Source organism: Mycobacterium genavense ATCC 51234 (assembly GCF_000526915.1).
In the GTDB taxonomy this organism is placed as follows: Bacteria; Actinomycetota; Actinomycetes; order Mycobacteriales; family Mycobacteriaceae; genus Mycobacterium; species Mycobacterium genavense.
Map to the genome: position 1 here is coordinate 115,343 of NZ_JAGZ01000003.1, position 57,671 is coordinate 173,013.

Below are 57,671 nucleotides of genomic sequence, written 5' to 3' on the forward strand. Positions count from 1 at the left end.
GCGTGACCGGCGGTCGATCAGGATCATCTTCTGGTCCCGCGACAGATAGCGGCTCGCGGCGAACAGGGCGTTGAGCCCGGCGATGCCGGCTCCCACGATGCAAAGGTCGCAGGATTCCACCCGTGGAGAATCGGATTCGGGCATCGGCCCTCCTTTCGATGCAGAGGCGTCAATTGTGTGTCCGCATCGCGAATTGTGTGTCCGCATCGCGCGGGCGGGCATGAGTAATCGACTACTCCATTGGTCGCATGCCCGTACTCTCGACTACGTGCCTTCCCGCCCCGAAGCTCCGGAACTGGTCGCGCTGTTGGCCGGGCGCCGCATCGCGGTGCTGACGGGCGCGGGGATCTCCACCGACTCCGGCATTCCCGACTACCGTGGCCCGGATTCGCCGCCGAGCAACCCGATGACGATCCGGCAGTTCACCTCGGATGCGGCATTCCGGCAGCGCTACTGGGCCCGCAACCACGTGGGCTGGCGGCACATGGACGCAACACAGCCGAATGCGGGGCATCGGGCGGTGGCCGCACTGGAGCAAGCCGGTGTGGTGAGTGGCGTGATCACCCAAAACGTCGACCTGCTGCACACCAAGGCCGGCAGTGCCAACGTGATCAATCTGCACGGCAGCTACGCGCAAGTGATCTGCCTGGGCTGCGGCCACACGATGACCCGCGCGGCGTTGGCCGAACAACTCGAGGAGCTCAACCCGGGGTTCATCGAGCGTGCCGAGGCGGTCGGTGGGCTGGCGGTGGCGCCCGACGCCGACGCCGTCGTCGCCGACACCACGTCGTTCCGGTACCTGGACTGCCCGCGCTGTGCGGGCATGCTCAAGCCCGACATCGTCTACTTCGGTGAGAATGTCGCTAAAGAAGTCGTGGCACAGGCTTTTTCAATGGTCGACGAGTCCGACGTGCTATTGGTCGCGGGCTCGTCGCTGACCGTGTTCTCCGGCTACCGATTCGTGCGGCACGCCGCCGCACGGGGCATGCCGGTCGCGATCGTCAACCGTGGCCCCACCCGCGGCGACGATCTGGCCACCGTCAAGCTCGACGGCAGCTGCTCGGAATTGCTGGTACTGCTTGCCTGCGTACTGGGTGCTGCGTTCGCGCCACTCGCCATGCGCTAGACGCTAGAACTCGCACGGCAGGCTGCACACCGCGTGCACGAAGTTGCCCGCCACGTACGTCGCGTCGGTTGCCTGAATGTCGGGCAGCGCACGCAGCAGCTCCCCGAAGATCGCCCGCAGTTGCGCGCGCGCCACGTGGGCGCCGAGGCAGAAATGCAATCCTCCCCCGCCGAATCCCACATGGGGATTGGGGCTGCGGCTCAAATCGAAGTGATCCGGATGGCCGAAGGCCTCGGTGTCCCAGTTACCCGACGAATAGAACATCACCACCTTCTCCCCCGCGGCGATCCGCTGGCCGCCGAGTTCGAAATCGGTTGCCGCCGTGCGGCGAAAGGTCATGACCGGTGTCGCCCAACGAACGAACTCCTCGACCGCGACACCGATCCTGTTCTCGTAGTCGGCTAGCAGCCAAGCACGTTGGGCCGGGTAGTCGGTGAGCGCTTTCATGGTGTGGCTCATCGTCTGCCGGGTGGTGTCGTTGCCCGCCACCGAAAGCAACACGAAGAACGCGGCCACCTCCGCGTCGGTCAGTCGGTCACCGTCCACCTCGGCCTGCACCAGGCTGCTGATCAGATCGTCGCCCGGATTCTCGCGCGTTCGGCGGCCAGCGTCCCCACGACCTGGTGCAGGTACATCTGCTGTTCGAAGATGACTTCCAGCGCGGGGCGGCCATCGAGGAAGTCGGGGTCGGCCCATGACACCAGCGCGTCGGTGGCATGTGCCATACGCTCCCGCTCGGAATCCGGAATGCCCACCATGTCCGAGAGCGTGCGGATGGGCAGTTCCTTGGCGCAGAGATCGACGAAATCCGCGCCGCTGCCGGCGTCGCGAAGTTCCTCGACGATGGTCTTGGCATTGGCTTGGATCGATTCCTCGATACGGCGCACCTGCCGTGGTGTGAATGCGGCGTGCGCAAGCTTGCGCAACTTGGTGTGCCGGGGTTGGGTCCATCGCCAGAAAGGACTGCGACGCCTCGAGCAGCTCGACCGGAATGCTCTCGAACATCACCCCCTTGCCGGACAGGAACACGTCGCTGTTGCGGCTGACCGTGACGATGTCCGCGCGCCGGGTGACCGCCCAATAGCCGGGGTCGTCGGGATCCGGCATCAGGGCGTCTTCGACGGGGGGATGCCAGCTCACCGGCTGCTCGGCCCGCAGCACCGCAAACGAGCGCTCCCGGTCGGCGGCGGTCGTCGACCAGAACTCGCGCGAGGACAGATCAATCGCGTCGTAGGCGCGGGGCCGCCCGGTCAGCACTGCCATCGTGGTCCTCCGTTACGTCTGGAACTGCGTCGAACACTATGCCTAGACAGTATGTCTAGGCAAGATGTTGTAACGTCGGCTATGCTCGGCAAATGCCGTCCGTCACCCGCAAACCGCAGACCAGGCGTGAGCAGTCGCGCCGGCAGCGGCGAGAGGAGATCGAGCGCCGGCTGCTCGATGCCACCGAGCGGTTGATGCTCGGCGGGGCCAGCTTCACCGAGCTCAGCGTGGACCGACTCGCCACCGCGGCCGGTATCTCGCGGGCCAGTTTCTACATCTACTTCGAGGACAAGGGCCATTTGCTGCGCCGGCTCGCCGGGCAGGTGTTCGCCGATTTGGCCGACAGCGCGAATCGTTGGTGGAGCGTGGCGGGACGCCAGGATCCCGCCGACGTGCGCGCGGCGATGACGAGCCTCATTGCCAGCTACCGCCGTCATCAGCCGGTGCTTGTCGCGCTGAACGAGATGTCGGCCTACGACCCGGTGGTCGGCGCGACGTACGGCAATCTGCTGACCGCGATCACCGCGCGATTGACCCGGGTCATCGAAGAGGGCCAGGCCGACAGCTCGATCCGTCCGGAGTTGTCGGCCGCCACCGCGGCCAGCGCCCTGACGTGGATGGCGGAGCGGGCATGCCAGCAAAACCTGCCCGGCGCTCCGGACTCCTTCGATGCCGAACTGGCCACCACGCTGTCCGAAATCATCTGGGCCACTTTGTATCTCAAGCCGCTGTCGGCAGGGTGAGACGTCAGACCGCGACCAGATCGTCGGCGTGCACGGCGGGTCGGCGCAGCTCGTCGGGCAGCTCCGAGGTCGACCGGCCCATCATGCTGGTGAGCTCGGTGGCGTCGTAGGCGACCACACCGCGGGCCACCATGGTCGCGTCCGGGCCGTGCAATTCGACGACGTCGCCGCCGTAGAACCGGCCCGTCACCGCGGTGATGCCCGCCGCTAGCAGCGAACGGCGTTGCTGCACCACCGCGCGCACCGCTCCGGCGTCGAGGCTCAGCGCACCGGTGGCCTCGGCGGCATACCGCACCCAGAACCGGCGGGCCGACATCCGCACCGGCCGGGCGGCGAACACGGTGCCCGACGAGGCGTCGGTGAGCGCCGTCGCGGCGTCCGTCGCGGCGGCCAGCAGCACCGGCACCCCGGCGTCCGCGGCCAGCAGCGCCGAGGACATCTTCGACGCCATACCCCCGGTGCCCAGCGCGCTGCCCGGCCCGGCGACCACCCCGACCAGGTCCGACGATGCGGCCACCTCGGGAATGAAGCGCGCCCCCTTGGTCTTTCGCGGATCGGTGTCGTAGAGGCCATCGATGTCGGAGAGCAGCACCAGCGCCTCGGCCCCGACCAGATGGGCCACCAGCGCCGAAAGCCGGTCGTTGTCGCCGAACCGGATCTCGTTGGTGGCCACCGTGTCGTTCTCGTTGACGATCGCGACCGCGTGCAGCGCGCGTAACCGGTCCAGGGTGCGCTGGGCGTTGGTGTGCTGCGCGCGCATCGAGATGTCGTGCGCGGTCAGCAACACCTGCCCGACCGTGCGGCCATAGCGAGCGAACGCCGCGCTCCACGCGTTGACCAGCGCGACCTGGCCCACGCTGGCGGCGGCCTGCTTGGTCGCCAAATCCTTTGGACGACGGGACAATCCGAGGGGCTCGAAACCGGCGGCGATGGCACCCGAGGACACGATGACGACGTCGGTGCCCGCCTTCATCCGCGCCTCGATCGCATCGGCGAGCCCGGCCAGTCGGCTCCCGTCGAACATCCCCGATGGCGTGGTCAGCGCGTTGGTACCGATCTTGACGACCAGGCTGCGCGCGGTGCGGATGGCTTCGCGATGGGCGCTCATGCTGCGCCGCTCCTCCTCATCGCCACGCTCTGCATCGTCGCCGGCGCTCACGGCTCGTCACCGCGTTCGCGCCGCCGGCGCCGGGCGGCCTTGCGCTCGTCGGCGCCGGTGCGCTCGGTGCGTTCCAGCCGCGCATCGGTGCCCCGGCCGGTCAACGGAACCTGTACGCCGGCCGGGGTTTGCGGCTCCCAGTCGAACGTCATCTCGCCGATGGTCACCGCGCAGCCGGGTTGGGCGCCCAGCCGCAACAGCTCCTCTTCGACGCCGAGGCGCGCAAGGCGGTCGGCCAGATAACCCACCGCTTCGTCGTTGTCGAAATTGGTCTGGCCGATCCAGCGTTCGGGGCGTGCGCCGGTGACCACGAAACCACCCTCCCCGTCGGAGGCGACGGTGAAACCGCTGTCGTCGACGGGCACCGGGCGGATCACCGGGCGACGCGCTACCGGCGCCGGTCGGGCCGCGTTGTACTCCGAAATCATCTTCTGCAGCCCAAAGATCAACGGCTGCAACCCTTCCTGGGTAGCCGTCGACACCAAAAACACCGGCCAGCCGCGTTCGGCGATCTCGTCGCGGACGAACTCGGCGAGCTCGCGCGCCTCCGGCACGTCAATCTTGTTGAGTACCACCGCCCGCGGCCGCTCGGCGAGGTCGACCAGCGCCGCATCGCCTTGCAGGGTGGGCGTATAGGCGGCGAGTTCGGCTTCCAGCGCGTCGATGTCGGAGATTAGGTCGCGGCCGGGCTCGGTGGTGGCGCAGTCGACGACATGCACCAGCACCGCGCATCGTTCGATGTGTCGCAAAAAATCCAGCCCCAGGCCGCGGCCCTGCGACGCGCCCGGTATCAAGCCGGGCACGTCGGCGACGGTGAACGACTGCTCGCCGGCCGAGACGACACCGAGATTGGGTACCAGCGTGGTGAACGGGTAGTCGGCGACCTTGGGTTTGGCCGCCGAGATCACCGACACCAGCGACGACTTGCCCGCAGATGGAAATCCGACCAGCCCGACATCCGCGACGGTTTTGAGTTCGAGCGTGAGGTCGCGGGCCTGCCCGGGCTCACCGAGCAGCGCGAAGCCGGGCGCCTTGCGGGCCCGGGAGGCGAGCGCCGCGTTGCCCAGCCCGCCGCGACCACCGGCGGCGGCTTCAAAGCGGGTACCCGCCCCGACCAAATCGGCTAGTAGACGGCCGTTTTCGTCCAAGACGACGGTGCCGTCGGGGACCCTGACTTCCAGGTCCGCGCCGGCGGCCCCGTCACGGTTGCTGCCCGCCCCTTGCTTGCCGTTGGGGGCGGTGACGTGCGGACGGAAATGATAATCGAGCAGGGTGTGCACGGCCGGATCGACGACAAAGACGATGCTGCCGCCGCGGCCGCCGTTGCCGCCGTCGGGGCCACCGAGCGGCTTGAACTTCTCGCGGTGAACCGAGGCGCAGCCGTTACCGCCGGAGCCGGCCCGGGCGTGGATGACGACTCGATCGACGAACCGAGGCATCGGGGGTCCTCTCAGCTACCCGCATGCACGGGCGCGACGACCTCAGTCGGTGGTCTGCCCGGCCGCGACGATGTTGACGGTCTTGCGTCCGCGCTTGACGCCGAACTCCACGGCGCCGGATTCCTTGGCGAACAACGTGTCGTCGCCGCCACGGCCGACGTTGACGCCGGGGTGGAAGTGGGTGCCACGCTGGCGGACGATGATTTCGCCGGCCTTGACGATCTGGCCGCCGAACCGCTTGACGCCCAGCCGCTGAGCGGCGGAGTCGCGACCGTTGCGCGAGCTGGACGCGCCCTTCTTGTGTGCCATGTCTGTCGCCTCGCTACTTGATTCCGGTGACCTTCAGGACCGTCAGCTGCTGACGGTGTCCCTGACGCTTGTGGTAGCCGGTCTTGTTCTTGAACTTGTGGATACGGATCTTCGGACCCTTGGTGTGCTCGAGCACCTCGCCGGTCACCGCGACCTTGGCCAGCGCGGCGGCGTCGGAAGTGACGGTGGCACCGTCGACGACCAGCGCGACCGGCAGCGACACCTTGGCGCCAGGCTCGGATTCGAGCTTCTCGACCTTGACCACGTCACCGACGGCGACCTTGTACTGCTTGCCACCGGTCTTGACGATTGCGTAGGTCGCCATCGTTGCTCCTGCCTCTTCTTCACTTCTTTCGCGCGCGTGCTAGCTGCGATGCGCGTGGTGGGTCTGGGGGCGGGAGAAATCTCCCGCCTGTCGTCCGCCGAAGTCAGGGGTCCGGCGTGACGACAACTGTCCAAGGGTACGTGACCAGCGGCTACAGGGTCAAACCAGCGCCCGGGCGCGTCAGCGCGGGTCGAAGGCCCGGCCCGGCCCGACCAGCGGCAGGCAGTGGCAATCACGTGAATCGCTTCGTACACGCATTTACTTCTTGCTGGCTAACTTCCGGCCAAGGCGTCTGCGAGCGCGCCGGGATCGACCTGCGGCTGGATTCCCGAGGTCCCCGACAGGCCCGGCGACTCAGCAAGCCGAGGCCCGGGGAGGCCGCGGGAGCAGGCGTTGTCGCCGACAGCACCCCGGGAGCCACGGTGACGGGGCCGAAGTAGCCGCTGGAGCCGGCGAAGCCACCGGGGTAGACGGTGACGACGTCGCCGGGGCCGACCACGCCGTTGACGGTAAGCGTCCCGCCTGCGTCGACGCTGAGGCCGCCACCGGCGTTCACATTGAGAGCGCCACCATCGTTGAAGGTGCCACCGATGTTCACGTTGAGGGCGCCGTGGGCGTCGACCCCAAGGTGGCCGTAGTCGTCGAGAACGGCGCCGTTGTAGACGGTGAGCGTGCCCGGGTGGGTGACGGTCCCGTCGTTGACGGCCAGGGTGCCGTAGTTGACGACGGTGCCGTAGTCGCTCAACGAGCCGCCCGGGTACACAGTAAGCGTGCCGCTGTTGGACAGGGTGCCGAGGTTGGACGCGGTGCCGTGGTCGCCGAAGGTGCCGCCGGTGTCGACGGTGAGCGTGCCGCCATGGCCGACGCTGAGGGCGCCGTCGTTCGCCAGCGTGCCACCGTCGGCGACGGTGAGGGCACCCCCGTCGGCGAGCGTGCCGCCGTCAGTGACAGACAGGGCGCCGCCGTCGGCGAGCGTGCCCCCGTCAGTGACAGACAGGGCGCCGCCGTCGACGTTGAGGGCACCGGCGTCGTTCAAGGTGCCGCCCACGGTCAGGGAGCCGTATTCGTTGACGGTGCCACCGGTGTAGACGTCGAAGCTGCCGTGGGCATTGACCGCGAGGTGGCCGTAGTCGTTGAGGACGCCGCCGTCATGGACGGCGAGGGCGCCGGGGTTGGTGACGGTGCCGTCGTTGACGGCCAGGGTGCCGTAGTTGGTCAGGGTGCCGTTCGAGTCGCACGTCCGGGATGCCGGCATGGACCCGGCGTCGGTTCCGCTGACCGTCTTCCGCAAGGCCTCGGCCTCGATCAACGGCCCGTTCGACGAGATCGTCAAGCCCTCTCACGTCCGGCTGCTCGACTACGAGGTAGAGATCGGGTTGGTGATAGGACGCCCAATTCCGGTGGGCACCACCATTTCCGACGCGAACTTGGCCGAGTTCATCGCCGGGCTGGTCGTCACCAATGACATATCGGCCCGCGACGTCCAGCTTCCGCAGACCCAGTTCTACGAAGCCAAATCGTATCCGACGTTCACCCCGGTGGGGCCCCAGCTGGTGTTGCTGACCGCAGATGAGCTCGCCCGCTTCGGTGAGCTGCGGCTGCGGCTGAGCGTCAGCGGCGTCGAAAGACAGAACGCGCTCGTCGATCCGGACATGTTGTATCGGCCGCTGCAGGCGCTGCAATCGCTGACCCAGTTCCAGGAACTCGCCCCGGGCGACTTGGTGCTGACCGGGACCCCGGCCGGAACCGCGCTGAGCGCACCGCCCAAGCCGCTGGCGATGATCGGGAATCTGTTGCCGCCTTCGCTCAAGTGGAAGGTTTTCTTCAGCCGTCAGGCCGGCAACCCGAACTATTTGCAGCATGGCGACATCGTGGAGGCTTCGGTAGCCACCGACGACGGAGCGATCGACCTCGGAACGCAGCGCAACGCCGTCCGATTCGCGTGAACGACATGGCTATTCGGCACGTTCCGGTCGTCATCGTCGGCGCCGGACCGACCGGCGTCACCGCCGCCACGCTGTTGGCGCAATACGGCGTGGACAGCCTGGTCCTCGATCGCTGGCCCGGTGTGTATCAACGGCCGTGCGCGGTACACCTGGACGACGAGATCTATCGCGTCATCGCACGGCTTGGCGTCGCCGACGAATTCGCGGCGATCTCGCGCCCGACTTTGGGTTTACGCTTGCTCGACGATCGATTCCGGATCCTCGCCGAGTTCACCCGCGACACGACCCACAGCCGCAACGGCTTCCCGCAGGCCAACATGTTCGACCAGCCCGAGTTGGAGGCCGTGCTGCGGGCAAATCTGACGCGCTACAAGCATGCTCAGCTGCGTGGCGACGTCGAGGTGACCGATGTGAGCGACGTCGGAGATGAAGTGCAAGTCACGTTCGCCGACCGCACCGACGGCACGGTACATCGGGTGGCCACCGACTACCTGCTGGGTTGCGACGGCGCGAACAGTCTGGTTCGCACCCAAATCGGCTCAGCCATAAAGGATTTGAATTTCAAGCAACCGTGGCTGGTGGTGGACGTGGCCACCGACGTGGACCTGCGTCAGTGGGAAGGCGTACATCAGGTATGCGATCCGGTCCGCGCGGGAACGCACATGCGTATCGGAGCGTCGCGCTACCGTTGGGAATTTCAATTGCTCGACGGCGAACGCGCGGATGACTTCGCCACTTTGACCGCGTTGCGGCCGCTGATCAGGCCCTGGACCGTCGGTGTCGACGACGGGGAGCTGTCGCTGTTGCGCGTCGCGGAGTACACGTTTCGGGCTCAGATCGCGCAGCGGTGGCGCCGGGGCAACGTCTTCATCCTGGGCGACGCGGCCCACCTCACTCCCGCATTCATCGGCCAGGGCATGGGCGCCGGCATCCGCGACGCGATGAATCTCGCGTGGAAGATCGCCGCCGTCCATCAGGGAGCCCTTGCCCCGAACGTCCTGGATTCCTATGAGCAGGAACGCAAACCGCATACCGAGAGCCTGATTCGATTGGCGCTCAATGTCGGTCGCGCGATGACCGGGGGCGCCCGGGTGGGTAACGCGCTACGCCGCATGGTGCTGCCCCGGCTGCGGCTGCTGCCTGGCCTGCGCGACAAGGTCGTCGACTCCACCACACCGGCATTGACGTCTTCGGCCTTGGTGTGCAGATCACGCCGGCCCGGCCAGCTCGGCGGCACGCTGTGCCCCAACCCGCGGCTGCGCGATGGCCGACGGCTCGACGACGTCCTGGACGCCGGCTTCGCCCTGATCACCACGCGCAGCCCGAGCGTCTCCGATGAAGCCGAGCTGGGTCGGCGTGGGTTCGTCGTGCTGGTTGCCGAACCGGGCGACGACCTAGCCCACTGGCTACGCGGAGGCCGCGCCACGGCCGCGCTGATCCGACCCGATCGGGCGGTCATGCGGGCCGGGCGCGACGTCTCCGCGCTGTGCGCGTGGGCAGCCGACCTCGTGGACGGCCGGCTCGGCCAAGGCGCTACTTCGGTCGGGCGACGATGACCGGGACCTTCACCGAATGCAACACGGTGTTGCTGACCGAGCCCAGGATCAGGCCGGTGAGGCCACCGCGACCGTGGCTGCCGACGACCACCAGCTGGGCCTCCAGAGATTTCGCCTGTTGGATGATCTGTTGGGCCGGCAGATCGCGGACGAGCAGTCGACGCACCATGACATCTGGATAACGTTCGTGCCAACCCGCCAGCCGTTCAGTGAGACTGCGGGCCGCTTCGGCCTCCACGGCTTCCCAGTCGAATGGTGGAAGTTCGAGAATTGCGACGTCACTCCAGGCGTGCAGGGCCACCAGATCGACACCGCGTCGAGACGCTTGGTCGAACGCGATCGCCGTCGCGAGTTCGGAAGCCGGCGAACCGTCGATCCCCACCAGGACGGGCCCGTGCTGCGGATCCGGCAGATCTTCGTCGCGGATGACCGCGACCGGGCAATTGGCGTGGCGCACCACGGTCGAACTGACCGAACCGAGCACACCGCGCGCTAGCAAACCGCGACCGGCGCTGCCCACGACGATCATCTCGGCCTGGTCGGACATCTTGATCAGGGCCAGCGCCGGGGTCGAATAGACGGACTCCTTCGCGATCGCGACCTTACGGTTGGCCGGCATCGCCTCCTCGGCCAGCTTGAACGTATGCGCCAGATGCCGGCGGCAGTCGTCTTCCAGCTTCACCAACAGCGAGTCGGGGTAAGGAACCGGTGGCCACGTCGTGGTGGGAGTCACCACCGCGTGGAACAGGGTCAGAGGAATGTTGTGCATTGCCGCATCACGGGCCGCCCAGACGCCGGCAGCGTTCGACGCGGGCGAGCCGTCGACCGCGACCACGATTCCGAGTTGTTTGACAGGCGTCGACATTTCGTACTCCTTTCGTCAGGAGTAACGCTATTGGCCGTGGCGTCGCCGGTAGTGAGCCTTTAGTCCCCAACCGACAGGACCGAGAACCTTTGCCTTTCAGACCTGTCGCCGTTGCAGTCGCGCGATGACCCAGAACGGCAAGGCCACGAAAAGTGTGCCGCCGACCAGATTGCCCATGGTGGTGATTCCGATGTTGGTGAGCAGCCCGTCGTCGCCGAACCCCCAGCTGATCCCGCCGCGCGGTGCGGCGGGATGAAAGAGGTTGAGCAGCAATGGAAGCCCGAGAAAAGCGACGTTGGCGATCACGTGTTGGGTCCCGCCGATCACGAAGGCGAACGGTCCGTAGAACGCGAAGGCCATCCGTGCGACGTCACTGCGCGCCTTGAAGTACATGCACATGGCTGTCTGCAGGAACCAGGTGCATACGACCGCCAGCAGGAATGCCGTCCAGAACGGTTGGCCCGCTTTCAGGGCGCCAACGGTCGCCGCCCGCTCGGCGAATGCCCCCAGGTAGGGGCCACCGGACGCGCCGCAGATCGCGACGAACACCAGTGCTCCCGCGATATTGCCGAGCAGACCGATCGAAACGAGGAACACGTAGGTGCGCGGCCGCATGCTGCGCTCCAGCACCGCCAGGAACCCGGCGGCCATGTCCGCGGTGATCAGTGACATCCCGGACACCAGGATCAGTACGAACGACATGCCGAACGCCAAGCCCATCACCAGGCTCGCGATGCCCGGTGTCTTGACACCGGTGCTCACCACCAATGCCAGCAGTGCCCCGAAGGCCACCATCGCGCCGCCCACCAGGGACCGTACGAAGAACGCCCACGGTTGTGTCGCCTTCTCCACCGCCATTGCGGCGACCCGACTCGTCATCGCACCGACGCTCAACGGTTCGAACCAGTCCTCACTGGGTTGGCTAAGTACAGCATCAGAATTCAACGTGTTCAACATGTTTCGCGTCGACTGTTCTCTTCCTTGTTGCGGCGTCTGCACTTCGATCGTCATTCGTGTTCGCCTTCCTTGAAGTTGTTGAGGGCATTGACGACCCCGGCGATGTGCTCGTCGCTGAGCTTCTCTCCCGCGAAGACGTGGTTGAGCAGAATCTTGAGGTCGAGCATTTGTTGCAGATACACCAGACAGGGCGGGCAGTCCTCTAGATGTTTGGCCACGATCGGCCCCCACTGGTCCGGATCCACGTCGACCAGGTCGTCGACCAGTCGCACGAAATCGACGCAGTCGATCGCGGGAACGATGTTGTCGTAGATGGTCATTGGTGGTACCGCTTCTCCAGTTCGCTGCGGAGGTTGCCCCGGGCGCGATACAGCAGTGCGCGCTGCGCCTCGGCGGATAGTTCCAGGAGCTCCGCCGCCTCGTCGGCCGAGGTACCGACGAGGTCACGCAGAATGATGAGCTGCCGCTGCCGCTTCGGCAACGCGTCCAAAGCTGCCCGCACGTAGCCGATGAGCTCTTGGGCCACGGTGCGGTCCTCCGGAAGAAATCGCCGCGACGGCGGAAGACTCCAGTGCCCGGCGTCGGGGCGGCCCGCTGGATACATACGGCCCGACAGTGGGTCGGCGTCGGCCGCGGACAGCACTTCGTGGTCTCGGATCCGGGATTCACGGCGGCGATGCCGTGAGGCGGTGTTCTTGACGATGCCGAACAGCCAGGTGCCCACCGAGGAGCGCCCTTCAAAAGACGCCGGCGACTGCAACACCTGCAACCACACCTCTTGCACCGCCTCTTCGGCCACTGTTGCCGAATCCACCATCGTGCGGGCGAAATTCACCATCGGGCGATGAAAGTCACGAACCAAGTTGGCCAGGGGTATGCCGGCCACCAGATGCTGAGTGTCCTCCGGTGGCACCGCCACCGGAGGACACCATTGGCCCGAACTCAAGCGCATCTTCCAAGTTCCCAGCGCAATTGCGCTTCCGATGGCGACTGCACCGGAATGAACGCCGCCTCCCGGTAGCGCCGACTGGCCGAAGTCTGGCGCCCGTACCCCTTACCGCCTGCGGTCCGAATCTCCAAAGCGGCACTGGCGCTCGATAATTCGGCCGCAGCAAGTCGCAACGACAGCAGCTGCTTCTTCGTTGGCGACTTCGGCCCGCCAATGGCAGAGGCCAAATCGGTCAATGTCGCCTGCGCCGCGACAAGCTTGTCCGCGAGCGAGTCGGCCTCGGCGGCGAACACCGCGTTGACCCCGGTGAGAGCCAGCCTGCTCTGCTCGACGGTGGTCCTGGCCAGCCCAAGACACATGGCCGACTGCAACACCAGGAAGGTCGGTCGCACAGCATATAAGAACGCGTCAAAGTCCTTGGACAGCACCTGTTCCGAATGGATGTACGCGTTTTCCAGCTTCAGGGACGACGACGCGGTGCTGCCCATGGCCAGCAGGTCGAAGTAATCACCGATGACCACACCGGAGGTGTCCAACCCAAGCGCGACGATCAGCTTCTCGCCTGCTTCGGTGCGCGCAGCGGTGATCAGCGTGGAATCGGGATAGAGGTTGCTGGCCCACCGCAATGAACCGCTCAGCAGGTAACCGTCTTCCACCGGTGCGGCGGTCAGGTCCAAGCTGCCGCAGCCGGCCGCCTCCTTGAAGGCCGAAGCCATGCCGGTCACTCCAAGGGTCACCCCGGACAGCAGCGCCTCCACTGCCGACCGGCTGAACGGCGTCGCGGCCGTGAGCAAGTACTCGACGGCCATCCGGTTGGCCCACAACGAGAATCCGGTGCTCATGCATTCCGCGGAGATACCACCGATCACATCGGCCATCTGCGGGAGCCGTCCATCGCTGTTGCCCGGGGCGCCGAGACCGAGCAGACCGGCGACGCCCAGCCGGGTGAAGCTGCGGCGAGCGGTGTCTTCGCCGCGGTCCAGCGCGCCGGCATGAGCACGAATGTCTGCCAACAGCTCCGGATCGAGCCGCTCGACTGCGGCATCCACGGTTGCGGTCACGGCAGTGCCTCCTGTTCGGTGTGTTTCCAGCTGTAGTCAAGGAACTTGCCGTCGAACGTGACGATCACCCGGTCGCCGTCGGGATCGGGACGGCGTTGCACATCCACCTGAAAGTTGATGGCGCTCATTATTCCGTCGCCGTATTCCTCCTGAATCAATTCCTTGAGCGCGGGCCCGTACACCGACAGCGCTTCGTGGAATCGGTAGATCGTCGGATCGGATGCGGGCGCGTTACCGCTCCCCCGGTACGGCGCGAGTTGCAATACGGCGACCGCTTCCTCATCGAGTCCGAGAATCGACGCGAGCGTCGAGGCGTCCTGCGCCGAGAGCGGATGCTGGCCAAGCAGTGCCGCCACCGTCCACACTCGGTCCTTGCCAATCGCCTCGGCGATCTTTGCCCAACTCAGTCCGTGCTTGAACCGGGCCATCCTGATGACCTCGCCGAGGTCCGTCTTCGTCAATGCATATGTCACGTTTGGCTTCCCGTCGTGAGGATTAGTCGATGACGAGAGTCGAGTCGACGCTTGCCGGACGGCGGAAGGTGTTGACCACGGGCGACCAGGCGATGGCGTTGTCGTGGATCTGCTGGAGCGTCTCGTCGTCGGTGTCGCCGGCCAGCGATACTTTGCAGCGCACCGCGGTGAAACCGAGAACCTTGCCTTCCGGGGTGTCGCCGACTCCCCACACCGCGGAGATGTCGATGTCGCCTTCCATCTCGACCTCGATCTTGGTGAGTCGCACGCCGCGGTGCGTCGCATTGGCCAGCATGCCGACGGAGATGCAGGATCCCAAGGCAGCCAGGGCGGTTTCGGAGGGGTTGGGTGCGGAGTCGTCGCCCAGTAGTGCGGGCGGTTCCCCGACGAGCATCGGCGCGAGGTCGCGCACATAGGTCATGTTGCGAAACCCGGCCTCGCAAACCGTTTTGGCTTTCAGGGTCTTCTTGCCGGTGGTGGGGTTTTCTTTGGCGCTGCAAGACAGCCGGTCGAGGCCTGCCGCGTCGATGACGAGCGCGTCGGTCATGAAGTTCCTCCTTCTGATTTGATCTTCACGGCGTTAGTGCTCGCGCGACGCCCGTGCGTGACGGTCGACCGGATTGATTTACACGGCCGACACGAAACATCACATGCCCGAAACGCTGGGGTCGTCGGCAACCAGCCGGGCGGGGCCGAAATTTGCTCAGCCGAACAGGCTTTGCGCGATGTAATGGCCTTCTGCGGGCGCGGGTGGCACCGCAAAGATTGCTGAGCCGATGTGCCGGTTGTACTCGTTGAGCAGGTCGTTGGCGCCGAGCCGGGTCTGCAAACGAATAAAATCTTGCAGATCTTTTTGGTACGAAATGAACAGCAATCCGGCGTTTAGCTGGCCATTTGGGTCCAGGCCGTCGGTGTAGTTGTAGGAGCGGCGACGGATCATGACGCCGTCATTGTTTTCCCGCGCAGCCAAGGTGACGTGTGACAGCGGATCGATCAGCGGTTCACCGTCGGGGCCCTTGGCGGTGAAGTTGGGCGGGTCGAATTCGGCTTTGCCGCTCAGCGGCGCCCCTTCCTGTTTGGTGCGGCCGAAGATCTTCTGCTGGTTGCCGATCCGGTCGACGTCCCACGTCTCCAGCAGCATCCGGATCTTGCGGACGACCTGATAGGTTCCGCCGTTCATCCACGGCTGGTCGCTGTTGTCGACCCAGACGAATCGTTGGTACTCCGCCTCGCTGGTCACGTTGCGGGTACCGTCCTTGAATCCCAACAGGTTTCGCGGTGTCTGCTGACCGGGTCCGGCAGAGACGCGTCCGAAGCCCAGCACCGCCCAGGACGGCGAGACGATATTGCGGCCGAGGCGGGCCAGGTTGCGCACGGCGTGGTAGCAGACCTGCGGGTCGTCGGCGCAGGCTTGCACCGACAGGTCGCCACCGCGCAGCCGCGGGTCGAGGTTGTCCCCATTGAGCGGGGGCAGATCGGTGAACACCGCCGGACGCCGCGCGGCGAGCCCGAACCGATCACCGAACCGCGACGGCCCCAACCCGATCGTGACGGTCAGACTGGCGGGGCTCAACCCGGAGGCCTCGCCGGTGTCGGCGGGGGGCTGCACCTCGACCTGTGGCTGGACCGTGCCGACGGGCTTGCCCTGCTGCAGCACCGCGGCCGCGGCCGACCAGCGCGCCAACAGCGCCTGTAGATCGGCGCGGACGGCGCCCGGCGCCAGCGAGAACGACATGAAGACGGCGTAACGCTGTGGGAGCGTGGCGATTCCACCCTGATGGATCTGACCGTAGAAGGGATAGCTACGACGCATGTCCACCACGTCGTCCCCGGCAACCGAGGCGCCGCGGTGCGCGGTGGCCGACGCGTAGCCGGCGAAACCGCCCCCGACGGCACCGACGGCGGTCCCGGTGAGACCGGCCAGCATCGCACCACCGAGCATCCGCCGCCGTGACACCGGCGCGGCATCGGCCGGCGTTTCGGTGGTGTCGGGGGCGGGTCCGCCTCGCTCGTCGTCAACCATGGTCAGTTCGTGGAGACGACTTTTTGAGCGACGGTGGACAGGCTCTGGTGCAGCGGCTGAATGACCGCGGTCAATTTCGTTGCGTCGCTTGTCTGCAGCGCCGGAGTGTAGGTCCGGTAGCCGCCGAGCGCCGACGGATCGCGATAACCGTCCAGGACGTTCAGTACCGCCCGGAACTGCTGATCTATCTGACTGACCAAATTGGCGTCGATCTTCTCCAGCCCCGGCCGCAGCGACGCGTAATCCTGTTGTGCGCCTTCGACATTGCCGGAAAAGTCGACCAGGTCAATGTGGCTGAATGCCTCTTCTTCGCCGGTGATCTTCGTGTTCTGCACCTCCTCGATCAAATCGCTTGCGCCGTTGGCCAAATCCTCCGGCTTGTACTGCAGGCCCGTGACGACATCCTTCAATTTGCCGACGTTGGTGACCAACTCGGTGCTCAAGGCCTTGGTACCGGGAGTGATCGCGTTACCCTGCCACAGGTCTCGCTCGATGGCGTGGAAGCCCTTCCATCCGACCTTGGCGTCGACGGGCGTCGACGCGCGCATGTCGATCAGATAGTCCAGGCTGCCGGCATTGTCGCCGACCGCGAAGCCCGGCAGCACGAAGCCTTCGACGGTGGATTCCGCACGCTCGTAGAACAGCCGGGCTTTGGCGTAGGCCGCCTTGGCCGCGTCGAGGTTGCCCGCCTGGATCGCCGCGTCGAGTGCCTTGACCCCGTCGCCGAGTTGGCCGATCTGATTGACGACATAGGTCGCGTAGTCCTTGGTGCCCTGGCTGAGGATGCTCGCCACCGTGCCGGTCGGTCCGGCCGGCGCCTGGCCCGTCACCGTCAGGGTTTGGTATTCGGTACTCGCGCCGGGGCAATACAGCTGGTACGCACCGCCATCCAGCGTGATCGTGAACGACACCGGGTCCAGACCGGGCGCCAGGTTCTCCTTCTCCCCGACGATGCGCTGATCTCGCAGCAATTCCACCTCGGTGATGCCGGGCGCGCTGGCGTTGACCACGGTGAAGGTCACCGGCCCGGCCGGCACGCTGGTGGTGTCCAGCGTGCAGCTGTCTTTTCCGCCGCTGTTGGCCATCGTCACCTTGACCGCCTTGGCACCACCGCTCTTCGACGGGCTCGAGGAGCCGTTCGAGTGGCCGCAACCGGGCACGACGAACACCGAGACCACCACCAAAAGCGATGTGGTCAAACAGAATTCACGAGACCGCGACCTTGCCCGGCCGGTGCGATTCGTTATCACTGGTTTCCCTCTCTTGTTCGGCTCGCGCGTCACCGCGCAACGAGACAATGGCGGCGGCGGCACAGGCCAGCGCAAGGCAGGCTAGTACCAGCGGAAGCCAGGTTCGCCACAGCTGGCGCTCGGCGTGTTGCCGGGTGCTCGCGGCGATCTGGGCCGCCGCCGATCAGTCTTCGACGCCGGCCGTGGACCAGTCCGTCGGTAACCCACCAAGGCTGACGGTCTTGGCCCCGGTCAGCCCGCCGCCGGTCAGGATCGCCGTGCGGCTGCTCGTCGCATGCGCACTCAGCACGGAATCACCCTGCGCGAACACGGTATACACGGTCGTCGTTGCCCATTGCCCGACAAACGGCCCCGGGGTGCGACCGGCCGACAGACCGACCGGCAGCCGCCCGCCCGTCATGCTCGCCAGCTGGTCCAGCGTGACCGCCGGCGCGCCATCGGCGCCGGCGGGCTCGGAGGCCTGCCATTCCTGGACCGGCAAGCCGTCCAGGGTTCGATCGCCCACCGGGACCAGCAGGATGCCGGGCCGGTTCGCGGTGCCGTCGGAGATGACCAGCTCACGTCCGTGCGGCCCGATCCTCGTCGACACCTGCGCGGTGTGCCCGGAGCGGTCGGTGACGGTGCGCACCCGCGCGCTGGATGCGGCGCCACCCGCGGGCGGCGCGATCACCAGGACCGCAGCGACGATCGACAGCACCGCGCAACCGGCCAGCTGCAGCCGGCAGCGGTTCCGCGGCGTCGCGGCCAGGCGTGCGGGCCACAGGAAGACGACCAGCACCGGCACCGCGTAAAGCAGCCAGCCCAGCACCTCGACGAGGCGTGGGGAGGACCTGCCGCTGGCCGATGTTCACCCAGCCCGCCTCGTGCGCGGTGCGCAGCGCCCCGAGCACCAGCCCGGCCGCGATCAGTACCAAGAACACGCCGGTGATTCGGAAGAAGCGGCCGAGATTCAGCTTCAGACCGCCCAGGTACAGACCGACTCCCAACACGATCGATGCCCCGACGCCGACCGCGCCGCCCAGCACGGCGAACCACCGGTTGCCGTGCGAGGTCTGCGCCGCGGCCAACAGGAACACCGAGGTCTCGAAACCCTCCTTGAGCACGGCCAGAAAAGCCATCGCGACGAGCGCGAGCGCACCGCCACCGTTGAGCGCCTGTCCGGCTTCGCGCTCGAGTTCGCCCTTGAGCCGCGTGGCATTGCGGTTCATCCAGATGATCATCGACGTCACGAACACCACGGCAACGGCGTCGATGACGGTCTCCATCATCTCCTGTTGGGCCTGCGGCAACGCCGCCGAAAACAGATCCAGTCCGACACCGACCGCGACGCTGATCAGCACCGCCAAGGCCACCCCGGCCAGCACCGGACGCGTCGATTGCGCATTTCGCTTGAGGAACGCGGCCACGATGCTCACGATGAGCGTCGCCTCCAGGCCCTCGCGCAGGCCGATAAGGAACGTGCCGAGGAAAACGCCGAATACGCCCTGCATACGTCCGATTCCCGTCCCGTGTTCGGAACTCTGACTTAGCCTACGTAACTTTGTCGCAGTCCCGCGTCACACCTGGCGTCGGTGCGCCGTCATAACGGGCATGAACCCCATCCTTTTCCGCGTTTGCCTGCTCGTGCTGACGCTCAGCGGCGCGTGCGTCGGCTGCTGGGCCTATTTCGCCCCGCTGAACTGGTACAACACCTTTCCCGGCATGGGTATGCGGTGGCTTCCCGCCCTCGGCCCGTACAACGAGCATCTGGTCGCGGCCGTCGGCGGCATGTACCTGGCCCTGACCGCACTGGGTGCGCTGGCGCTGGTCTGTCTCTCGAATCGGACGCTGCGGATGGTCACCGCGGTGAGCTGGACGACGTTTAACCTGCTGCACCTGATCTATCACCTGAGGATGCTGCACATGTACGGCCCGCGCGACGCCATCCTCAACGTGATTGCGCTGGGCACGGTTCTGCTCTGCTCGGCGGCGCTGGCGCTGCCCGCCCGGTCGAACGACGTCAGTGGCCTGGCTCGGTCACGAAATCGGTGAGTTCTTCGACCTTGCTGATCAGCGCAGGTTCCAGATCGTTCCAGTCGCGCACCCCCGACCGGATACGCTGCCACGCCCTCGCGATGTCGGCCTGGCTGGCGTGCGGCAACCGCAGCGCCTGGCACGCACCGTGCTTCCAGTCGATGGACCGTGGCACGTCGGGCCAGGCCGTTAGGCCGAGCCGCTGTGGCTTCACCGCCTGCCAGATGTCGACATACGGGTGGCCGACGACGAGCGTGGCGGAGTTCGCTCCCGGCCCCCGTCGCACGGCCTCGGCGATGCGCGACTCTTTGGACCCCGCGACCAGGTGATCGACCAGCACGCCAAGCCGGCGACCAGGGCCGGGAGCGAACTCCGCCACGATGCCCACCAGGTCGTCGACGCCACCGAGATGCTCGACGACGACGCCCTCGATGCGCAGATCCTCGTCCCAGACCTGCGCAATCAGTCCCGCATCGTGACGGCCCTCGACGTAGATCCGGCTGGCCCGCGCAACCCGGGCACGTGCACCCGGGACCGCGACGGAACCCGAGGCCGTGCGGTTGGCAGCGGCCGGTGCCGCGCGGCGCGGCGCGGTGAGGATCACCGGACGGCCCTCCAGCAGGTAGCCCGGCCCCAGCGGAAAGCCACGGACACGACCGCGCCGGTCCTCCAGCTCGACGCGTCCGTACTCGACCCGAACCACCGCTCCCACATAGCCGGTCTCCACATCTTCGACGACGAGGCCGAGGTCAGCCGGGTGTTCGGTGGAGCGGCGCTGGCGCCGGCCGGCGGCCAGCACGTCGGTTCCGTAGCGTTCCATCACGCGGCAATCCTAGGAACGCGCACCGCCGAAATCCGTGATCGGCACGCCCGTGGGCGTTCGGTTCGCCGCGACACGTAACCGGTTGCGACGACACGCCGCGGCGGGTCGCAATGGATTAAGTCTCGAGGACGCGCCGGTAAACAGCAGGGATACGGCGAGTGGCGTAAAGATCGCGTTGCCTTACCGACAAACATCGCGCTTAGTGATACCTTACTTGGAGCGCTTACGCGCCGCAGTTGATGAGGTGGAGTCATGGGGCTGGCCGATTTGGTGTCGAGGGCTGTCGCGTTTCTGCGCGCCGGTTACCCGACCGAGATGCCCAAAACTGGCTATCTGCCGCTCGCGGCGCTGTTGCCCCGCCAAGTAACCGACGACGAAGTCGCCTCCATCACAAGCGAATTCATAGCCCCGCGAACGGCTCCGGTCAGCGCCGTCGACATCGGAGTCGCGATCTTTCGGATCACCAACGCGATGCCGTCACTCGACGACATCGAGCGCGTCGAGCAACGACTCGATGCGATGCGGCGCACGCGGCACTAGTCCGGCGCGACCGGCCCACCGCAGGCCGCCAGATAGTCGGCGTAGTTCCAGCTTTTCAAGAACTCCCGGCCGGCGACCAGTCCGCGTTGGTAGAGCGCGTCGCGCTGGTCGGCGGTGATGTCGAAGTCGATCGGGCTCACCTCGTCGGCGGGCACGAAGATGGTGCGCCGCACGGTGCAGGGGTCGTCGATGTAGGCCTTGTCCTGATTGCTGACCAACATCTCGATCGCGGCGATGCCCAACGAAACCGGACCGCGCACCGGATGGGTGGGTGGAATGCCCGGGCGCGCCGACAGCCGGATCCCGAACGTCGGCCACCGAGGCTGGGGCCGGTCGAACAGCGCCACGGGAAAGCTCGACAACAGCCCGCCGTCGACCCACGTGGCGCCGGCCACCCGCACCGGCTCGAACACGTAGGGAATCGCCGCCGAGGCGTGCACCGCGCGTGCCACCGAGAATTCGTTCGGGTCGATCCCGTAGGAGTCCAGATCCCACGGGATGCGCACCAGCCGGCGACGGGACAGATCGCTGGCGGTGACGACGAGCGACCAGGCAAACTGTTCGGGTTCCTCGCCGGTGCGCAAATCACCGAAGGTCCGCACTCCGAGGTCCTCGAGCAGGCCGGCCAGCAGGTGCTCGAGATAGGCGCCCCGATAGACGCCGTCCGATACCAGCAGCGACAGTCCGCCACCGATCAGCGGTAGGTGGCCGAGCAGGTTGCGGTCCAAGAACTTTCGGTAGTCCAGCGAGCGCATGATCTCGGCGAGCCGGGTCAGTGGTTGGCCGGCGGCCTGCAGGGCGGCCACCAGCGACGCGACGATCGCACCCGCGCTCGTCCCGGCGACCCGCGGAAACCGATAACCGGCCGCGACCAGCGCGTCTACCGCTCCGACCAGCCCGATACCCCGGATGCCACCGCCCTGACAGACCAGATCGACGCGTTCGGTGCTCATGAGAGTCGCTCGCCGTCGACGCCGAAGAAATGCACGTGCCCGGGTTCCGGATGCAGCCGCACCCGACTGCCATTCTGCGGCGGATTGCGCCCGTCGGCACGGGCGACGACGTCTTGGTCGATTGCCTTCGCGGAGTCGGTGATTCGGCCGTACAGATAGGCGTCGGCACCGAGCTCCTCGACGACGTCGACCTCCATCTCGACACCAAGGCCGCCCAATTCGAAGTGCTCCGGACGGACGCCTACCACGATCTCACTCGTCCTGTCGGCAATGCCGCGCGGTAGCTGGATCGGCCAATCACCCAACGACACAGTGGAATCCACGATCGGCAGCCGGAACAAGTTCATCGCGGGCGATCCGATGAATCCGGCCACGAACACATTGGCGGGATTGCGGTAGAGCTCGCGCGGCGCCGCGAACTGCTGCAGTACGCCGTCGCGTAGCACCGCCACGCGATCTCCCATGGTCATCGCCTCGACCTGGTCGTGGGTGACGTACACCGTCGTGGTCTGAAGCCGCCGCTGCAACGCGGCGATCTGGTTGCGCGTTTGCACCCGCAGTTTGGCGTCGAGATTCGACAGCGGCTCATCCATCAGGAATACCTGCGGGCGCCGCACGATCGCGCGTCCCATCGCCACCCGCTGACGTTGCCCGCCGGAGAGGTCCTTGGGTTTGCGGTCCAGATATGGTTCCAGATCCAGCAATTTCGCCGCGGTGAGAATTCGGTCGGTGATCTCTGCCTTCGGGGTCTTCGCGATCTTCAACGCGAAACCCATGTTCTGCGCCACCGTCATATGCGGGTACAGCGCGTAGTTCTGGAACACCATCGCCACGTCGCGGTCCTTGGGATCGAGATGGGTCACGTCCCGCTCGCCGATGCGGACACGCCCGGCGTCCAGCGTCTCCAGCCCCGCCACCATCCGCAGCGAGGTCGTCTTGCCACATCCCGACGGTCCGACCAGAACGACGAACTCGCCGTCACCGACCGACAAGTCGAGTCCATCCAGGGCGGGACGTTCCGCCCCCGGGAAGTATCGGTTCGCCTGCTCCCAACTCACCGACGCCACGGCTCACCGACCCAGCCCGGTCACGGCGATGCCGCGCACAAAGGAACGCTGCGCGACCGCATAGATGATCACCAACGGCACCATGATCATGATCGACGCGGCCATGATGATCGGCCAGCGCGCGACATACTCCCCCCGCAACCGCACCAGGCCGAGGGTCAGCGTGGCCAGGCTGTTGCGCTGAATCATCAACAGCGGCCACAGAAAGTCATTCCAGACGTTGACCCAGGTGAGCACCGCAAGCACCATCACGGCGGGTCTGGCATGGGGCAACAGAATCCGCCAGTAGATCTGCCACGGCGAGCAACCGTCGAGAATCGCGGCCTCCTCGAGATCGCCCGGCAGCGTTTGGAAGAACTGCCGCATCAGGTACGTGCCGAACGCGCTGCCGAACAAGCCGGGCACGATCATCGCCCAGGGGGTATCGACCCATCCCGCCGCCCGCATCAGGATGAACTGTGGAATCACCGTCACGGTCAGCGGCACCATCAGCGTCCCCAAGTACAACACGAAGAGCGTGTCGCGGCCGCGGAATTGCAGCCGCGCGAAGGCATATCCGGCCAGCGAGCAGAAGAAGACCTGTCCGGCGGTCACGCATCCGGCGTACAGCACGGTGTTGAAAAACATTCGCCAGAACGGCATCACGTTGAACACCTCGGCATAGTTCGACCACCGCGGGTGCGACGGCAGCAAATTGGGCTCGCTGATCTCGCCCTCCCTCTTCAGCGAGCCCGACACCGCCCAGGCAACCGGGAAAAGCCAGCACCAGGCGATCGCGATCAGCGCGGTGTAGAGGACCACGGCGCGAAAAACACTGCGCTTGAACACTTTCTCAGCTAAGGCCACGCGAAGCCTCCCACGATCGCCGGTGCGTCAGCCGCAGCTGCACAATCGTCAATACCAGCAAAATCGCGAACATCACCCACGCCAGCGCCGACGCGTACCCGAACTCCAGGAACCAGAAAGCGTGCTGGAACAGCATGATCCCGAGCACGTAGGTCGCCGTCTCCGGCCCGCCGTTGGAACCGTTGAGCACATAGACCATGTCGAACGCCTGGAACGCGTGGATGATCGAGATCACGACGACAAACGACACCGCGCCGCGGATCAGCGGCACCGTGATCGACCAGAACTGCCGTATCTCCCCCGCGCCGTCGATTCTGGCTGCCTCGTAAACGGTTTGCGGCACTCCTTGCATCGCCGCCACCAGGATGATGGTCGCGAATGGCACACTGCGCCACACCGCGAGCATGCACAGCGAGGCCATCGCCCAGTTCGGATCGACCAGCCACGGCACCGGCCCCAGGCCCACCCAGCCGAGCATGATGTTGAGCAACCCGTTGTCGGTGTTGAAGACGAACTGCCAGACGGCCGCCAGCACCACCGACGAGATCGCCAGCGGCATGAAGACGATGGTGCGAACAACGGCTATGCCCTTGGCTTTCCGTTTGAGCACGGCCGCGACGACGAGACTGATGGCGACGGTGGGTATCACCGTTCCGAGGGTGAACACGATGGTGTTGCGGATCGCGATCAGAAACAACGGGTCGGTCGTGAACAGGTCCGCGAAGTTCGCCAGCCCCACGAACTTTGGTGGCCTGAACACGTCCCACTGCTGAAAGCTCATGTACAGCGAGAACCCGAGCGGAAACAACATGAACACCGCGACCGCGGTCAGGTTCGGCGCGACGAACAGGCGCCCGGCCCACGCGCGCCGCCGGGACGGATAGGGTCCCTGGGGACGGCGTTTCGCGGGGGCCGTGCTGAGCACGGCTGATTTGTCCACCGTGGTCATGGGCTTCGTCATGGGCTGCGCAGCACCTCGTCAACTGCGACCGACAACTCGGTCAGCGATGTCGCGGGGCGCGCGCCACGCAAGACGGGCCCCATGTTGCGGTCCATCAGCGCAACGACCTTTTCCCACGCCGGGGTCACCGGCAAGCCTTCGGAATGGGACGGCCCGTCGGTGAGCACCCTGAGGTTGCGAATCCGCTGATGGGCGTTGGCGAATCCCGCCGAGGCCAGCACCGACCGCAACACCGGTACGAACAGGCAGGATTCGGCGATGATCGCCTGACCGATGGGACCGCAGGCGAACTTGACGAATTGCCAGGCCTGGTCCTTATGCCGGCTGCTCGCCGAGATGGACAGCCCGGTAGTGCCGATGTTGGAGCGGGCGGGCTGCCCGCCGGGCAGCGACGGCCCCACCGGCAGCGGAGCGACATCGAATTCCAATTCCTCGGCGCTGATGAAGGTTTGGTATCGCCAGTGACCGCCCAGCGCGATCGCCGCCTTGCCCGCGGCGAACAGGTCGGGTGTCGACATCGACTGCACCTCGGACGCATTGGGCGCGACCCGGTGCTTGTTCGACAGGTCTGCGTAAAACTGCACCGCCTCCATCAACGCCGGGTTATCGAAGTTGAAGTGGGTCGGATTGCGCCGCGGCGTCGCCCACGGTACGCCGTTGTTCATCGCGAACAATCCCGCCGAGTAGTACGAGACGAAAGTGTTGACGAAACCCCACTGCGTGACCCGCCCGGATCGGTTTCGTTTGGTCAACGCCTTGGCGGTGTCCAGGAATTCGGTGAAAGTCCACGGTTTGTCCCAGCCCGCCGACGGGGGCGCCACACCCACGTCCGCGAAGAGCCGCGTGTTGTAGAACAAGTAATTTCCGGACCATTGCTCCGGAAATGCGGATTGTGCCCCGTTGAATGCGAACGTGTCATACAGCGACCCGACGCTGTCCGCCTTCAACTGGGCGGCGAAGTCGTGGTCGCGAGCCAAGTAGTCGTTCAGGTCCAGCAGCACTCCCCGCGCGGCCAACTCGGCATAGCTCAGCTCCCAGGTCTGCAGCACATCGGGACACTTGCCACCCGCGCAGAACGTGGACAACTGCTGCATCACGCCCGGCCCGGACCGCACCGCCCGAACCTTGATGTCGGGGTGGCGGCGCTGGAATTCGTCGACGACGCGCAGGCGGGCGGCGGCCTCGTCCGGGTTGGCGGCGAAGAAGAACGTCACCGCGTCGTCATCGGAAGCACAACCGCCGGCCCACGGCGCCAGTGCCGCCGCGGTGAGCGCGCCGGCACCCCGCATCAAGCTGCGCCGCCCGAACGGCTTATCGAGCATCCGGCTCCCGTTCTCGCCCCGTCTCCGACGACCCCACCGGCCGTGTCCCATGTCCTTGGTACCTGATGGGTCTGGAATCTGCCTGAGACGGCCACCCCGGTAACGCGAAAACCGCCCGGCGCAGCTGCGCCGCGTCGCCGGTGATGTCGATCACGTGAATGCGGTTGTCGGCGCCGATGCCGAGCCGCAACAGGATCTGCGCGCGCCCGTGCGGCGCGATCACGATGCCGGGAGCGCCGTCGATCAGCAGCACGACGCCGGCCCGGGCGCGCCGGGCGAATCGACGTGTCTCCTCGGCGACCTCGCGGGCGCCACGCACCTCGGCCGCCACGTCCGCGGGAACCAACGCGCGATCGACCCTGCGCACCACCTCGGGGGCCAGCAGCTCGAGCAACGCGGCGATATCGCCGCCGCGCGAGGCCGCCAGGAACGCCTCCGCGATCTCGAGGTGCCGGTCCGGCGGGCCAGGCCGGGCGGGCGACCCGCCGTGCAATCGCGCGCGGGCCCGACTGGCCAGCTTCTTCGCGGCCGCCGGTGACCGGTCCAGCACCTCGCCAATCGTCTCGAAGGGCATGGCGAAAACGTCGTGCAGGACGAAGGCGACACGTTGCGCGGGTGAGAGGCGATCAAGCACGACCAGCATCGCGCTGCCCACCGAGTCGGCCAGCAGCGCGTCCTCGTCCGCGGGGGCGGTGGCTGCCAGCCGGTCGAATTCTGCCACGTCGGCCACCGGTTGCTCGGCCCGGTGCTTGCGCGCCCGAAGCTGGTCGAACGCCTCGTGCGCGGTGATCGTCGTGAACCAACCCGTCAGGTTGGCGATCTCGCCGATGCCGTCCGCACGGCTGGCCTTCAACCACGCGGACTGCACGGCGTCGTCGGCATCCGGGATCGAGCCGAGCAGGCGGAACGCCACGGCCCGCAAGTGCTGACGGTCGGCATCGAACCGCTGCGCTAAGTCGGCGAGGTCCACCAGATTTCCGGTTGCGTTCATGGGTCACCTTTTCCGCGCGGGAGTCGTCAAAAAGACGACCGCATCGATCGAACTCCCTGCACCAAAGGGACCAGCACCATGACCCTACCGATTGTGCGCCGCCGTGCGCGCAGCAGCCACGCGGCTCGCCGCCGCGGAAAGAGCTGCACCGCAACAGGAAAAGGAAGTGATTCGAATGCACACTGCATCCTTAGTGGTCACCGTGATCACCGTGATCGTTACCGGCGGGATCGCCGTCGCCGACCTGATCCCCGCCAAATTCGTCCTGGCAAACTCGGCCGAGGTGGGGTGCCGCGGTCGTGGCTACCGGCGCTGGGGCTGACGAAGCTGGCCGGGGCTGTCGGCCTGGTTGCCGGGCTGATGGGTCTGCCGGCGTTGGGTATCGCGGCCGCGGCCTCTTGGCGCCCTGGGCGGCCGCGGCCGGGTCGGTGTAAACGATCAGCAGGTCGTCGATCGTGTGAGTCTTGGAGGTGTTGCTGAAGGTGACCTTTGCGCCGGCGAGACCGCCGGGATTCTGTTGCGGCGGACCCAATGTGGTGTCGGCGCCGATGTCACTGGCCGAGATCAGCAAGTTAGTGTAGTCGGCCAGGGGCGCGGTCCCCGCGGACGGCGCACTCGATGGCGGAGACGACGACTTTTCGTCTTTGCCACACCTTGCCGTGACGGTCAGCAACATGGCGAGCGCCAGCCCAACACCAATGGTTCGTATCACAGTCATCGTTCGCCTCCGTCTCGGCCAGTCAGGCGGGAAAGTAATGGATGTGGTTGATCGCCTTGCCCCGCCACGCCACGTCGGCGAACATGATGCCGCGCCCGTGCGGTGAGTTGAGCGAGACGGTGACGGTGGACCCCGCGCCAATCGTCTTGCTCCAGGTCACCCCGTTGAGTTCCGCCGCGAGTTCAGCGACGTCGAGCGGATCTTTGTCACCTAAAGTGATTGCGGCAGAAGGTGATAATGCGTGCGCAGCAGCCGACGTGTCACCGCGCGAAACGGCGCCGAGGAATGTCTGCACCAGCCGTCGATGCCGCGCACCCACCCGGCGAAAGCCGCTTAGGAAGCCCGCGGTTCCCCGCAGCCCTTGGTTGCTCAGCAAATCTCGCGACAAAGCCACGGCGGGTGACACAGCCGACGATCCGGTCCGCAGGAACTGCAGCATCATCGCGGGCAGCTCCCAGTACGCCCGCAGCCGGGCAATCTGCCACTGCCCGTTCAATTCTCGAAGGTCGTAGCGCAGAAACGCGGGGATATACATCGTTGCGGTTGCACCCATCGACACTTCGAGTTCGAGGTCGCGCAGCACGGCGGTGCCGAAGACGATGTCGAGATCGCGATGGAACTTGATGTCGCGCGGGCCGATGAAGGTGTCGTAGAAGTTCCCGATCTGCACCCGGCCGTGGTGTGGCCGTGCACCGACCGGGTCTTCGATGCGGCCGTCGTCGGTGAACAGTCCCACCCATCCGGCGCGGTCGTGCGCGGCCGCGGCCTGTGGCGACCGCTCCACCGCCGCCAGCAGGGACTCTCGATCCAGTGGCACCACCATTAGGCAGCCTCGACCAATTCGACTCCGGCACTTCGCATCTCGGCCAGAGCTTGCGCGACGGAACTCGGGTCCACCGCCGCGGTGAGGCCGACCAGCACCCGGGTGCTCAGGCCGTTGCGTGCCGCGTCCTCGGCCGTCCGCTTGACGCAGTGATCGGTGGCGAGGCCGACGACGTCGACCTCGTCGACGCCCCGCTGCCGCAACCACTCGAGCAGTGGGGTCCCGTTCTCGTCCGCGCCCTCGAAGCCGCTGTAGGCCGCGGCGTGCTTGCCCTTGTAGAACACCGCCTCGATGGGCCGGGTGTCGAGGTCGGGACGAAATTCCGCTCCGGTGGTTCCGGCGACGCAGTGCGGCGGCCACGACGACGAATAGTCCGGATGGTCGGAGAAATGGCCGCCCGGGTCGATGTGGAAGTCCTTGGTCGCCACGACGTGGTGGTAGCCGGGCTCGCGGGCCAGGTAGTCGTTGATCGCGCCGGCGACCCCGGCGCCGTCGGGGACGGGCAGCGAGCCGCCCGCGCAAAAGTCGTTTTGCACGTCGACGATGATCAACGCCCGCACGCCCTCCACCATATCCGTCAGCTGCGGTGATGAGCGGGTTGGTTTGTTTGCCGATTCGCCGGGTAACCCCCCTGCCATGGTGATCCGCAGAATCGCACGTCCGCTGTTGTCGGTTGCCTTTATCGGCCAAGGAGTTGAATCCTGCTCAATCCCAAGGCGGCTGCGGAGGCCGCAGCGCCCGCGGTGGACGGCCTGCAGGCGTTGCCGGATCAGGTAGCCAGCAAGGTGCCGACCAACCCCCAAACGTTCGCCCAGATAACCGCCGGTGTTCAGATCGGGGGTGGGCTATTGCTGGCCACCGGAAAAACGCCGCGTGTCGCCTCGGCGATCCTGGCGCTGACGGTGCTGCCGGCCAACTTCGGCAGCTACTCCTTCTGGAACGAGACCGACCCGGAGCGCAAAGCCGAGCGTCGCCGCGAGTTCCTGAAAGACCTGAGCCTGGTCGGCGGCTTGATGATCGCGTCCGCCGATACGGCGGGCAAACCGTCGCTGGGATGGCGCGGCCGCAAGGCAGCCGAGCGGCTCTCCGACAGGGTGTCCTCGGCATTACCCGGATCCGACGACACGTTGTTCGACACGGACTTCGGCGAACTCGGCGAACGAATCGCGCACGGGCTGCAGGTGGGCGCCGAACGCAGCCGCGAATTGGCCAGCACCGCCGCCGAGCGCGGCGCGCCGTATGCCGAGGCCGCCCTCGACCGGTGTCGCGAACTTGCCAGCACCGCCGCCGAACGGGGTGCGCCGCTGGCGGAAAAGGCCCGCAAGCGCGGCGAGAAATTCGCCGACGAGCTGGCCGAGCGGGCCGAAAAGGCGCGCAAGCGCAGCGAAAAGCTGGCGGACGAGGCGGCCGAGAAGGCCGGACCGCTGGCCAAGAAGGCGCACAAGCGTGGTGAGGAGCTGGCCAGCACGGCCTAGGAACGTGGTGAGGAGCTCGCCGAAACCGCTCGCACGCACGGCAGCCAATGGGCCGACACCGCGCGTGGACGCGTCGGCGCGCAGCCCAAGAAGCGCCGCAAGCGCCCGTGGTGATCGCCTCTAGCCCGAACCGAAGGTGTCGACGATGGCGTCGACACCTTGGTCGATGTCGACGGTGATTCCGGATTCGTCGGCGCCCAGCAGCTCCAATGCGTCGAATTGCGACCGCAGCAATGCGGCCGGCATGAAGTGGCCGGACCCGGCCGCCAACCGCGCGCCGATCAGCTCCGGTGAGCCGCGCAGGTACAGGAATTCGACGCCCGGGCAGTGGGCACGCAACTGGTCGCGGTAGGCGCGTTTGAGCGCCGAGCAACTCGCCATCCCGCCATAGCGGTGATCGGCCAGCCACTCCCCGACCCTGTGCAGCCATGGACGCCGCTCGTCGTCGTCGAGCGGTTGCCCGGCAGCCATTTTGGCGACGTTGGCCGGCGGATGCAGACTGTCGGCGTCGACGAACGGTACCCGCAATCGTTGTGCGAGTGCGTAACCCACCGTCGACTCGCCGGATCCGGACACACCCATCACCACGACGGGTGACGCCGCCGCGGTCGGCACCGCACCTAGGTCTGACGGGTGAGGTTGCGGTTCCATTCCATCCAGCCGACGCCGGTGCGGCCGTCCGGTGTCGATGCTGACCCAGGCGCGGGCGAACTCGCTGACCTGCCCGTCCGGCCCGGTCAGCAGCACCGGCGCGTGGCCGCGGATGTCCACCTCGCCGCGAAGCCCGCCCGGTTCCAGGCTCAAGGTCATATTGAGCGGTAACCGTTGTCGGCGAAGGCGCGTGGGTTGGTCACGGTGTGCAGTTCGGTGACGTGGTGGGCGGGGTCCTGGATGTAGCCGATGCCGATGGGCGGAACGTTCGGGATGTTGATGTCCAACCCGTGCAGGTGCGTGCCGTCGCTCAGGTGCAGCGCGCTCCACATCCAGTCGATGGACCACCAGTCGCGTACACCCCACGAGTGATCTCGTTGGCCCGCCACGGAATCCATCCGGTAGGTGGCGTCACTGGCGGTAACGGTTCCCGCTACCGTGCATGGGATTTCGTACCGCGTCGTGACCCGGTACTGGTAGGGTGTGCCGTCGGTGGTCCACACCAGATGCATCGTCATGTCGACCGGTGTTCCCGCTTCGCCGCGCAGCAGCGCCGACGGGTCCGGGTAGGACTGAGCTTTCGCCCGCACGTCGACCCGATAGTTTGCAGCGAAGCGATTGCGGCGTGGGCGATTTCGAAGGCATCGGTGCGCAATGCCCACGGGTCATCGGGCAGCGGAACGTGGTAATCCAGCACGGCCACCGTCGGGACGTCGGGCCCGCACAGCAGCGCCTGAACCCAGGCCACCCGCTGGTTGGCGACCATACCGATCCGGAACCAGCCGCCGATTCCCTGTGCCGCATCGACGAAGTCGGCGTACCAGCTCTCACTCCACAGTGGTTCGTCGGTCGGGGCGTGCGCGCGCTCATCGTCGCCGGTTGGCCGCAGCGGTTCCGGCGCCACCGCGTTGGGCAGCGTGACCAGCGCGTCGGTATCGAGCACATGATCGCAGTGCCGTTGCAGCATCGTCATGAACAGCTGGTCGCCGCGCTCGGTGCGTTCCACCAGCATCGAGGACACGATCGCCATCAACACACCTAAAAAGCTTTGGCGGCGAACACCTTCGGTGACATCGGCGAAGGTGATCGGCGCCCGCGGACCGAGCGCCTCGTGATAGGCCCGCAGCAACGTGTCGTAGTGTGCCCGGCGGTCCTCCGTCGACAGTGCGCAGCCGAGAAAGTAGGCCAGGTCGGTGAACGGCGCGGCCCCAGGAGACGGTCTGCCAGTCGACGACGGTCAACGGGCGGTCGGCTCCGTCGGTGCCGAACAGCATGTTGTCTAGCCGGTAGTCGCCGTGGACGAGGCCCCGGATCTGGTTGCGTTCCGTTTCGGCGGCCAGATAGGCATCGAACGCGCCCACCAGGCGTTCGCACACCATCCGGTGCGCCGGGGCGATCTGGTCGCCGTAGCGGTCGAGGAAGCCGGCGTAGAGCGGGGCGACCATGGCCTGGTTGAGCAGAGAATCGCAATTGAGCCACGGCGCCTCGGCCAGCGACGCGTCGCCGAGCAGCGGGCCGTGCAGCCGCTCCAGATCGACCACCCCGATGGTGGCCTGTTCGACTGTGGCCCCGGCGATTTCGTTGCCGACGACCGCCGGGACGGCGTCGCCGAGCAGCAGATCGAACACGCCCGTCGAGGTGTCGATCGCGGCGTGGTAGCACGGCGCAATCGGGCCGCCCAACCGCGGCGCGATGTCGCCGTAGAAGCGAACCTCACGCTCGTAAAGCCCCAGTGCCAACCCGGTTTGCCGACTCACCGGATCGCTGGCCGCGACCTTCAGGACCACCGACTCGGGGCCCGTGCCGGCTTCGGAGTAGGTGAGCCGTACGCGGTAGCACTCGCTCATCCGGCCGGTGCCGATGCGCTCGGTTTCGAAATCGGCAACCTCGCCCGCGCCGATCGCGGTGGTCAGCCACGAAGCCGTGAGATCACTGGGTCGTTCGACTGGCTTTGTCTCCATTGACATCCTCTGCCGAGTTTTCGCTGACGGTTTAGCGTGCCAGGTCACTGCGCCAATGAGAAGCCCGCCCAGGCCATCCGGCAATGCGGATGCGGATCGAATTCGATGCGGCTGTTGCGGTCGAAGACCATCACCGCGCGGTCCTCGACGCTGTAGGCGGGCCAGTCGTCACCGGGGACTCCGCTGCGGCTGAACGCTCGCCAACGGCGTTGCACCTGGTTGCTGACCCGAAGCGCGGCGCGCTGATCGGCCGCCGCCGTCAACAACCCGCCGAGCCGGGTGCGGTAGACATCGAAGACCGCCAGCAACTCGGTGGCATGCGTGGCGCCCAGGCCCGACCAGCGCAGCATCCGCGGCGCGTAGTCGTAGCGATACAGGTAGGTGGGCGCGTGCCCGCTATGCGCCTCGGCGAGCTGCCAGGCCGCCGAGCTGAAGGCGAAGTCACCGCCGAGCTGGATGCACGCCGAGGACGACGGATAGCCCGGGTAGGCGGCGGTAATGCGTTCGCGGGCGGCCGGTTCCACGTCGGCCAGGAGCTCCTCGATCATCGACTGATTGGTGGGCAACATCTTCAGGAAGCGGGTGAACAACCGGCCTTCGGCGGCGTTGGTGCCGACGATCAGCGGCACCCGCTGCGCCCGACCGTGCTGCATCGCCTCGACCGGGTCTTCGGGCAGGCAGTCGTCGCCGATCACCGGGCCGATAGGAAAGGCACCCAGCCGGTTTTTCATGCCGTCGTCGATCAGCCGGTGCTGGGCCTCGACGAGTTGGGCCGCGGGCGCCCGCATCAGCGCGTCGGCGGCATCCTCGGGACGCGCGCCAAGTAGGTTGGCGAATCGCGTCGCGAACTGGGCCGAAATCTCCTTCGACCGCACCAGCCCCGACGCGGGACTTTCCGAGATCGGGCGAACAGGCCTTCGGCGGCCGGGACGGCCAACACCGCGGCGGTGATGCACGCCCCGGCGCTCTCGCCGAAGATGGTGACATTGCCGGGGTCGCCGCTGAATTCCGCGATGTTCTGCCGAATCCACTGCAACGCCAGCACCAGGTCGCGCAGGTACAGGTTGCTGTCGATGGTGATGTCGGCGGTGGACAATGACGACAGGTCGAGGCAGCCCAGCGCACCCAGCCAGTAGTTGACCGACACGTACACGCACCCGCGGCGGACCAACGCGGCGCCGTCGTACAACGGGATCGCCGAACTGCCCATGATGTAACCGCCGCCGTGGATGAAGACCATGACCGGCAGCGGTTCGTCGTGGCCGGCTTCCGGTGTGACGACGTTGAGGGTGAGGCAGTCCTCGCTCATCGGCTGGTATCGGCCGATTCCGAGCATCGTGTAGCGGCGCTGCTGGGGAGCACAGTTGGTGAATCCGTGGCAATGACGCAGACCCGACCAGGGCCGCGCCGGCTGCGGCGCCTTGAAGCGCAGCCGCCCGACCGGCGGCCGGGCGTAGGGAATGGAGCGCCAGCGGTTGACGCCGTCGCGGGTGAAGCCTTCGACGATGCCGTCGGCGGTGCGTGCGCGGATGGTGCGCTCGTGCATACGGCGACGGTAACCGACACCGCGTAGGTAGGGTGCGCGGAGCGACCAATTCCGCGGTGTGACGGTTAGCCTGTCGAGATGCGCACCGCCGCGTTGGTCACACTCACGGTGCTGGTTGCCGGATGCTCGCACGGCAACGGCGGCCAGCCGGCGAACACGACCGCGGTGTCGGGTTACTCCCCGACCACCACGGCCACACCGGGCGGTAAACCTCCGGCCGCCGGTGCGCCGATCTCCGCTGTCATCGCGTGGATCGAGGCAGGTCATCCCGTCGATCCGGCCCGCTATCACACGGCCAGCCGCGACGGGGTCGCCACGCAGCTCGGCAACGACGTCGCGTTTGCCGTCCCGGCCGCCAAAGTCGCGTGCACGACGGATTCCGCGCACACCGGCGGCACGCTGACCTGTCTGGTCGATCTGGCCGATCCCCCGCCCCGGCCCGACACGGCCTACGGCCAATGGAAAGGCGGGTGGGTCACCTTCGACGGGACGAACCTGCAGGTCGGGGCGGCCCGCGCCGACCCGGGTCCGTTCGTCAACGGCAACGGGCCCGAGTTGGCGGCCGGCGACACGCTGGCCTACGACGACTACCGCTGTCGCGCCGACCAAGCCGGCCTGTTCTGCGTGAACTACGCCCACCAGTCGGCCGCACGGTTCAGCGGCGCCGGCATCCAGCAGTTCGGCTGCCTGCGGTCGGTGCCGCCGCCCGACGGCATCGGAATCGCGTTCGGCTGCTGAGAGCGGTCAAGAGGCCGTGAGGGTCGCGAACAGCTCGGCCATCTCGTCGGCCGGTCCGCCGGGCACCGTGTACCCGGCTTCGTCGCGGATCTGCGCCAGGTGATCGCGCACGTCCTCGATCGACAGCCCCGGACTGTAGAAGCCTTTGGTCCGCCCGATGAAGAATCGCGAAACATGTCCCGCGCCAGTGGTATAGACCTCCCCCGTGACCGGGCAATCCCGGTGCGTCAAGAAGGCCACCACCGGCGCCACCAGCGCGGGATCCAGCTTTTTCAGGTATTGGTTCGTCAGCTCGTCCAGCACCGCCTGCGCGGCCGCGTCCGCCGGGAGTGCGGCACCGTCGATCGAGTGGGTCAGCATCCGGGTGTAGGCGATCGGGGCGACGACGTTGACCTTGATGTTGTGGTCGGCGCCCTCGGCGGCCAGCACACGGGTGAAGCCCAGCAACCCGGTCTTGGCCGAGCCGTAGTTGCTCATGCCGGCGTTGCCCAGCAGCCCGACCGCCGAGGTGGTGTTCAGTATTCGCCCATATCCCTGCTCGCGCATGACTTTCCAGGCCGGCCTGGTGACGTGGAACGCGCCTCGCAGATGCACATCCAGCAGCGGCTCGAACCGCTCGGCGGTCATGTCCTGGAACGGCGCGTCGCCGACGATGCCCGCGTTGTTGATCAGGATGTCGACGCGGCCCCAAGCATCCAGCGCGGTGTCGATAATCGCTTGTCCGCCTTGGGGACTGGTCACGCTGTGGCTGTCCGCGACGGCCTCACCGCCCTTATCGCGAATCTCGAGTGCGGCAGCCTGCGCCGCTTGGGTGCTCGAGCCATCCCCGTCACCGAGCCACCGATGTCGTTGACGACGACGCGTGCGCCGCGGGCCGCCAGCAGTGACGCGTACTGCTTGCCCAGACCGTCACCGGCGCCGGTGACGACGGCAACCTGATCGTCGAAACGCAACCGGCTCACCAACTGACCGGAAGTTCTTCCATGCCATAGATGTCGGCTTGTTTGAACTTCAGTTCCTTCGGTGCGACCACCAATTTAAGTCCCGGCAGCCGTCGCGCCAAAGTGGCAAACGCGATCTGCATCTCCACGCGGGCCAGGTTTTGCCCGATGCACTGGTGCACGCCGTACCCGAAACCCAGATGTCCGCGGGTGTTGCGTTCGGCGTCGAATTTCTGCGGGTTGTCGACGAAGTCCGCGTCCCAGTTTCCGGCGGGTATGTTCATCAAGACCATGTCGCCGGCGTGGATCAACTGACCGCCCAGAACGAAGTCCTCGGTCGCCACCCGCGTCCACCTGGCTATGCACGATACTGAGGTAGCGCATCAACTCTTCGACGATGTTGGCGATCAGCGCCTGGTCATCGGTGCTGCCAAGACGCTGGTAGACATCGGGATACTCAAGTAGCGCAACGGTTCCCAGCGAAATCATGTTGGCGCTAGTTTCGTGGCCGGCAAGCATCATCACCACACCGTTCATCGCCGCCGTTTCGCGGGTGAGCTGACCGGTCGCGACATAATCGGTGACCAGGCGACTGATCATGTCGTCGCTGCGACCGTGCGCGCGCCGTTCCACCAGATCTTGGATGTAGGCATACATTTCCGCGAAGGCCTGCTCCCTGACTTCATCGGATGTGCCGACCTGTAATCCCAGCGTCGAGTTGCGCTGGAACAGTTCGAGGTCCTCGGACGGTACGCCCAACAGCAGCGCAATCACCAATGACGGGACCGGAAGGGCGAAGTCGTGCACCAGATCGGACGGCGGCCCGGTAGCGATCATCTGGTCGAGAAAGCCGTCAACCAATTCTTGAATTTGTGGCCGCATCGACTCGCAACGCCGGAACGTGAAGTCGCGGAACAACATTCGGCGCAGTCGATTGTGTTCGGGGTCGTCGACGCGGGCGAACATTACCGGCACGGTGCCGTCCGGACTCTCCGGTTTCAGCAAGGCGGGGATGGTGTCCGCGGACAGTCGCGGGGCCAGCAGCGCTGCCCTGATGTCCTCGTATCGGCTCACCACCCAAGCGGGCTGGCCGTGGTACATCACCCTTCGCAGCCCGGGCTCGTCACGCCAGCTGGCGAACTCTGCCGGTGGGTGAAGCGGGCATTCCGCTGCTCGCTGAAGGGGTATGACGGGAAGGTCGGATTCGGAAGATTTGAAAGCGATTGACATTGGCCGCGTTTCCCCATAAGTGTCATATGGCTGCCACTTGCACGAGCGTAGAACCTCCCTGACTGGCCGTCAACCGTTAGTTAAGCTGTCAGGATGACGGCGGTTGCCGACCGGACATTGCGCGCAGACGCGGCACGTAACGTTGCACGGATCCTGCGGGCCGCCCGCGATGTCTACGGCGAGTTGGGTCCCGATGCGCCGGTGGAGGTGGTCGCAGCCCGGGCCGGAGTCGGTGAACGAACGCTCTATCGCCGGTTTCCCGCCAAGGCCGACCTGATCCGGGCGGCGCTAGATCAGGGCATCGCAGAAGACCTCACTCCGGTCATCGCGGAAGCTCGCCGATGTGAAGACGCGCTGTACGGCCTCACTCAGCTGTTCGAAGCCGCGATTGCGCTGGGCTCTCGCGAGCAGAACCTGTTGATCGCTGCCCAGCGGGCGGGCTCGTTGACCGCCGATATCTCCGACTCGCTGACCGGGGCGCTCAACGAACTGGTCGTCCGTGGTCAGCAAGACGGCGTCATCCGCGAAGATCTGGTGGCCGCGGATCTGCTGCGCCTGATCGGGATGTTGTACAGCGTGCTGTCGACGATGGAGCCGGCCAGCGACGGCTGGCGACGTTACGTTGCCCTGGTGCTCGACGCGATTTCAACCAGTGAGCGACGGCCGCTTCCCCCGGCGGCGGCTTTCCGCGCCATCGAGCCGACCAATTGGCCGCTGTAAACCTTAACGCTGCCGCCACATCACGCCGCGCATCGTCGCGGACAACGGGATGTCTTCCACTGCGATCAATCCCTGCGGTGCGCGACACACCCAATCGATCGCATTCACCGCCCGGCCCGCGGTCGAGATGCACCCTGCGTCAGTGGAATCCAGCATCGGGTGGGACACGTGCGTGTTGATCTCCACCCGCGGTTCGCCCTCCACCACAACACGGTGGACACCGGTGTGACCCACGGGCGGGAATTCCCAGTCGGGTGCGGCGGCGGTCAGCCGGGTGACGTGCTCGAGGGTGATCACCGGGTTGCCGTCGCGCACACCCTCGGTGACGAAACGCACCGCAGCCATCTGCCCCGGCTCTATCGTCATCATGGTGCAGACGATGCGCTCGGGCGTGAACCAGCGCTCGACACGCTGGCGGACGTCGTCCAGCTTGATATCGAGCTTGTCCGCCAGGCTGCGGACCTGGCCACCCCACATCGCCACGATCACCCCGGGCAGGAACATCATCGGCGAATCGTCGTCTGCTGTTGTCCCGAAACCCATTGCCGCGCCGGTGAACTCGGCGTCGTCGTAGTTCCCATAGTCGAAGATCTCCTGCACGGTGATCGATTCGACCCGAGTGGTCAGGCTGACTGCCGCGTCCACGAGCGTATCGCCGGAGAAGCCGGGGTCGATACCGCTGACATAGAGCGAGGTGTTGCCGGCGGCACAGGCACGTTCCAACGTGCACCCGCAGCCAGTCTTCGGCGTGGCGCGGCGCGACCAACCAGACCATCGATGTGCCGACGACATTGGTGCCGGCCGCGAGGAACTTCGCCATCTGTTCGATCGCTTCCGTCGGTCGCGTCTCGCCCTGCGAGGTGTAAACCACGCAGTCGGCACCGAGGTTCACCAGCGCATCGATATCGTCGGTAGCGATGATGCCGGTTGGTTCGTCCAGTCCACACAGCTGCGCCGCGTCCTAGCCGATCTTCTCAGCACTGGCGGCGTGCACTCCGACCAGTTCGAGATCTGGCCGGCCGATGATCGCCCGCAGCGAATGTCGGCCTACGTTTCCGGTGGAGAACTGAATGACTCTGCACACGATGACCTCATCCTCGAGTTTCCAGCACACGAATCTCGCCGCTAGCGCCGTCGACCTCGATCAGCGCGCCCGCCGGCAATGATGTGGTAGCACCATGAACGTCCACCACGCAAGGGAATCCGAATTCGCGGGCCACCACGGCGGCGTGTGACATCGGGCCGCCGAGTTCGGTCACGACCGCCGCGGCGTAGCAGAACGCCGCGGTGTACCCGACGTCGGTGACCTCGGCGACAAGGATCTCGCCGGGCTGCAGGTCGTCGATCGTCTCGGGCCGCACGATGCGCACCCGGCCGCGCACCCGTCCCCCGCACACGCCGACGCCGTGCAGGGTGTCTCCACTGGAAAGCGTCGGCCCCGACCTGGTCACCGGCTCCCAGCGTCCGCTGAATACCGTCGGCGGCGTGACGGCGGCCAGCCGGCGCCGCTCGGCCCGGCGCCGTGCCACCAGACCCCTGATGTCGGTGGGCGGGGCCTCGAGTTCGTCGACCAGCAGGTAGAACACATCGTCGGCGGAGTCGCAGAGACCGGCGTCGACCAGCCTGCGCCCGTAGGCGCGCAGCAGACCGCGCAGCACCCAGTTGGCCCGCACCACCTTGTCGCGGCGAGCTTCCCGGTCGCGCAGTTGACGTGCGGTCAGCAACGCTACCGGCTTGGCCCGCAACGGAATCCGCGGCTGCGGCGGCTGCGGCGCGGCGGGTGCGCTCATCGCCCTGGCCACCATGCGGACCAACAGCTCCGGGTCGTCGGCGTAGCTGCTGGACAGCATCTCGAGCTCCGCGGGCCCCCGGTGGCCGATCAACGCCAGCTCGGCCAGCACCGCGGCGTGAAATTCCGGAGCGTCGACGGCCAGCTTGTCCAGCCGCTCCCCCGGTTCGCTCAACAGCCGAACCACGTTCGGATCACGCTGCGCGGCAACCACCAACCGCTGCATGGCCTCGACCGATCGCGCACTGACCAATTCCGGCCCCGCGGCCGGTGAAGTGTCCCGGCCAGACAGGCCGCGAAGCAGTACGTTGAACGCGGCGCACAGCATGAATGACGCCGAAGCCAGCACCCACCCGTGCACGACGAGGTCGCGGGCCAACACGATCAGGCTCAGCAGCCGCCGATCGTCGAGTTGGGTCACATCGTCGGCCAGTCGTTCCAGCCGATCGACGTCGGCGATGAAGTTTTCGGTGTCACGGCCGGCACCGGAGCTCAGGCCCACCAGGTTGACACCGAACACCCCGATATTCCGCGCGTTGCGCAATTGCCTTCGGGTCCAACCAGTTTCGACTGGGCTGCGCTCGCCGAAAACCGGCAGCGAGGCCATGCTGGGGCCGAAGAACCCGCTCTTGCTGACGATCATCGACGGCTTGGCGAACGGCACGGTTTCGGCCATGAAGTGCGCCGAGGTGATCGCCCCGTACAACCGGTGGCCGAACACCGCGACGGTGCGCATGGCGATTTCGCGCTGGACCATGCCGCCGGGCCGCAGCCGCTCGGCAATGACGGCGCCCCCGGCACGCAACCCGCGAACGGTCGCCGATGCCGACGCCGGCGAAAACGGACCCGGCAGCGCCTCGGACAGATTGGTGGCCAAGAAGGTTGGAAAACGCGGGTCGATCGGGGTGTCGAACTCGCCGTTATCTCCTGGTGGTCCGGCTAGTTTCGGGGTCTCCCCGTCGTCGGCCGCCGCATCGACGGCGGGCAGGTCCGCGACATTGGCCAGCCGCCACGGCAGCGAGACCACCCTGGAGCCCAGCGCGATGCGACCGCGTACCGCCAGGGCGAAGTCCTCGATAGATTCGGCGCAGCTCCATGCCGGCCGGAATCCCCACTGCTGGCGTAGCCGTGCGGTATCCATCAGCGGCGCACTTCGCACCCACTCCAGCTCGCCGTCTCGTCCCCAAGCCCGCAACGGGCCGCGCAGCGAGACGATCGGGCGTCCGAGCGCGGCAGCGATGCGGCGGAAAGTCTGCTCTCCTTCGACGGCGAGATTGACTGGGCCGTCGGTGATGCCGGTGTCCACGACGGCGCGGGTGAACAGCCGAAGCGCGTCGTCGAGGTGGACGACTTGCAGACGCCGATCGCTGGACCGGTCGGGGTACGCGGGCGACGCCAGCAGCGCGCGCACCCAGTTGTCCACGTTGCGGCCGACGACGAGCGCCGAGCGAATCGCGACCCATTCGGCATCCGTTGCGGCGAGTAAATCCTCGACGCGGGCCTGGTGCACGCCGTTGGCCCACACCGGAACCATCGGATCCTGTTCGGTCTTCGGCGCGTCGGCCCGGCCATAGACGTGCGCGGACGAGGCGAAAACGATGCGCCTGGTACCGGTTTCGGCCATCGCTTCCAGGACGTTGCGGCTGCCGCCGACGTTGACCTCGTGACCGATACGTTCGTCGGGTCCGGGGCAGCGTGCCCACGCGAGATGCGCGACGACGTCCGCTCCGGTTATGCCGCGTTTGACCGCGCCCGCATCCCGGATGTCGGCCTCGATGAAATCCGCGGCACTGGACCAGCTTTGCGGCCGGCGCCGGGCGATTCCCACGACTTGGTGGCCCTGACTGAGCAGTCGGGCGGTGAGACCGCGGCCGAGTACACCGCTGGCCCCGGTGACCGCGACTCTCACTGACTGCCCCTGCTCAAGCGCCGCTCCTCCTCATCGCTGCGCTCTGCACCGTCGCCGGCGCGTTTTCATCGGTTATTCGTCGTCATCGCTCAACGCGGCATTGAGCAGATCCTCGAGGTCCATGTCCGCGATGTCCTTCTCGGTGCTCACGCCCGGGGCCGAGGCCTGCGCGGCGTCGTCTTCGGCTGCCAGCGCGAGCAGCAACTCCAGCACGCCGGCCTGGCGCAGTCGTTTCACCGGAATCGAACCCACCACGCGCTGAATGTCGGCTTCACCCGGCGCGGCGGCCGGAGCGCTCTGCTCACCCGTCCCGACCAGCTCGGCGTGCATATAGCCGGCCAGCGCGGCGCAGTTGGGGTAGTCGAAGATCAGCGTGGGTGAAAGGGCCAGACCGGTAGCCGATTTCAACCGGTTGCGCATCTCGACGGCGGTCAGCGAGTCGAAGCCGAGCTCCTGGAACGCCCGGTCCGGATCGATGGCCTCGGGGCTGGAGCTGCCCAGCACCGTGGCGATATTGGAGCGCACCAAGTCCAGCAGCACAGCGAACTGCTCGTCTTCGGGCAGGCCCTCGAGGCGTTGCAGCAGCGCCGATTTCGACTTCGCCGCGGCCAGCGAATCGTCGACTTGGCGCCGGGTGGGCGCGTTGATCAGATCGACGAACATCGGCGGCAATGTTCCGCCGTCGAACTTCACCCGCAGCGCCGCCAGGTCGATGTGGGCCGGCAGCAGGAACGGCTCGTCGACGATCAGCGCGGTGTCCATCAATTCCAGTGCCTCATCCGACGGCATCGCGACGATGCCGTCGCGGCCGAACCGGGCCCGATCCGCCGCGCCCAGCGCCCCGGTCATGGCACTGGCCTGATCCCACAGACCCCAGCCGAGTGACATCGCCGGCAAGCCGCAGACACGCCGGTGCACGGCCAACCCGTCCAGGAAGGAGTTGGCGGCCGCGTAGTTGGCCTGACCTGACGCTCCGGCCAACCCGGCCATCGACGAAAACAGAATGAAGGCAGCGACATCCAGGTCGCGGGTCAACTCGTGCAGGTTCCACGCCCCGTCGACCTTGGCCCGCAACACCGCGTCCACCCGCTCGGGCGTCAGCGAGGAAATGACGGCGTCGTCGAGCATCCCGGCCGCGTGGATCACACCGGACAGCGGTCGCTGCACCGGAATATCGGCGATCACCTTGGCCAGCGCCTCCCGATCGGCCACGTCACAGGCCACCACCTGCACCTGGGCCCCGGTCGCGCTGAGCTCGGTCATCAGCTCGGCAGCGCCGGGGGCATCGAGCCCACGACGGCTCACCAACACCACGTTGCGCGCACCGTGTCGCGACACCACGTGGCGGGCCAATGCCGAGCCGGCCATCCCGGTTCCGCCGGTGATCAGTACGGTTCCGGCCGACCAGCCACCGGGCATGGTCATCACGACCTTGCCGACATGGCGGGCCTGGCTCAAGTACCGCAATGCGGCCGGAGCGCGTCGCACGTCGAACCTGGTCACCGGCAGCGGCCGCAACACGTCCTCGCCGAACAGCGCGGTCAGCTCGTCGAGCATCTGCCGAATGCGCTCGGGCCCCGCCTCGAACAGATCAAAGGCGCGGTACCGCACACCCGGGTGATCGGCGCCCACCTGGTCGGGCTCGCGAATGTCGGTCTTGCCCATCTCCAGGAAGATGCCGCCGGGCGCCACCAGTCGCAGGGACGAGTCGACGAACTCGCCGGACAGCGAATGCAGCACGACGTCCATGCCCCGCCCGCCGGTGACGGCGCGAAACTTGTCCTCGAAGTCCAGGCTGCGCGAGTCGCCGATATGGTCGTCGTCAAAGCCCATGGCCCGCAACGTGTCCCACTTGCCACGGCTGGCCGTCGCAAAGACCTCCAGGCCCAGGTGCCGGGCCAGCTGCACGGCCGCCATTCCGACACCGCCGGCCGCGGCGTGCACCAACACCCGCTGGCCGGGCTTGACGTCGGCCAGGTCTGTCAGCGCGTAGTAGGCCGTGGCGAAAACGACCGTGGTGGTCGCGGCCGCGGTGTGCGACCAGCCCGCGGGCACCTTCGCCAGCAGGCGCTGGTCGGTGACCGCGATCGTGCCGGTGCCGTCCGGGAACAGGCCCATCACTCGGTCGCCGATCGTGAAACGACCGTCGGGTGAAGCGGTTTCGACGACGACGCCGGATGCCTCGATCCCCATCACCGCGGCCGGGGTGGGGTAGAGGTTGAGCGCGATCATCACGTCGCGGAAGTTGGCCGCGATGGCCGACAGCGCGACCCGTACCTGACCGGGCCCCAGGGGCGCGTCGGCGTCGGGGATCCGTTCCAGTCGCAGGTTCTCGAAGGTGCCGCGACTGCTCATGCCCAGCCGCCACGGGCCGTCGCCCGGCGGCACCAGCAGACTGCCGACGGCCCGGCTGCCGTGCACGCGGGCGAGGTAAACCTTTGCGCCGCGCAGCAACACCTGCGGCTCACCGGCGGCCAGGACCGCGGCCACCGCTTCGTCGTCGAGTGGAGCCTCGGTATCGACCAGCACGATCCGACCGGGATGTTCGGTCTGCGCCGAGCGCACCAGGCCCCACACCGCCGCGCCGGCCAGATCGGTGGCGTCCTCCCCCGGCAACGGCATCGCGCCCCGGGTCGCCACCACCAGCGTCGCGGCCCCCTCCCGGGCCAACCACGACTGCAGCACCGGCAGCACCGCGCGAGTGGCCGCGTACACCCCGGCCAGGATGTCCCCGGCGACGGGCGCCGACTCGAACACCACGGCCGAACGCTGCCCCTCGGCGGCCACGGATTCCGGCGCGCCCCAGGCGGATACCGATACGGGCGGCGCCGAGGACGACGGCTGCACGATCCAGTCGACTTCGAAGAGCCGGTCCGGACCCGAGTTGGACACCGCGGCCAACAATTGCTGATCGGACACCGGGCGGGCCACCATCGACGCCACCGAAAGCACCGGCAGCCCAAGGCCGTCCGCGAGTTCGATGGACACCGCCGAATCGCCCACCGGCACGATTCGCGCCCGCACCGCCGCCGCACCGGACGCGTGCAGGGACACCTGCTGCCAGGAGAACGGCACCAACATCGAACCCTCGGCGAGCTCGTCGCCGTCGGAGGCCAGGATCACCGCGTGCAGCGCGGCGTCGAGCAGCACCGGGTGCATGCCGAACCCGGCCACCGACACGCCGGCGTCCGCGGGCAGGCTGACTTCGGCGAACACTTCGTCACCGCGGCGCCACATCGAGGTCAAGCCGCGGAACGCGGGCCCATACCCGTATCCGCGTTCGGCCAACCGCTCGTAGCCGTCACCGACGTCGACCGGAACCGCACCGACCGGCGGCCACGCCGACAGGTCCGCGCTCGGTTCGGCCGAGCCCGCACGCAGCATCCCCTCCGCGTGCAACGACCAGCCGGAACCGGCCTCGGCGCGGGAAAACACCGACACCGCACGGGTGCCCTCCTCGGTCGGAGCGCCGACCACCACCTGTACCGCGACCGACCCGCCGGGCGGCAACACCAGGGGCGCGGCAAGATTCAGTTCGTCGACGACGCCGCAGCCCACTTCGTCGCCGGCCCGGATCGCCAACTCGACGAATCCGGCCCCGGGGAACAGCACGACCCCGCCGACGGCGTGGTCGTTCAGCCAGGTCTGCATCCTCGGCGCTAACCGACCGGTCAACACCACCCCACCCGAGGCCGGCAACTCGACCACCGCACCCAGCAACGGGTGTTCGCCGGCCGCCAGGCCCAGACCGGCCGCGTCGACCGGGGCGCCGTCGCCCGCGAGCCAAAACCGCCGTCGCTCAAAGGTATAGGTCGGTAGCTCGACGAAGTTGGCCCGGCCGATCGCGGCGCGCCAGTCCACGTCCATCCCGGCCACATACCCCTGCGCGACGGCAGCGATCAAGGTGTCCGGCTCCGGCCGGTCCTTACGCAGCGCGGACATCGTCAGGATCGGTGCGTCGGGAAGGGTCTCTTCGATCGATGCGATCAGGCCGCTGCCGGGCCCGACTTCCAGGAATCGGGTGGCACCGGCCGCATGGACGAAGCGCACGCTGTCGGCGAACCGCACCGCCTCCCGCACGTGCCGCTTCCAATAGGCCGCCGTCGCGAAGTCGGCTGCGGCCAGCTCGCCGGTCACGTTCGACACGACCGGAATGGTCGGCTTGCCGACGGCGAGTCCGGCCGCGACCGTACCGAATTCGTCGATCATCGACTCCATCAACGGCGAGTGGAACGCGTGCGAGACGGCGAGTCGGTGCACGCGGCGCCCGTCGGCGCGAAACCGCTCGGCGATCGCGATCACCTCGGCTTCGGCGCCCGAAATCACGACCGAGCCCGGCGCATTCACCGCCGCGATGCCAACCTCGTGGGCCAGCAGCGGACGTACTTCCTCCTCGGTGGCCTGCACGGCGACCATCGCCCCGCCGGCCGGCAGCGCCTGCATGAAGCGGCCCCGGGCGGCCACCAGCACGGCGGCGTTCTCCAGTGACAAGACACCGGCGACGTGCGCGGCGGCCAACTCGCCGATCGAGTGACCCATCACGAAGTCGGGCCGCACGCCCCAGGATTCGAGCAGCCGGAACAACGCCACTTCCACCGCGAACAACGCAGGTTGGGCGAACTCGGTGGTGCTCAGCAGGTTTTCGTCGTGTCCCCACATCACTTGACGCAGCGGGCGCAACAGGTGCCGGTCGAGTTCTGCCACCACGCCGTCGAACGCCTCGGCGAACACCGGGTATCCGGCGTGCAAGTCCCTGCCCATGCCCAGCAGCTGCGCGCCCTGGCCGGGGAAGACGAAGGCGGTCTTGCCGCCTCGGGCGGTCCCCCGAATAACCGATCCGATCTCACCGCTCGCCAACTCGTCGAGGCCGGCCAGCAGCCGGTCGCGATCATTGCCGGCGACGACGGCCCGGTGTTCGAAGTGCGACCGTCCCGCTAGCGACCACGCCACGTCGGCGACGTCGAGTTCACCGTGCGCGCGCAGATGCGCGGCCAGCCGGGACGCGTGGGAGCTCAACGCCAACAACGACTTTGCCGATATCACCCACGGCAACACCGGCACGTTCGGGTACTCGACGACGTCCTCGACGCCGGCAGGGGCGGCCTCGATGATGACGTGGGCGTTGGTGCCGCTGATGCCGAACGAGGACACGCCCGCCCGGTGCACGCGTCCCGCGGCGGGCCACGGCCGTGCCTCGGTCAGCAGCGACACCGCGCCCGCCGACCAATCCACATGCGGGCTGGGCTGATCCACGTGCAAGGTCGCCGGCAGCAGCCCGTGGCGCATCGCGAGCACCATCTTGATCACCCCGGCCACGCCGGCGGCCGCCTGGGTGTGACCCATGTTCGACTTGATCGAGCCCAGCAGCACCGGCTCGGTGCGGTGCTGCCCGTAGGTCGCCAACAATGCCTGGGCCTCGATGGGATCGCCCAAAGTCGTTCCGGTGCCGTGACCTTCCACCACGTCGACATCGGCCGTGCACAAACCGGCGCTGGCCAACGCGGCCCGCACCACCCGTTGCTGGGACGGACCGTTGGGGGCCGTCAAGCCGTTGGAGGCGCCGTCCTGGTTGATCGCCGAGCCGCGGACCACCGCCAGCACCGGGTGGCCCAGCCGGCGGGCATCCGACAACCGCTCGACGACGAGCATGCCGCCGCCCTCGGAGAATCCGGTGCCGTCAGCCGCGCCCGCGTACGCCTTGCACCGGCCGTCCACCGACAAGCCGCGCATCCGGCTGAACTCCACGAAGATGTCGGGTGTGGCGTTGACCGTGACGCCGCCGGCCAGGGCCAGGTCGCACTCGCCCGACCGCAGCGATTGCGCGGCCATGTGCAGCGCCACCAGCGACGACGAACAAGCCGTGTCGACCGACACCGCCGGGCCCTCCAGCCCCAACACATACGACACCCGGCCCGACGCCACGCTCGACGACTGGCCGGTCAGCCGGAAGCCTTCGGCGGTCGGTGCCGCGCCGATGCCGTACCCCTGCGTGTACACGCCGGCGAACATGCCGGTGGCACTGCCGCGCAACGTGCCGGGCTCAATCCCCGCCCGCTCCAAGGCTTCCCAGGACAGCTCGAGGAACATCCGTTGCTGCGGATCCATCGCGAGCGCCTCGCTGGGCGTGATGCCGAAGAACGCGGCGTCGAAGTCCCCGACCCCGTCCACGAATCCGCCGGTGCGGGTGTAGCAGGTGCCCGGAACATCGGGGTCCGGGTTGTACACGCCGGACAGATCCCAGCCGCGGTCACTCGGGAATTCGGTGACCACGTCACGACCCTCGATCAGCATCTGCCACAGATCCTCGGGAGTGCTCACCCCGCCCGGGTAGCGGCACGACATGCCCACGATCACGATCGGGTCGTCGCCGGTGACCTGCGCAACCGGCGCGTGTGCGATTTCGTGCGGGACCCCGCCGAGCTCCTTGCATATGTAGCCGGCCAGTCCGTTGGGCGTCGGGTAGTCGAAGATCAGGGTTGGCGAAAGCGCAAGTCCGGTCGCGGTTTTCAGCCGGTTGCGCATTTCGACCGCGGTCAGCGAGTCGAAGCCCAGGTCCTGAAACGCCTTGTCCGGGTCGATCGCCTCGACAGTGGTATTACCCAACACCGTCGCGATGTGCGAACGGACCAGATCCAGCAACACGGCGTGCTGCTCGGCTTCGGAAAGCCCGTGCAGACGATGCGCCAGAGCGGATTTCGACTTCGCGGCGGCCAGTGAGTCGTCCACCCGACGGCGGGCCGGCGCGCTGAACAGGTCGGTGAACATCGGCGGCACCGCGGCGGCGTGCGCGCGCAGCGCTGCCAGGTCGATACGGGCGGGTGCGACGAACGGCTCGTCGACGATCAAGGCGGTGTCGAACAATTCCATCGCATCGTCGCACGACAACGCCAGGATTCCGTCGCGGCTCAGCCGGGCGAGGTCGGCGGCGTCGAGTCCGCCGGTCATGGCGCTGGCTTGGTCCCACAGCCCCCACCCCAGCGAGATCGCCGGCAATCCGTGTGCCCGCCGATGCGCGGCCAACCCGTCGAGGAACGTGTTGGCGGCCGCGTAGTTGGCTTGACCGGACGAGCCCACCAGGCCGGCCATCGACGAAAACATCACGAACGCAGACACATCCAGGTCGCGGGTGAGCTCGTGCAGGTTCCAGGCGGCGTCCACCTTGGCCCGCAACACCGCATCCACCCGCTCGGGTGTCAACGAGGTGACCACGGCGTCGTCGAGCACACCGGCGGCGTGGATGACCGCGGACAGCTGCGGGATATCGGCGATCACCGCGGCCAGGGCGGAACGGTCGGCCGCGTCGCAGGCCGCCACCTGCACCCGGGCTCCGGCCGCCGCCAATTCGGCCACCAGCTCGGCCGATCCGGGCGCGTCCGGCCCGCGCCGACTCAACAGCACCAGGTTCCGCACGCCGTGGTGCGCCACCAGGTGGCGAGCCAGCGTCGAACCCGCCATGCCGGTGCCGCCAGTGATCAACACGGTCCCGGCCGCCCACGCGTCGGGCAGCGTGAGAACCACCTTGCCGATGTGGCGGGCCTGACTCAGGTAGCGCAACGCGGAACGGGCCCGCCGCACATCGAAAGTCGTCACCGGTAACGGGCGCAGCACACCAGAGTCGAACAGCTCGGCGAGCTCCAGCATCCACTGGTGCATCCGGGGACGTCCCGGCTCGAACAGGTCGAAGGCGCGGTACCGGACACCCGGGTACTCCCGGGCCACCACACCCGGGTCGCGGATGTCGGTCTTGCCCATTTCCAAGAACACACCGCCCGGCGCGACCAGACGCAGCGACGCGTCGACGAATTCACCGGCCAGCGAGTCCAGCACGACGTCCATGCCCCGCCCGCCGGTGACGGCCCGGAACTTCTCCTCGAATTCGCACGTGCGCGAGTCGCCGATGTGATCGTCGTCAAAGCCCATGGCCCGCAACGTGTCCCACTTGCCGCGGCTGGCCGTTGCGAAAATCTCCAAGCCCAGGTGCCGACCCAGCTGCACGGCGGCCATGCCCACGCCGCCGGCGGCGGCGTGCACCAACACTTGCTGGCCGGGCTTGACGTCGGCCAGGTGGATGAACGCCATGTATGCGGTGGTGAACACCGCCGAGATGGCGGCGGCTTCGGCGTAGGACCACTCGGCTGGCTTCGGCTGCAGCAGGCGGATGTCGCCGGGGACCAGTGTGCCGCTGCCGTCGGGGAAGAATCCGTAAACCGAATCGCCGACCGCGAATTCGGTGACGCCCGGCCCGACCTCGACCACCACACCGGCCCCCTCGCCGCCGAGCAGGGCGTCATGGGTGAACATGCCCAGGGTGATCATCACGTCGCGGAAATTGGTGGCGATGGCGCGCAGGGCAACTCGCACCTGGCCCGGCTCCAGCGTGGCTCCGGCGTTGGGAACCGGCTCCAGGCACAGGTTTTCGAAGGTGCCCGCATTGCTGATGCCCAGCCGCCAGGGGCCCTGGGCCGGCGGCACCAAGATCCCGTCGATCGCGCGGCTGCCGGTGACCCGCGCGATGTAGGTCGCCCCGCCTCGCAGCAGCACCTGAGGCTCACCGGACGCCACGATGGCCGCCGTGCTGTTGTCGTCAAGTGGGGCATCGGAATCCACCAGCACGATCCGCCCCGGGTGCTCGGTCTGCGCCGAGCGCACCAGCCCCCATACCGCGGTGCCTGCCAGGTCGGTGACGTCCTCCCCCGGCAATCCCATGGCGCCGCGAGTGGCCACGATCAGAACTCCCGATTCGCGCTCGGTCAACCACGACTGCACGGCCACCAGCGCCTGGTGGGTGCGCTGATACGTGGCTGCTACCGGATCATCTTGTGTGGCAAGGGATTCGAACCGCCCGTACGATGGAACGTCAGCGACGGTGACCGCCGGGGCCGGCGACCACACCACCTCGAACAGCCGGTCGGGGCCCGAGCTCAAGATCGCCGCGCGCAGTTGCTGCTCGTTGACCGGGCGGGCCACCATCGCGCCCACCGACAGCACGGGCAGCCCCAGCCCGTCGGCAAGCTCGATCGAGACTCCGTTTGAGACTCCCGACGTACCCGACGGCGCGATCCGCGCGCGCACCGCCGACGCGCCCGCGGCATGCAATGAGATGCGCTGCCATGCGAAGGGCAACACCAGGTCGGCATCGTCACCGTGGTGGGCGATCACCATGGAATGCATTGCCGCGTCGAGCAATGCCGGGTGCACCCCGAACCCGCCGACGCCTCCAGCCGCGTCCGGCAGCCGCACCTCGGCGAACACTTCGTCGCCGCGAACCCAGGTGGCGGTGACTCCCTGGAACGCCGGGCCGTAGCCGTATCCGCGGGCCGCCAACTTCTCGTAGCCGTCGGCCGCGTTCACCGCGATCGCACCCGGCGGCGGCCACGCCGACAGATCGGCACCCGGCTCGACCGGCGCGGGACTCAACGTCCCCTCGACGTGGCACACCCACGCGGAGTCGGCGTCGCGGCGCGAGAAAATCTCGACACTGCGCTGCCCCGAGTCGTCGCCGGCTCCGACCACGACTTGCACTGCCACCGAACCGAATCCGGCATCGCCGACCGGCAGCAGCAGTGGCGCCTGCAGCGTCAGCTCGTCGACCCTCGAGCATCCGACTTCGTCCCCGGCGCGGATGGCCAACTCCACGAACCCCGCGCCCGGGAACACCACCGTGCCGGACACGGCGTGATCGGCCAGCCATCCCTGCGAGCCGGGCGACAAGCGGCCCGTCAGCACCACCCCGCCCGAAGCCGGCAGCTCGACGACCGCGCTGACCAACGCGTGCTCACTGGTTCCCAGTCCCAACCACGCGACGTCGGCGCCGATGCCGTCGCCGGACAGCCAAAACCTGCGTCGGTCAAAGACATACGTGGGCAGCTCGACGAAGCCGGCCCCGTCCAATACCCCGCGCCAGTTCACGTGCACGCCCGCGGTGAACGCGGCCGCGGCCGACGTCAGGAACCGCTCCAGCCCGCCGTCGTCACGGCCCAGGGTGGGAATGACGATCGGCTCGGTGTCGCCGGCAGCGCCAGAGTCGTTGCAGGTGTCTTCGATACCGGCGATCAACGCCGGATGCGGGCTGGATTCGATGAACGTCCGATAGCCGTGCTCGCAGGCGGTGCGCACTGCCTGGTCGAATTGCACGGTCTGCCGGATGTTGCGGTACCAGTAGGCGGCGTCCAAACCTGCTGTGTCCAAACGGCTTCCGGATACCGTGGAGAAGAAGGCGACCCGCGAGGTGCGCGGCTCGATGCCCGCCAGCGCCGCGGTCAGCTCGTCGCGAATCGCCTCTACCTCGACCGAATGCGATGCGTAGTCCACATCGATGCGCCGGGTGCGCACATCCAGGTCGGCGCAGAAGCCGATGAGTTCCTCCAGCGCCGCGACCTCACCCGATACCACGACCGCGGCCGGGCCGTTGACGGCGGCGATGCTGATCCGAGTGCCGTAGGGCACCAGCAACTCCCGTGCCCGCTCGGTACCGCAGGCGATGGATACCATGCCGCCGGGGTGGTCCAGCGAGCGAAGCAGCTTGCTGCGCAACGTCACCACCCGCGCGGCATCCCGCAACGACAGCGCACCCGCGACATACGCCGCGGCGATTTCGCCTTGCGAGTGACCGATCACGGCGTCGGGGTTGACGCCGACCGACTTCCACAGTTCGGCCAGCGACACCATCACCGCGAAGAGCACCGGCTGCACCACGTCGACGCGGTCAATGCCCGGAGCGCCGGGCGCACCACGCAGCACATCGATCAGCGACCAGTCGACGAATTCGGCGAACGCTTCCGCGCATACCTCGATGTGCCGGGCGAATACCGGTGCGGTATCCAGTAATTCGATGCCCATGCCGGCCCATTGGGACCCCTGGCCGGGAAAGACGAAGACGTGCTTGCCCGCGGACTGCGCGGCGCCCCGGATGACGGAGCCGCCCGGGTCGTCGGCGGCCAGCTCGCCCAGCCCGGCCAGCAGCCGGTCGCGGTCAGCACCGATGACGACGGCCCGGTGCTCGAAGGTCGCCCGGCCCGCCAGCGACCACGCCACGTCGGCAATGTTGAGTTCGTCGTCGGCAGCTACGTGCGCGGCCAGCCGTGTGGCCTGAGAAGTCAACGCCCGCAACGACTTTGCCGACAGCACCCATGGCACCACGGCGGGTGCGGGGGCGGGCTCGCGCGGTTCCTGCGACGGCGGCGATTCGACGATCACGTGCGCGTTGGTGCCGCTGATCCCGAACGACGAAATCCCCGCGCGGCGCGGGTGATCCGTCGCCGGCCAGGGTCGCGCCTCGCTCAACAACGACACCGCGCCCGCCGACCAATCCACATGCGAGCTGGGCTGATCCACGTGCAACGTCGCCGGCAGGGTCTCGTGGTGCATCGCCTGCACCATCTTGATCACCCCGGCCACCCCGGCAGCGGCCTGGGTGTGACCCATGTTCGACTTGATCGACCCCAACCACAGCGGCTCGCTGCGATCCTGGCCATACGTCGCCAGCAACGCTTGCGCCTCGATGGGATCGCCCAACGTGGTGCCGGTGCCGTGGCCTTCCACCACGTCGACATCGGCCGTGGACAAACCGGCGCTGGCCAAGGCCGCCCGCACCACCCGCTGTTGCGACGGACCGTTGGGCGCCGTCAACCCGTTGGAGGCACCGTCCTGATTGACCGCCGAGCCGCGGACCAGCGCCAGCACCGGATGACCCAGCCGTCGGGCGTCGGACAGCCGCTCCACGACCAGCATGGCGCCGCCCTCGGACCAGCCGACCCCGTCGGCGGCCTCGGCGTAGGCCTTGCACCGGCCGTCGGGAGCGAGGCCGCGGTGCCGGCTGAACTCGATGAAGACGGTGGGCGTGGCGTTGACGGTGGCGCCACCGGCCAGGGCCAGATCGCACTCCCCCGACCGCAGCGAATGGACCGCCATGTGCAACGCCACCAACGACGACGAACACGCGGTGTCCACCGACACCGCCGGGCCCTCCAGCCCCAGCACGTAAGACACTCGCCCGGAGGCGACGCTGGAGGTCATGCCGGTCAGCCGGTAGCCCTCGATCTCCTCGGCGAGCATGCCATAGCCACCGACGATGAGGCCGGCGAACACCCCGGTGGCACTGCCGCGCAACCCGCTGGGGTCGATCCCGGCCCGCTCCAACGCCTCCCACGACAGCTCCAGCAGCATCCGATGCTGGGGATCCATCGCGAGCGCCTCGGTGGGCGCGATGCCGAAGAACGCGGGGTCGAAGTCCGCGACGCCGTCGACGAAGCCGCCGGTGTGGGCGTAGGTTTTGTGGCGCGCGTCCGGATCCGGGTCATACAGCCCGGCCAGATCCCAGCCGCGGTCGGTCGGAAACTCCGAGATCACGTCGCGGCCGTCGGCCACCATCTGCCACAGGCCCTCGGGGGTATCGACCCCGCCGGGGAAACGACATGACATACCGACGATCGCGATCGGCTCGCTCGAGCGCTCCAGTAGCGCACGGTTGGTGCGCTTCAGGCGTTCAACCTGGACCAGCGCTTTGCGCAGCGCCTCGGTCGCATGCTGGAGTTGATCCACCTCAGTACCCCTTGCCTAAACATTGGTCTTCTTCAACCACCGGATGCCGAGTCACGGCAGTTGCTGCACGAGCAGACGTCGTGCGGCTCCGACCCAAGATGTTGCTGGTGAGTATGTCCAACTCCGACAAGATTTCAAAACGTCCGATGCTGGCGCGACTGTACCCGCCTGACCAGCGGTCCTGGTCAGCGTGCTCAGACGACGGCCCTGCGCCAGCCATCCGCGGCCCGGGCCGCGCGCAGCAGGACCTCGCAGAGTTGACGCAGTTCGGCGGCCTCGGCGCCTTCGTCCAGCGCCGTGGCCACATCCTCCGCCGCACATCGCACCTGGTAGAGCCGGTCTGAAAGATCGGACGCGTCGTCGGCCGTCAGCACCACGGCATCGGCCGGCAGGGCCGATAGCTCGCCCCAGTTCATCGACGCGCGCTGCTCGTAGGCCCGTTGCCGGCACGACTGCCGACAGTATTGGCGGCGCCGACCCATTCCGACCGCGGTCACGTCGCGACCGCACCAGCGGCAGGGTTGTGGGTGGGAACGGCGGCTCACGCCTGCCAACTTTAGTCGGCCCCGCGCCGCGATCCCGGTATCATTGACGGTCGAGTCGCGAATGCCGCGTGTCGGCTCGGGCACTGCGCATAACGTCCGAACGTTTGCTATGCGAATAGAATGCGTAGCCGGAGTTTAGAGCTCAGAGCAATCAAAAGGAGTAACAGCCATGGCTGATCGTGTACTGAGGGGCAGTCGCCTCGGAGCCGTGAGCTATGAGACCGACCGCAACCACGACCTGGCTCCGCGTCAGGTCGCGAAGTACCGCACCGAGAACGGCGAGGAATTCGAGGTTCCGTTCGCCGACGACGCCGACATCCCCGGCACCTGGCTGTGCCGCAACGGTATGGAAGGCACCTTGATCGAGGGTGACCTGCCCGAGCCGAAGAAGGTCAAGCCGCCGCGCACGCACTGGGACATGCTGTTGGAGCGCCGCACCGTCGAGGAACTCGAAGAGCTGCTCAAGGAGCGCCTCGAGCTGATCCGGTCCAAGCGGCGCGGCTGACCGCCCCTTCGATTAGGCGCGGTTGGCGGCCCGAGCGGCCCGAGCGCCGTTCCGGCGGCTCTCAATGCCCCACTTCGCGACCTTGACCAGCGCCTCGCGAATGTTGGATCCGGTCATCTTGGAGACGCCGAGTTCGCGCTCGGTGAAGGTGATCGGCACCTCGACCACGATGAACCCGCTGTCGAGGCTGCGCCGGGTCAGGTCGATCTGGAAGCAGTAGCCCTTGGACTCCACGCCGTCGAGATCGATCGCTTCGAGGACCTCGCGGCGATAGGCGCGGTAGCCGGCGGTGATGTCATGGATGTCGATGTCGAGTGCCAGCCGCGCGTAGGTGTTGGCGGTCCAGGACAGCGCCCAGCGCCGCTTCGGCCAATTTCGTACCGCGCCGCCCTCGACATAGCGTGAACCGATGGCAAGGTCGGCTCCGGAGTCGACCGCGTCCAGCAGCCGGCGCAGCTGCTCGGGCGCGTGACTGCCGTCGGCATCCATCTCGACGAGCACCGCGTAGTCCCGGCTCAAGCCCCAGCCGAAACCTGCGAGGTAGGCGGCGCCGAGGCCGTCCTTGGCCGTGCGGTGCATGACGTGGGTCCTACCGCCGTCGGCGGCGGCCAGCTCGTCGGCGAGGTCGCCGGTGCCGTCGGGGCTGCCGTCGTCGACGATCAGCACGTGCACGTCTGGGCAGGAGTCCGTCAGGCGCCGGTGGATCAGCGGCAGGTTCTCCCGCTCGTTGAACGTCGGGATGATAACCAGGACACGCTGGCTGGGACGATTGCCCGGGGCCCGGGTCGCCTGCTCGCCCGTGGTCATTTATCTCCTCTGTGTCGCCCGAGATAACGCGGTTTTCGGCCGCCCTTTTGGTGGAGCGGAGTGTAGTCGCCGGCGGTGTCCGGCGCAGCGTCGTGCACGGTCGTCGGGGCTTCCTCGTCGGGCCGGAGTTCGTCCAGGGCCGCTCCGCCGTCTGCGGCCGACGGCCTGGACCGCCGCCGAATCGGACGCGGGAAGCTCCCATTGTGCCGTATTCCGGCCAGAATGACCGCTCCGGCCGCCGCAACCAGGACCCATTGCACAATCGGTGCCCATCGGGTTGCCGGTGTCAGCTTGGTCGTGAGGCGTGCCTGGATGTCCAGGTAGGCGGGCCGGAAGAAATCGGTGCGGACCAACTCGGCGCCGTCCGGGGCGATCACGGCACTGATCCCGGTGGTGCCGGCGACCACGACGTACCGGTCGTGCTCGACGGCCCGAACCTTGGCGAACGCCAGCTGTTGCTCACTCATGCGTTTGTTGAAGGTGGCGTTGTTGGCGGGCACCGCCAGCAGTTGGGCGCCGTTGAGCACGGCCTTGCGCGGCACCCGGTCGAAGATCACCTCCCAGCAGGTGGCCACGCCGACGGGCACGCCGGCGATCTGCACCACGTCGGTGCTTTTGCCGGGTACGAAGTTGCCGGCCAGTCCGGCATAGCCGGACAGGCGCTCGAACAGCCACCGCATCGGCAGGTACTCCCCGAACGGCTGGACGATCTCCTTGTCGTGGCGGTCGGCCGGTCCGGTGACCGGGTTCCAGACGATGGCGGTGTTGGTGTACTGCACGGGTCCTTGTTCGGTGCCCGGCACGGCCAGTACCGAACCGATCAGGATCGGGGCGTTGATCGCATGGGCTGCTTCCGCGATCCGTTGGGCGGCATCGGCGTTGACGAAGGGATCGATGTCCGAGGAGTCCTCGGGCCAGATGACGAATTGCGGTTGCGGGGCGGCCCCCGCTCGGACGTCCTCGGCCAGTCGCAGAGTTTCGTCGACATGGTTGTCCAGCACCGCTCGCCGTTGCTCGTTGAAGCCGAGGCCCAGCCGCGGCACGTTGCCCTGCACGGCCGCGACGGTGACCGTCGGTTCGCCACCGGATCCGGCGCCGGAGTGCCGCACCTGCGGCCACACCATGACCGCGGCGAACAACACCAGGCAGAAGCAGACACCGGGAAACACCACCGCCGGCGGCGGCGCGCCTTCCTCGCCGGTGTCCTCGTCCGGGACGTCGCTGCGCGTTCGGCTGCCGGTCCGCCACCAGTCGACGATTTCCAGCGCGATCGCGGTGACGCAGAAGCCGAGCAGCACGACACCGAAGGAGAGCAGCGACACCCCGCCGAGTTGAACCAACGGCAGTAGCGGCCCATCGGCCTGCCCGTAAGCCCCCGCGCCCCAGGGAAAGCCGCCGAACGGCACGATCGACTTCAGCCACTCCTGGGCTGCCCACAGCGCCGCGAACCACAGCGGCCAGCCGGGCAGTCGACGCACCACGATGGCGAAGAAGCCGAAGATGCCGGGAAACAGCGCACACATCGTGGCCAGCGCAAGCCACGGGACGGCGCCGACCAGCAGGCTGATCCACAGCAGCAGCGGTGCATAAAACGCCAGCCCGAACAGGAATCCGTAGCCGAATCCGCCCGCCAGGGTGGTGGCGGCATGTTTGAGCACCCACGCCAGCAGCGCGGCGGCGACGACGGCGGCCCACCACCAGTTCACCGACGGGAAGCTGGCACAGAGCAGGGCTCCGCCGCCGAGGGTGGCCGCCAGCCGCGGCAGCCGGGGCCGCAGCGCGGCGCCCATGCCGGGCAGTCGCGCCGCCGCCC

38 protein-coding genes and 10 pseudogenes (2 of these 48 running past the window's edge) are annotated in these 57,671 nt (G+C 67.4%); 11 read left to right on the top strand and 37 right to left on the bottom strand.

Annotated elements, in window-relative coordinates:
• Positions 1-144, bottom strand: partial view of an FAD-dependent oxidoreductase gene (locus T428_RS35690; RefSeq protein ID WP_342666190.1) — the 5' end (the start) only. It extends 678 nt beyond the left edge of the window; the window shows 144 of its 822 coding nt (coding positions 1-144); it begins with the start codon at positions 142-144; its stop codon lies beyond the left edge, outside the window.
• A 76-nt stretch (positions 145-220) separates the two neighbouring features.
• On the opposite strand from T428_RS35690, the gene T428_RS0108275 reads away from it, so the two are divergent.
• Positions 221-1,126 carry an SIR2 family NAD-dependent protein deacylase gene (locus T428_RS0108275; RefSeq protein WP_051465198.1) on the top strand — a complete coding sequence of 302 codons (906 nt, stop codon included), beginning with the start codon at positions 221-223 and terminating at the stop codon, positions 1,124-1,126.
• Between the two features lie 3 nt (positions 1,127-1,129).
• Here the strand turns inward: T428_RS0108275 and T428_RS26585 are convergent.
• Positions 1,130-2,389: pseudogene (locus tag T428_RS26585) on the bottom strand (cytochrome P450).
• Positions 2,390-2,481: 92 nt separating this feature from the next.
• Here T428_RS26585 and T428_RS0108285 point away from each other — a divergent pair.
• Positions 2,482-3,132 carry a TetR/AcrR family transcriptional regulator gene (locus tag T428_RS0108285; RefSeq protein WP_025736103.1) on the top strand — a complete coding sequence of 217 codons (651 nt, stop codon included), beginning with the start codon at positions 2,482-2,484 and terminating at the stop codon, positions 3,130-3,132.
• A 4-nt stretch (positions 3,133-3,136) separates the two neighbouring features.
• Here the strand turns inward: T428_RS0108285 and proB are convergent, their stop codons facing one another.
• The 5 genes from proB to T428_RS0108310 form a co-directional block, all read right to left on the bottom strand.
• Positions 3,137-4,240 carry a glutamate 5-kinase gene (proB, locus tag T428_RS0108290; RefSeq protein WP_025736104.1) on the bottom strand — a complete coding sequence of 368 codons (1,104 nt, stop codon included), beginning with the start codon at positions 4,238-4,240 and terminating at the stop codon, positions 3,137-3,139.
• A 47-nt stretch (positions 4,241-4,287) separates the two neighbouring features.
• Positions 4,288-5,730, bottom strand: a complete 1,443-nt coding sequence (obgE, locus tag T428_RS0108295; protein ID WP_025736105.1) for a GTPase ObgE — start codon at positions 5,728-5,730, stop codon at positions 4,288-4,290.
• Positions 5,731-5,772: 42 nt separating this feature from the next.
• A complete protein-coding gene (rpmA, locus tag T428_RS0108300) occupies positions 5,773-6,039 on the bottom strand; it encodes a 50S ribosomal protein L27 (RefSeq protein WP_025736106.1) in 267 nt (88 codons plus the stop codon).
• Positions 6,040-6,052: 13 nt separating this feature from the next.
• Positions 6,053-6,364 carry a 50S ribosomal protein L21 gene (gene rplU / locus T428_RS0108305; protein WP_025736107.1) on the bottom strand — a complete coding sequence of 104 codons (312 nt, stop codon included), beginning with the start codon at positions 6,362-6,364 and terminating at the stop codon, positions 6,053-6,055.
• 232 nt (positions 6,365-6,596) lie between these two features.
• On the bottom strand, positions 6,597-7,619 hold the full coding sequence (locus T428_RS0108310; RefSeq protein WP_156942899.1) for an autotransporter outer membrane beta-barrel domain-containing protein: 1,023 nt from the start codon (positions 7,617-7,619) through the stop codon (positions 6,597-6,599).
• Between T428_RS0108310 and T428_RS0108315 the strand changes: the two are divergent.
• Together T428_RS0108315 and mhpA are read left to right on the top strand one after the other, a co-directional pair.
• Positions 7,591-8,310 (top strand): annotated as a pseudogene (locus T428_RS0108315) (fumarylacetoacetate hydrolase family protein); the annotation flags it as partial. The gene T428_RS0108310 and the pseudogene T428_RS0108315 overlap by 29 nt on opposite strands.
• A 5-nt stretch (positions 8,311-8,315) precedes the next feature.
• Positions 8,316-9,866 carry a bifunctional 3-(3-hydroxy-phenyl)propionate/3-hydroxycinnamic acid hydroxylase MhpA gene (gene mhpA / locus T428_RS0108320; protein ID WP_025736110.1) on the top strand — a complete coding sequence of 517 codons (1,551 nt, stop codon included), beginning with the start codon at positions 8,316-8,318 and terminating at the stop codon, positions 9,864-9,866.
• Here the strand turns inward: mhpA and T428_RS0108325 are convergent.
• From T428_RS0108325 to T428_RS35695, 10 genes and pseudogenes are all read right to left on the bottom strand, one after another.
• Complete coding sequence (locus tag T428_RS0108325; RefSeq protein WP_025736111.1) at positions 9,844-10,731, bottom strand: universal stress protein; 888 nt, start codon at positions 10,729-10,731, stop codon at positions 9,844-9,846. The two genes, mhpA and T428_RS0108325, sit on opposite strands and share 23 nt — an antisense overlap.
• 96 nt (positions 10,732-10,827) lie before the next feature.
• Complete coding sequence (locus T428_RS0108330) at positions 10,828-11,688, bottom strand: formate/nitrite transporter family protein (protein WP_051465199.1); 861 nt, start codon at positions 11,686-11,688, stop codon at positions 10,828-10,830.
• Positions 11,689-11,738: 50 nt separating this feature from the next.
• On the bottom strand, positions 11,739-12,008 hold the full coding sequence (locus T428_RS0108335; RefSeq protein ID WP_025736113.1) for a hypothetical protein: 270 nt from the start codon (positions 12,006-12,008) through the stop codon (positions 11,739-11,741).
• Entirely contained in the window at positions 12,005-12,640 is a 636-nt protein-coding gene (locus T428_RS0108340; protein WP_036467550.1) for an RNA polymerase sigma factor, read from the bottom strand. The genes T428_RS0108335 and T428_RS0108340 overlap by 4 nt, the downstream gene beginning before the upstream one ends.
• Positions 12,631-13,698: an acyl-CoA dehydrogenase family protein gene (locus T428_RS0108345; RefSeq protein ID WP_025736115.1), complete on the bottom strand. Its 1,068-nt coding sequence runs from the start codon at positions 13,696-13,698 to the stop codon at positions 12,631-12,633. Before T428_RS0108345 ends, T428_RS0108340 begins: the two co-directional genes overlap by 10 nt.
• On the bottom strand, positions 13,695-14,159 hold the full coding sequence (gene cynS / locus T428_RS0108350) for a cyanase (RefSeq protein WP_425412011.1): 465 nt from the start codon (positions 14,157-14,159) through the stop codon (positions 13,695-13,697). The genes T428_RS0108345 and cynS overlap by 4 nt, the downstream gene beginning before the upstream one ends.
• A gap of 34 nt (positions 14,160-14,193) precedes the next feature.
• Positions 14,194-14,718 carry an OsmC family protein gene (locus T428_RS0108355; RefSeq protein ID WP_025736117.1) on the bottom strand — a complete coding sequence of 175 codons (525 nt, stop codon included), beginning with the start codon at positions 14,716-14,718 and terminating at the stop codon, positions 14,194-14,196.
• A gap of 156 nt (positions 14,719-14,874) precedes the next feature.
• Positions 14,875-16,194, bottom strand: coding sequence for a Dyp-type peroxidase (locus T428_RS0108360; RefSeq protein WP_025736118.1), 1,320 nt, complete (start codon positions 16,192-16,194; stop codon positions 14,875-14,877).
• 2 nt (positions 16,195-16,196) lie between these two features.
• Positions 16,197-17,363, bottom strand: coding sequence for an iron uptake system protein EfeO (gene efeO / locus T428_RS0108365; protein ID WP_211243927.1), 1,167 nt, complete (start codon positions 17,361-17,363; stop codon positions 16,197-16,199).
• 37 nt (positions 17,364-17,400) lie between these two features.
• A pseudogene (locus T428_RS35695) lies at positions 17,401-18,934 on the bottom strand (FTR1 family iron permease).
• 100 nt (positions 18,935-19,034) lie between these two features.
• On the opposite strand from T428_RS35695, the gene T428_RS0108375 reads away from it, so the two are divergent.
• Complete coding sequence (locus tag T428_RS0108375; RefSeq protein WP_025736120.1) at positions 19,035-19,475, top strand: hypothetical protein; 441 nt, start codon at positions 19,035-19,037, stop codon at positions 19,473-19,475.
• On the opposite strand, the gene T428_RS0108380 is transcribed toward T428_RS0108375, so the two are convergent.
• Positions 19,444-20,280, bottom strand: coding sequence for a DUF3097 family protein (locus T428_RS0108380; protein WP_025736121.1), 837 nt, complete (start codon positions 20,278-20,280; stop codon positions 19,444-19,446). The genes T428_RS0108375 and T428_RS0108380 overlap by 32 nt on opposite strands.
• Before the next feature lie 252 nt (positions 20,281-20,532).
• Here T428_RS0108380 and T428_RS0108385 point away from each other — a divergent pair, with 252 nt between their 5' ends.
• Positions 20,533-20,820 (top strand): DUF3349 domain-containing protein, encoded by a 288-nt coding sequence (locus T428_RS0108385; protein ID WP_025736122.1) that lies wholly within the window; start codon positions 20,533-20,535, stop codon positions 20,818-20,820.
• Here the strand turns inward: T428_RS0108385 and T428_RS0108390 are convergent.
• Genes T428_RS0108390 through T428_RS0108415 form a run of 6 tightly spaced genes read right to left on the bottom strand, consistent with a single transcriptional unit; the run spans position 20,817 to position 26,960 of the window.
• Positions 20,817-21,773 carry a patatin-like phospholipase family protein gene (locus T428_RS0108390; protein ID WP_025736123.1) on the bottom strand — a complete coding sequence of 319 codons (957 nt, stop codon included), beginning with the start codon at positions 21,771-21,773 and terminating at the stop codon, positions 20,817-20,819. The two genes, T428_RS0108385 and T428_RS0108390, sit on opposite strands and share 4 nt — an antisense overlap.
• On the bottom strand, positions 21,770-22,840 hold the full coding sequence (locus tag T428_RS0108395) for an ABC transporter ATP-binding protein (protein ID WP_025736124.1): 1,071 nt from the start codon (positions 22,838-22,840) through the stop codon (positions 21,770-21,772). The genes T428_RS0108390 and T428_RS0108395 overlap by 4 nt, the downstream gene beginning before the upstream one ends.
• Positions 22,841-22,843: 3 nt before the next feature.
• The gene (locus tag T428_RS0108400) at positions 22,844-23,686 is read right to left on the bottom strand and encodes a carbohydrate ABC transporter permease (protein WP_025736125.1); all 843 of its coding nucleotides are present in this window, start codon (positions 23,684-23,686) and stop codon (positions 22,844-22,846) included.
• A complete protein-coding gene (locus T428_RS0108405) occupies positions 23,673-24,635 on the bottom strand; it encodes a carbohydrate ABC transporter permease (RefSeq protein ID WP_025736126.1) in 963 nt (320 codons plus the stop codon). Before T428_RS0108405 ends, T428_RS0108400 begins: the two co-directional genes overlap by 14 nt.
• An 8-nt stretch (positions 24,636-24,643) precedes the next feature.
• Positions 24,644-25,969 carry an ABC transporter substrate-binding protein gene (locus T428_RS0108410; RefSeq protein WP_025736127.1) on the bottom strand — a complete coding sequence of 442 codons (1,326 nt, stop codon included), beginning with the start codon at positions 25,967-25,969 and terminating at the stop codon, positions 24,644-24,646.
• Positions 25,959-26,960, bottom strand: coding sequence for a sigma-70 family RNA polymerase sigma factor (locus tag T428_RS0108415; RefSeq protein ID WP_025736128.1), 1,002 nt, complete (start codon positions 26,958-26,960; stop codon positions 25,959-25,961). Before T428_RS0108415 ends, T428_RS0108410 begins: the two co-directional genes overlap by 11 nt.
• A gap of 175 nt (positions 26,961-27,135) precedes the next feature.
• Between T428_RS0108415 and T428_RS31845 the strand changes: the two are divergent.
• A pseudogene (locus T428_RS31845) lies at positions 27,136-27,356 on the top strand (DoxX family protein); the annotation flags it as partial.
• 344 nt (positions 27,357-27,700) lie between these two features.
• Here the strand turns inward: T428_RS31845 and T428_RS0108430 are convergent.
• Together T428_RS0108430 and pncA are read right to left on the bottom strand one after the other, a co-directional pair.
• Complete coding sequence (locus T428_RS0108430; protein WP_036467553.1) at positions 27,701-28,501, bottom strand: ketosteroid isomerase family protein; 801 nt, start codon at positions 28,499-28,501, stop codon at positions 27,701-27,703.
• Positions 28,501-29,061 carry a pyrazinamidase PncA gene (pncA, locus tag T428_RS0108435; RefSeq protein WP_025736130.1) on the bottom strand — a complete coding sequence of 187 codons (561 nt, stop codon included), beginning with the start codon at positions 29,059-29,061 and terminating at the stop codon, positions 28,501-28,503. Before pncA ends, T428_RS0108430 begins: the two co-directional genes overlap by 1 nt.
• Positions 29,062-29,137: 76 nt before the next feature.
• Between pncA and T428_RS26600 the strand changes: the two are divergent.
• A pseudogene (locus T428_RS26600) lies at positions 29,138-30,090 on the top strand (DoxX family protein).
• A gap of 6 nt (positions 30,091-30,096) precedes the next feature.
• Here T428_RS26600 and T428_RS0108445 read toward each other — a convergent pair.
• The 3 genes and pseudogenes from T428_RS0108445 to T428_RS26610 all read right to left on the bottom strand — a co-directional run bounded on the left by T428_RS0108445 (position 30,097) and on the right by T428_RS26610 (position 34,134).
• Positions 30,097-30,627 carry a gluconokinase gene (locus tag T428_RS0108445; RefSeq protein WP_051465168.1) on the bottom strand — a complete coding sequence of 177 codons (531 nt, stop codon included), beginning with the start codon at positions 30,625-30,627 and terminating at the stop codon, positions 30,097-30,099.
• Positions 30,597-32,594 (bottom strand): annotated as a pseudogene (locus T428_RS26605) (DUF7064 domain-containing protein). Before T428_RS26605 ends, T428_RS0108445 begins: the two are co-directional and overlap by 31 nt.
• 38 nt (positions 32,595-32,632) lie before the next feature.
• A pseudogene (locus T428_RS26610) lies at positions 32,633-34,134 on the bottom strand (carboxylesterase/lipase family protein).
• Between the two features lie 78 nt (positions 34,135-34,212).
• Here T428_RS26610 and T428_RS0108470 point away from each other — a divergent pair.
• On the top strand, positions 34,213-34,872 hold the full coding sequence (locus tag T428_RS0108470) for a hypothetical protein (RefSeq protein WP_025736135.1): 660 nt from the start codon (positions 34,213-34,215) through the stop codon (positions 34,870-34,872).
• 6 nt (positions 34,873-34,878) lie between these two features.
• Here T428_RS0108470 and T428_RS26615 read toward each other — a convergent pair.
• Both T428_RS26615 and T428_RS26620 read right to left on the bottom strand, forming a co-directional pair.
• Positions 34,879-35,834: pseudogene (locus T428_RS26615) on the bottom strand (SDR family NAD(P)-dependent oxidoreductase).
• Positions 35,831-37,043: pseudogene (locus T428_RS26620) on the bottom strand (cytochrome P450). The pseudogenes T428_RS26615 and T428_RS26620 overlap by 4 nt, the downstream one beginning before the upstream one ends.
• A gap of 93 nt (positions 37,044-37,136) precedes the next feature.
• On the opposite strand from T428_RS26620, the gene T428_RS0108500 reads away from it, so the two are divergent.
• Positions 37,137-37,763, top strand: coding sequence for a TetR/AcrR family transcriptional regulator (locus T428_RS0108500; protein WP_025736139.1), 627 nt, complete (start codon positions 37,137-37,139; stop codon positions 37,761-37,763).
• Positions 37,764-37,766: 3 nt separating this feature from the next.
• Here the strand turns inward: T428_RS0108500 and T428_RS26625 are convergent.
• The 4 genes and pseudogenes from T428_RS26625 to T428_RS33515 form a co-directional block, all read right to left on the bottom strand.
• Positions 37,767-38,847, bottom strand: a pseudogene (locus tag T428_RS26625) (NAD(P)H-dependent amine dehydrogenase family protein).
• A gap of 7 nt (positions 38,848-38,854) precedes the next feature.
• Positions 38,855-41,461, bottom strand: coding sequence for a sugar epimerase family protein (locus T428_RS0108510; protein WP_025736140.1), 2,607 nt, complete (start codon positions 41,459-41,461; stop codon positions 38,855-38,857).
• A gap of 72 nt (positions 41,462-41,533) precedes the next feature.
• Positions 41,534-54,001: a type I polyketide synthase gene (locus T428_RS0108515; protein ID WP_025736141.1), complete on the bottom strand. Its 12,468-nt coding sequence runs from the start codon at positions 53,999-54,001 to the stop codon at positions 41,534-41,536.
• Positions 54,002-54,195: 194 nt separating this feature from the next.
• Positions 54,196-54,546, bottom strand: coding sequence for a nucleotidyl transferase family protein (locus T428_RS33515; RefSeq protein ID WP_084298693.1), 351 nt, complete (start codon positions 54,544-54,546; stop codon positions 54,196-54,198).
• Positions 54,547-54,715: 169 nt separating this feature from the next.
• Here T428_RS33515 and T428_RS0108525 point away from each other — a divergent pair, with 169 nt between their 5' ends.
• On the top strand, positions 54,716-55,051 hold the full coding sequence (locus tag T428_RS0108525) for an RNA polymerase-binding protein RbpA (RefSeq protein ID WP_025736143.1): 336 nt from the start codon (positions 54,716-54,718) through the stop codon (positions 55,049-55,051).
• A 12-nt stretch (positions 55,052-55,063) separates the two neighbouring features.
• On the opposite strand, the gene T428_RS0108530 is transcribed toward T428_RS0108525, so the two are convergent.
• Positions 55,064-55,858 (bottom strand): polyprenol monophosphomannose synthase, encoded by a 795-nt coding sequence (locus T428_RS0108530; RefSeq protein ID WP_025736144.1) that lies wholly within the window; start codon positions 55,856-55,858, stop codon positions 55,064-55,066.
• Positions 55,855-57,671, bottom strand: partial view of an apolipoprotein N-acyltransferase gene (lnt, locus tag T428_RS0108535; RefSeq protein WP_025736145.1) — the 3' portion only. The gene runs 178 nt beyond the window's last position; only the last 1,817 of its 1,995 coding nucleotides appear in the window; its start codon lies beyond the right edge, outside the window; the stop codon is at positions 55,855-55,857. Before lnt ends, T428_RS0108530 begins: the two co-directional genes overlap by 4 nt.

Excerpts from the sequence above, each read along its gene's own strand:
- T428_RS0108275 (WP_051465198.1), top strand. The coding sequence starts at position 221 with ATGAGTAATCGACTACTCCATTGGTCGCATGCCCGTACTCTCGACTAC.
- T428_RS0108285 (WP_025736103.1), top strand. The coding sequence starts at position 2,482 with ATGCCGTCCGTCACCCGCAAACCGCAGACCAGGCGTGAGCAGTCGCGC.
- proB (WP_025736104.1), bottom strand. The coding sequence starts at position 4,240 with ATGAGCGCCCATCGCGAAGCCATCCGCACCGCGCGCAGCCTGGTCGTC.
- obgE (WP_025736105.1), bottom strand. The coding sequence starts at position 5,730 with ATGCCTCGGTTCGTCGATCGAGTCGTCATCCACGCCCGGGCCGGCTCC.
- rpmA (WP_025736106.1), bottom strand. The coding sequence starts at position 6,039 with ATGGCACACAAGAAGGGCGCGTCCAGCTCGCGCAACGGTCGCGACTCC.
- rplU (WP_025736107.1), bottom strand. The coding sequence starts at position 6,364 with ATGGCGACCTACGCAATCGTCAAGACCGGTGGCAAGCAGTACAAGGTC.
- T428_RS0108310 (WP_156942899.1), bottom strand. The coding sequence starts at position 7,619 with ATGCCGGCATCCCGGACGTGCGACTCGAACGGCACCCTGACCAACTAC.
- mhpA (WP_025736110.1), top strand. The coding sequence starts at position 8,316 with ATGGCTATTCGGCACGTTCCGGTCGTCATCGTCGGCGCCGGACCGACC.
- T428_RS0108325 (WP_025736111.1), bottom strand. The coding sequence starts at position 10,731 with ATGTCGACGCCTGTCAAACAACTCGGAATCGTGGTCGCGGTCGACGGC.
- T428_RS0108330 (WP_051465199.1), bottom strand. The coding sequence starts at position 11,688 with ATGTTGAACACGTTGAATTCTGATGCTGTACTTAGCCAACCCAGTGAG.
- T428_RS0108335 (WP_025736113.1), bottom strand. The coding sequence starts at position 12,008 with ATGACCATCTACGACAACATCGTTCCCGCGATCGACTGCGTCGATTTC.
- T428_RS0108340 (WP_036467550.1), bottom strand. The coding sequence starts at position 12,640 with ATGCGCTTGAGTTCGGGCCAATGGTGTCCTCCGGTGGCGGTGCCACCG.
- T428_RS0108355 (WP_025736117.1), bottom strand. The coding sequence starts at position 14,718 with ATGACCGACGCGCTCGTCATCGACGCGGCAGGCCTCGACCGGCTGTCT.
- T428_RS0108360 (WP_025736118.1), bottom strand. The coding sequence starts at position 16,194 with ATGGTTGACGACGAGCGAGGCGGACCCGCCCCCGACACCACCGAAACG.
- T428_RS0108375 (WP_025736120.1), top strand. The coding sequence starts at position 19,035 with ATGAACCCCATCCTTTTCCGCGTTTGCCTGCTCGTGCTGACGCTCAGC.
- T428_RS0108385 (WP_025736122.1), top strand. The coding sequence starts at position 20,533 with ATGGGGCTGGCCGATTTGGTGTCGAGGGCTGTCGCGTTTCTGCGCGCC.
- T428_RS0108390 (WP_025736123.1), bottom strand. The coding sequence starts at position 21,773 with ATGAGCACCGAACGCGTCGATCTGGTCTGTCAGGGCGGTGGCATCCGG.
- T428_RS0108405 (WP_025736126.1), bottom strand. The coding sequence starts at position 24,635 with ATGACCACGGTGGACAAATCAGCCGTGCTCAGCACGGCCCCCGCGAAA.
- T428_RS0108410 (WP_025736127.1), bottom strand. The coding sequence starts at position 25,969 with ATGCTCGATAAGCCGTTCGGGCGGCGCAGCTTGATGCGGGGTGCCGGC.
- T428_RS0108415 (WP_025736128.1), bottom strand. The coding sequence starts at position 26,960 with ATGAACGCAACCGGAAATCTGGTGGACCTCGCCGACTTAGCGCAGCGG.
- T428_RS0108430 (WP_036467553.1), bottom strand. The coding sequence starts at position 28,501 with ATGGTGGTGCCACTGGATCGAGAGTCCCTGCTGGCGGCGGTGGAGCGG.
- T428_RS0108445 (WP_051465168.1), bottom strand. The coding sequence starts at position 30,627 with ATGGAACCGCAACCTCACCCGTCAGACCTAGGTGCGGTGCCGACCGCG.
- T428_RS0108470 (WP_025736135.1), top strand. The coding sequence starts at position 34,213 with ATGCGCACCGCCGCGTTGGTCACACTCACGGTGCTGGTTGCCGGATGC.
- T428_RS0108500 (WP_025736139.1), top strand. The coding sequence starts at position 37,137 with ATGACGGCGGTTGCCGACCGGACATTGCGCGCAGACGCGGCACGTAAC.
- T428_RS0108525 (WP_025736143.1), top strand. The coding sequence starts at position 54,716 with ATGGCTGATCGTGTACTGAGGGGCAGTCGCCTCGGAGCCGTGAGCTAT.
- T428_RS0108530 (WP_025736144.1), bottom strand. The coding sequence starts at position 55,858 with ATGACCACGGGCGAGCAGGCGACCCGGGCCCCGGGCAATCGTCCCAGC.